The following is a 56154-nucleotide window of genomic DNA, read 5'->3' on the forward strand; positions in this document are numbered from 1 at the left end:
GAAAAGAGCGACCTTTCTGCCGACGAGGTGGAAAAGGTGGTGCACGAGGCCGGCACCGATCTGAGCGACGGCGCCGTCCAGGTCGCGTCGCTGCACTATGTCGACCCACAGCGGTTCGGTGACGGCTTCGCCGAGAGCATGGCCGGCTCCTATGACGTCAAGATCGTCCCGGAAAACGTCTCGGTGTCGCCGCGTGCCGCGGTCGACGATCAGGCGCCGGCCTTCGCCGAGGAAATCATCCCCTTCACCAAGGATCTCGACATTGCCGAGGCCTTCGCCGATTCGGGGTATACCGGTGACGACGCAACCGGGATGGCCGAGGCGATCGCCAAATTGCTGAATGCCACGGCCCTCAAGGCAGGAACCGTGCTGCGCGTTGGGCTCGAGGTCCATGGCGACGCCGCCAAGATCGTTCGCACCAGCGTGTACGACAGGACCCAGCACATCGTCACCATCGCGCTCGACGACCACGACCAGTACGTGCCGGCGCAGGAGCCGGAGCCAAATCCCGAATTGCTGACGGCGTTCGACGATTCGCCTGCGCCCATAGTGCGCGGCAATCTGCCGAACATCTATGACGGCATCTACCGCACCGCCTATTCCTACGGCATGTCGAAGGCGATGACGCAACGGCTGATCAAGTTGCTGGCATCCAGTGTCGACTTTCAGTCGCGCCTCAATCCTACGGACCGCATCGAGGTGCTGTTCTCGCAGCCCGATGGCGACGACCAGGCGTCCGACGAATCCGAGCTGCTTTACGTCTCCGCGACTTTCGGCGGCACGACGCGAAATTTCTACCGTTTCCAGATGCAGGACGGCAGCACCGACTATTTCGACGAAAACGGCAGCAGCGCCGAGCAGTTTCTGCTGCGCAATCCCTTGCCCAATGGCCGGTTTACGTCCGGGTTCGGTGCCAGGCGTCATCCCATTTTGGGGTATGTGAAAATGCACACCGGCACCGACTGGGCAGCTCCCGTGGGATCGCCGATCATTGCCGCGGGCAACGGCGTCGTCGAAAAAGCCGGCTGGGCCGGTGGCTATGGCAAGCAGATCATCTTGCGTCACGCCAATGGCTACGAGACGTCCTACAATCACCAGAGCGCCTTTGCCAAAGGCATCGAGCCGGGTGTTCGCGTTCGCCAGGGTCAGGTTATCGGCTATCTCGGCTCAACCGGCCTCTCCACCGGTCCGCATCTTCATTACGAACTGATCGTCAACGGCACAAAGGTCGATTCGATGCGCGTCCGCCTACCGGTCGGCAAGACGCTGAAGGGCGACGACCTCGTCGCCTTCAAGCGCGAGCGCGAACGCATCGACGACCTGCTCAAGCAGGAAGACAGCAATCAGTTGAAGGTCGCGAGCGCCAAGATCGAAGGCTGAGCCGACGTTTTTCGGCGTCAGCCGTGCTGATTCGCCGTGTCGCGCGCCCATGGCAGCCGCTCGCCGGAAACCGTCGTCCACGCGGTGATTGCCGAAAACAGGCAAAGCAGCGCGGTCACCGCGGCAACGGCGGCGAATGCCGCGTCGCTGGCGGCAAGTCGTGCCGCATCGAGGCCGGGCGCCAGGCCGGCTGGCGGCGGTTCGCCGAAACCCGGAATGCCGGAGCCGGCAGCGGTGCCGAGCACGCCAGCATAGACCCAGGCCGCCAGCGATCCCATCGCCGCCACGGCAATCAGGCCGCCGATGCGCGAGACGGCGTTGTTGATGCCCGAGGCCGCACCCGTATCCTTGTCCTCGACCGCCGTCATGACTGCGGTCGACAGCGGCGATACCACCAGCGCCATGCCGAACCCCATCAGAGCCATCAGCGGGAATACCCCGATCCAGAAATTGTGGATGCCCCAATAGGCCAGCAAGGCAAGTCCGGCAAAGGCAAGAGCCACAACCAGACTGCCGCTGGCGATCGGAAAGCGAGGCCCGATGCGGTCGGACCACTGGCCGACCGGTCCGGACAACACTGCGATCAATGCCGACAGCGGCAAGAAGATGAAACCGACCTCGGCCGCGCTCAGCCCCCATCCGGCGATCATGAGCATCGGCAGATAGAACAGATTGGCCGACAGCGCGAAATAAAGGAAGAAGGTCGCCACATTGGCGCCCGCGAACGCGCCGATCCGAAACAACGACAGATCGATCATCGGCTCGCGCCGCCGGCGCTCGAAGACGATGAACACGACGAGCAAAACCGCACCGGCGGCAATACTCGGGCCGGACATCAGCCCCTCCCCGTCGCCGCTCATCGAGGTCAGACCGTAAGCGAGAGCTCCGAACGCCAATATGGCGAGTGCAGCGCCGCCGAAATCGAGGCTGCGCTTTTCCGCCGGCGCGTCGGCAGGGACCTTGGCCAGCAGAAGATAGACCGAGATAAGGCCGAGCGGCAGATTGATGGCGAAGATCGCCCGCCAGATGCCGTCGCCGAACGCCGACAGCACGAAGCCGCCCAGCACCGGGCCGAGCGCCGTCGTCAGTGCTGATGCTGCGGCCCAGATGCCGATCGCCCGGCCGCGTTCCTTTTTCGGATAGGCTTTGGCGATAATGGCCAGGCTGCCCGGCACCATGATGGCCGCTCCGACACCCTGGATAGCCCGAAACGCAATAAGCACCGCCGGGTTAGGCGCCAGCGCGCAGGCAAGCGAGGCGGCAATGAACAGGACGATGCCGGCGACGAAGGAGTGGCGCAGGCCGAAGCGATCGCCGGCGGCGCCGCCGACGAGAATGAGGGCTGAGAGTGTCAATGCGTAGGCATTGGAAATCCATTGTGCCTCGGCGAGGCTCGCGCCGAGGTCGACGCGGATCGCCGGCGTCGCAATGGCCAGGACCGACCCGTCGATAAAGCCGAGCGCAGAAGCCAGGATCGCGGCGATCAGCACGAACCGCCGCTGCGCCTGCGGACAGAACGTATCGGCGGGAAGTGAGCCGGTCAGGGGAACGGCGCCGGTACCGACTTTGGTTGGCGTGTGCATGCCGCCTTACCTAGATCGCCGGCGCGCCGGCGACAACCGGCCAGCACGCTGTTCTCGTTGAAACCAGGCCCAACCTGGCCCCACAGGCAGGATCACGCCGCTCAGCGTGCAAACGGCAAGTGCCGTGCTAAGCTTCTCGCAGCGCTACAGACAAGGGGGAAATACCGCATGAAACGACCGCTCGAACCCTCGGCGGAAGGACGCGGGCGCGTCGTCGGCATCACCGACGGCGTGTTCGCCATCGCGCTCACCCTGATCGTTCTCGAGATCAGGGTGCCGGCGCATGAAACGGTGCATTCCGAACGCGAGTTGATCACAGCGATCACAGCACTGGCGCCGCGCTTCCTGACCTATGCGCTCAGCTTCCTGACGCTGACCATCTTCTGGTTCGGCCAGCAGGCGCAACACGGGCTGATTGCAAAATCCGACCGGCGGCTTGCCACGCTGAACCTCTGTTTCCTCGGCTTCATCGCCTTGCTGCCGTTCTCGACCGACCTTCTCGCCGACTTCCTCGAATTCAGGACTGCGGTGCTCGTCTACTGGTTCAATCTTTTGATGCTCGGACTGACGCTGCTCGCCAGTTGGCGCTACGCGGACAAAAACGGATTTCTGGCCGAAGGTGTCGACGCGGAGACCACCCGAACGGTCTATCTGCGCATCGTCAAGGCACAGATCCTGTGGGCCGTCGGCGCTGCACTCTGCCTGATCAGCCCGTTGCTCAGCGTCGGCTTCATCCTGGTGGTGCAGCTGATCTATGCCGCAGCGCTGCGCGCGCCACTGCTGCGCAAGGTCATCGGGTGATTCGGGCGAAGGCGTTGCGCTTTAGTCGACGAACTCCACGATAACGCCGGGCGTCACGATCTTGGCAAGCTCGCGCGCGTCCCAATTGGTCAGCCGCACGCAGCCATGGCTTTCGGTCTTGCCGATCTTGGACGGATCCGGCGTGCCGTGAATGCCGTAGGTCGGCTTGTCCAGCGCAATCCAGACCGAGCCGACCGGGCCGTTCGGCCCCGGCGGGATGGTCAGGATCCTGTCGTTTTCGCCCTGCTTGAAATTGATGTTCGGGTTGTAGGTGTAGTTCGGGTCCAATGCGACACGCGACACCGCATGCGTGCCGGACGGCGACGGCGTGTCGGACGAGCCGATAGTCGCCGGATAGGCTGCGACCAGCTTGCCCGCCGCATCATAGGCGCGGACCTGCTTATTGGACTTGTCGGCGATGATGCGCGCCACCGGCGTCGCCACCAGCCTGCCGAAATTGGCGACCTTGATGATGGTGCCCGGACGATTGAAATTGGCGTCCGGATTGAGCTTGTTCAGATAGGTTTCATCCATATGGAAGCGCTCGGCCAGCGCTTCGGGTACCGACGTGTAGCCCATCCGATCGAGCTGGGCCTTTTGGCTGTAGTCCTCCGGTATCGAGGCGACATAGGGACCGGCCGCATCCTCGGGCGTGATCGTATAGGAGGCGAAGGCATCGCCGCCGGATTGCGCCAGGGCCGCCTGGATGCCGATTGCGTCGGTCGATTTCAGATTGCTGCCGGTGATCTCATTATAGGCGGCGAGCGCCTTGTCGACATTCGAGCCGAAGCGTCCGTCGATGACGCCGGGCGATGCACCGGCACGGTCGAGCAGCACCTGCAGTGCCGCCACGTCCTCGCGGGCGCCGAGCGCAAGCGACGGGTCGACCGCCGTTTTGCCGCCAGTGCTTGACGGCGGGGCTGTGTCTGGCGGTAAGGCCGCCTGCTCGTTCGGCACCGCCGGCTCGACCGGCTCGATCGAGGCCTCGTTGAGCGGCTGGCGCTCGATGGTGCGCGGCTTTACCGGCTGCGCTGCCTCCGGATAACCGTTGCCGTAGCCGTCATCCCGTGGCGCTTCGGGGAAGGCTTCCACCGAATTGTCCCCATAGGGGTCGTACTCGTCAGCCGGCGGTATGATGACCCTGCCCTCGTCTTCCATCTGCCTGCGGCGGAACCGCGCCGTGTCCTCAGGGTCGTCGAGATAATAGGGGTCGTCCTCGACCGGTCCGAGGTTGCGCAAGCGCTCGCGGCGCAAGGCGCGGCGGTCGAGCCTGGTCTGCGGCGGCTGGATGGCGATGACCTTGCCGGTCTCCGCATCGACGATGACGCGGTTTCCCCTGGCATCGTAGTAGATATCGAGATTGCCGTTCTGGGCGACAAGAATGCCGCCGCCATTGGCGGCACGAACCACCCGTGGCGCGGTATCCACTATTGGCGAGGCCATCGCATTCGACGCCAGCAGCCCGGCAGCAAGCGCTGAAAGGGTGAAGATGGTGCGCAACATGATGGCCAAATTCTCCGGTCCGTAATTGCCGCCGCCGGCATTGTCTCTTCAAAGCGCCGCGCGTCTTTTTCGACGCGCAAAGGACGCTCTAACGCTTTAAATCTCCGCATCGTGCTTTGCGAAAATCAAAACTCGATTTCGGGCCGATGTGGTAGGCGAACCCCTTCGCCAGCAAATCAGTTGCCAACGATAAGGTTCCAATATGAACCGGGCATGAAGATGGCGGATTTCTGACCGATTAACCGGCAGCGAGTCCCAATTCCTTGCGCGCCTGCTTCGTCAGCTTCAGCACGACAAGACGGTGGCTTTCGCGCAGGTAATCCTTCAGCGCGCCATCATCCATGCTTTCGCCGGTCTGGCGCTGGATCCATTTCATGCCGCGTGAGGCAAGATAGGGCGCGGGCCGAAGGCCCGGCTGCTCCCTCAGCACGTCATAGGCGATGTCGGAGCATTTGAAGGTAACGAACGGCTCCTTGCCCTCACTCCAGCCGCCGATCGCGAAGACCTTGCCGCCGACCTTCCAGACATGGGCGCCGCCCCACTGCACGACATGGGTCGCCGAAGGCAGCGAGGCGCAGAAGCTGTTGTAGTCGTCCAGCGTCATCTGCGCCCCGCCAGTGATGTTGGACCATGAACCGAAGGCCGGCGTAACAAAAGGGTATGCCGGTTTTTCGGAAAGGATCATGGTCGAGATTGAAGATAGGAATTCCATCCCGATTCGATCGGGATGGAACAGGCTCTTGGCTTGAGCTCAGGCGGCCGCTTCGGTTGCCACGACTGCCGGCTTCGAGCGGAAGTTCAAGCGGTCGGACCCAGCGGTGACCTTGACGGTTGAGCCGTCGAGGATCTCGCCGAGCAGGATCTTTTCCGCCAGGGGGTCCTGCAATTCCTTCTGCATCACCCGCTTCAGCGGCCGCGCGCCATAGGCCGGGTCGTAACCCTTGGCCGCTAGCCAGTCGATCGCCTCCTGATCGAGCGAAAGCGATATCTTGCGGTCAACAAGCAGGTTTTCCAGCCGCTTGAGCTGGATTTGGACGATCTGGCCCATATCCTGGCGGCGCAGCCGGTGGAACAGGATCACCTCGTCGATGCGGTTGAGGAATTCCGGCCGGAACGAAGCCCTGACGACATTCATCACCTCGTCGCGCACGACGTCGACATCCTGGTCCTCGCCGAGATTGACCAGATATTCGCCGCCGAGATTGGACGTCATGATGATCAGCGTGTTGCGGAAATCGACCGTGCGGCCCTGCCCGTCGGTCAGCCGGCCGTCGTCCAGCACCTGCAGCAGCACGTTGAAGACGTCCGGATGTGCCTTCTCGATCTCGTCGAACAGCACGACCTGATAGGGCCGGCGCCGTATCGCTTCGGTCAGCGCGCCGCCTTCCTCGTAGCCGACATAGCCGGGAGGCGCGCCGATCAGCCGGGCGACCGAATGCTTCTCCATGAACTCCGACATGTCGATGCGCACCATCGCGCTCTCGTCGTCGAACAGGAAGCTGGCCAGCGCCTTCGTCAGTTCGGTCTTGCCGACACCCGTCGGCCCGAGGAACATGAACGAGCCGAGCGGCCGGTTCGGGTCCTGAAGGCCGGCGCGCGCACGGCGCACGGCTTTCGACACTGCCTGCACCGCCTCGCCCTGGCCGACGACGCGCTTGCCGATCTCGTCTTCCATGCGCAACAGCTTGTCGCGCTCGCCTTCCAGCATCTTGTCGACCGGGATCCCCGTCCAGCGCGACACAATATGGGCGACGTGATCGGGACCGACCACTTCCTCGACCATGCCGGCCTTGCCATCCCTGGCTTCAGCCTGCTTCAGCTGCTTTTCGAGTTCCGGGATCTTGCCATAGGCAAGTTCGCCGGCGCGCTGGAATTCGCCCTTGCGCTGGGCAATGGCAAGTTCGTTGCGCGCCTCGTCGAGCTGCTTCTTGAGGTCGGCGGCAAGCCCGAGCTTCTGCTTCTCGGCCTGCCATTTCGAGGTCAGCTCGGTCGATTCCTCCTCCAGGTTCGAGAGTTCCTTCTCAAGCCGGGCGAGCCGGTCCTTCGAGGCATCGTCCTTCTCGACCTTGAGCGCCTCGCGCTCGATCTTGAGCTGCATGATGCGGCGGTCGATCTCGTCCAGCGCCTCGGGCTTCGAATCGACCTGCATGCGGAGCCGCGACGCGGCCTCGTCGACCAGGTCGATCGCCTTGTCCGGCAGGAAGCGGTCAGCGATGTAGCGGTTGGACAGGGTTGCGGCCGCGACCAGTGCCGAATCCGAGATGCGCACCTTGTGGTGCTGCTCGTATTTCTCTTTCAGGCCGCGCAGGATCGAGACAGTGTCTTCGACCGTCGGCTCATTGACGAAGACCGGCTGGAAGCGGCGGGCAAGGGCCGCATCCTTCTCGACATGCTTGCGGTATTCGTCGAGCGTGGTTGCGCCGACACAATGCAGTTCGCCGCGGGCCAGCGCCGGCTTCAGCAGGTTCGACGCATCCATGGCGCCATCCGCCTTGCCGGCGCCGACCAGCGTGTGCATCTCGTCGATGAACAGGATGATGCCGCCGGCGGCAGACGTGACTTCGGAAAGTACCGCCTTCAGCCGCTCCTCGAACTCGCCGCGGTACTTGGCGCCGGCGATCAGCGACCCCATGTCGAGCGCCATCAGCTGCTTGTCCTTGAGCGATTCCGGCACATCGCCATTGACGATGCGCAGCGCCAGCCCTTCGGCGATCGCCGTCTTGCCGACGCCGGGTTCGCCGATCAGCACTGGGTTGTTCTTGGTGCGGCGCGACAGCACCTGGATGGTGCGGCGGATTTCGTCGTCGCGGCCGATGACCGGATCGAGCTTGCCCGCGCGGGCGTCCGCCGTCAGGTCGCGCGCGTATTTCTTCAGCGCGTCGTAGCCCTGCTCGGCGCTCGCCGAATCGGCAGTGCGACCTTTGCGTACGTCGTTGATGACCTGGTTCAGCGACTGCGGCGTGACACCCGCCTTGGACAGGATGTCGGCGGTCTTGGCCGATTTTTCCATGGCCAGCGCCTGCAATAGCCGTTCGACGGTAACGAAGCTGTCACTGGCCTTCTTGGCCAGTTCCTCGGCGGTCGAAAACACCTTTGCCAGCGGCTGCGCCAGATAGAGCTGGCCATTGCCGCCCTCGACCTTGGGCATTGCCTCCAGTGCCGTTTCGACGCCGAGCTTGACGTCACGGACATTGCCGCCGGCGCGCTCGATCAGCGACGCAGCCAGGCCCTCGTCGTCATCGACAAGGACCTTAAGAATATGCTCGGGGGTGAATTGCTGGTGATTGCGGGAAAGCGCCATGGTTTGCGCGGACTGGATAAAGCCGCGCACGCGCTCGGAATATTTTTCAAGATTCATGCCTGTCTCCTTCCGTCACCGGCCCGCTTCGCGGCACCGGATCAGATTGCGGTGACGGACCCGCCCATTCGAGCCGGGTCCTGTTCACGCAAGATATGGGACGCAAACCACGGACCCTCAAGACGCCTCGACACTGGCGAACGCATAATATTCCGAGCGCGCAAAGCAAAAAACGGCGGAGATTTCTCTCCGCCGCCTAGGGTAAACGATGCGCTAAGATCGCCTGAACGTTTCTTCGATCAATTCTCGACATCGGCAATAATAGGTTGACCGCCAGCGTCTTCAGCCGGCGCTGCATCGACCTTGCCAGCTTCGGCACTGTCAGGGCCGGCATTGTCGTTGCCGCCATTTGCCTGTTCGACATCGAGGCGCGGACGGCGCGGACGCCTGGGGCGGCGTGCCGGGCTGTTTTCGGCCGCGGCTTCGTTGAGCTCGGCCTGGGCGGCGAGACCCGCTGGCGAAAGATTTTCGAATTGCGGTGCGGGCTCGCTCACAAAGACCGGCTCAGCGGCCGGTACGGGCTCCGCCTGCGCCGGCGTCTCGTCGCGCCGTGGCTGTTCGACGCGCTGTCCACCCTGCTGCTCGCCGCGCGCGCCATACTCGCCGCGCTGGCCGTAACCGCCATTGGGGCGACGGTCGCGGTGGCGTCCGCCATTGTTGTCGCGTCCGTCACGGTTATCGCGGCCGCCCCGATTGTCGCGGCTGTTTTCCTGGTTCAGAGCCAGCTCGGCCGGCGTGCCATCGATGACCGGCTGCGGGCCGGCACCGTGATTGGCCGAAGCCGATGCCTCGTTGGCATTGTTGTTGCCGGCATTGTCGAACTCGTCGCGATCCTCGTCGCCGTCATCGTCGAAATCGTCTCGATTCTGCTGCGCGTTCTGGATCGGCATCTGCGCCTGAGCGGCTGCGATGATGCGGTTATAGTGCTCTGCATGCTGGAGATAGTTTTCCGCCATCACCCGGTCGCCGGAGCTTTGCGCGTCACGGGCAAGGGTTGCGTACTTCTCGGCAATCTGCTGAGCCGATCCGCGGATCTTCACGTCCGGGCCGTTGCTCTCATAGTTACGCGTCAGGGGATTCGGCCCCTTACGGTTGTTGTTGTTATTGTTGTTGCCGCCGCCGCCATTGTTGTTGCGACCGCGCATGCGCCTGTTTTGCTGTTGTGGCCTCATTAGACTCTCTTCACTTTGAAATTTTCGAAAAACTCTTCACGAACGGAGGCGCTCATGCGGCCAGCCGTTTCGTTCCTTCACCGGCGTTCGCCCGCATCAATTGCGTTGGCGCCACGTGCCATCCTGTTCCGGTTACTTCACTTGCCGGACGATTCCCGCACGAAGCTTGGGCGTCGTTTGCGCAAGAAGGCAGCTATTTCCAAGGAAAACCGAATCGCTAAGAGCACTGCCTGCTTCGTCTCATCCGGTTATGGCGACCCTAGCCGCATTCCCCGGTATTGCCAAGCGCTTTTTTCGCACTGCATCACGGCTTCCACCGTTCGAACACAAGAACTCTGTCGTTTCCGCCGAGATCACGAAACACCCCGACCGAACGGTACCCGGCCGCGGAGAATATCACCGTAACCTGTTGGTGCTGCGTATGGCCGATCTCGACCGCAATCCTGCCTTGGAGTTCCAAATACGCTGCCGCTCCTGCGGCGATCTTCCTGTAGGGGCTCAGACCGTCCACGCCGCCATCGAGGGCCTGGCGTGGATCGAAACCGCGGACCTCGTCCTGCAGATTTCCAATGTCGTCTGAGGGTATATAGGGAGGGTTTGCGACAATTACATGGTACCGGCCAGAAACTTTTTCAAACCAGTCGGATTTGAGCGGCGTGAACCGGCCGGCGAGCCCCAATTCCTCGGCATTACGCATGGCTGTGGCCAGCGCCTCCTGCGAAATGTCAACGCCGGTGGCGGTCGCGGCCGGAACGGCGCTGAGCAGCGCCAGCGCGATGGCACCGGTACCGGTCCCTAGATCGAGGATGCGGCAGTCGCCCTCGCGTGCCGCCATTGCCTTGACGAAGGGCAGTATAGCCTCGACCAGCGTTTCGGTATCCGGCCGCGGCTCCAGCGTTTGCGGCGAAAGCGAAAGGCGCAAGCCGTAGAATTCGCGGTAGCCAAGGATCCGGTGTACCGGCTCGCCGGCGATGCGCCGCCGCAAGGCGGCTTCGATTACCGCCGTCACGTCCGCATCGACAGCGCGCCCGGGATCGGCGATGGCCTGCGTGCGACTGGTGCCGGAAAAATGCTCGACGATCAGCCTGGCATCGAGCGTCGGATCCGCGATCCCGGCTGCGGCGAGCCGGTTTCGCGCCTCCCGCAGCAGCGGCGCCAGCGTGGCGGGCAGGCTGTCAGCCATCGATGCCGATATCGGCGAGCAGCTTCGACTGGTGATCGGCGATCAGCGCGTCGATGATCTCGTCGAGTTCGCCCATCATCACCCGGTCGAGCTTGTAGAGCGTCAGGCTGATGCGATGGTCGGTGACGCGCCCTTGCGGAAAATTATAGGTGCGGATGCGTTCCGAGCGGTCGCCCGAGCCGACCTGCGACTTGCGCGATTCGGAGCGTTCCTCGTCCGCCTTGCTGCGCTCGAGGTCGTAGAGCCTGGCGCGCAGGATCTGCATGGCCTTCGCCCGGTTCTGGTGCTGCGATTTTTCCGCCTGCACCACCATGATGCCGGTCGGCAGGTGGGTGATGCGCACGGCCGAATCGGTGGTGTTGACGTGCTGGCCGCCGGAACCCGAGGCGCGCATCGTGTCGATGCGGATGTCATCGGCCCTGATCTCGATGTCGACCTCTTCGGCTTCCGGCAGCACCGCGACCGTCGCCGCCGAGGTATGAATGCGTCCGCCCGCCTCGGTCGTCGGCACGCGCTGCACCCGGTGCACGCCGGATTCGAACTTCAGATGGGCAAAGACGCCCTTGCCCGAAACGGTGGCGATGATTTCCTTGTAGCCGCCGACCTCACCCTCGCTGGCCGACACCGTCTCGAAACGCCAGCCATGCGCCGCGGCATAGCGCTCGTACATGCGAAACAGGTCGCCGGCGAAAAGCGCCGCCTCGTCGCCGCCGGTGCCGGCGCGGATCTCGAGGATGGCGTTCTTGTCGTCGGCGGCATCCTTGGGCAACAGCAGGATTTGGATGTCCTTCTGCAGCGCCTCGATTTGATGCTTGACCCCTGGCAGGTCGGCCTCGGCCAAGGCCCGCATCTCGGCGTCGGTGCCCTTGTCGGCGAGCATCGCCTCCAGATCGGCCTGTTCGCGCTCGGCGGCGCGCAGTGCCCTGATCTTTGCCACCATCTCCTGGATATCGGCATATTCGGAGGCCATCCTGACATAGGCGTCCGGCGCTGGCCCGGCCGACATCTGCGCTTCGAGCATGTCGAAGCGCTTGACGACTTGATCCATACGGTCGCGGGGCAGGTTGATCATGGCGAAGTCTATAGCGGTATAGAGCGGTCGTCGGCAAAGGCTTGCAGCAGCGCCCGCATCGGCAGGCCATGCGCCGGCGCCATCAGATTGTCGTCGAAGAACGCTTCCAGTTCGCTGAGCGGCAGTTCCGTCAGCATCGCCTTGACCGGGCCGATCGATGCCGGCGACATCGAGATCGAGCGGTAGCCAAGGCCGATCAGCGCCATCGCCGAGATCGGCTTGCCGGCAAGTTCGCCGCACAAGGTCACCGGCGTCTGGTTGCGAGCCCCGGCATCGGCAATTTGCTTCAAAACACGCAGGAACGGCGTCGACAGCGGGTCGAAGCGGTCGGACAATTGGGTGTTGCCGCGGTCCACCGCCATGACGAACTGGAACAGGTCGTTCGAGCCGACCGAGACGAAATCGACCGCCTTCATCAACTCGTCGAGCTGGAACAGCAGCGACGGCACCTCCAGCATCGCCCCCACCTTAAGGCTGGTCGGCAAATGATGGGCAAAGCGCGACAGATGCCGGACCTCGCGGTCGATGATCTCGCGCGCCTGCGCGATCTCGCCGAGTTCCGTCACCATTGGCAGCATCAGTTTCAGTTCGCGCCCGCCGCACGCCTTGAGCAGCGCGCGGATCTGGGTGCGCAGCAATCCAGGCCGGTCGAGCGTCAGGCGGATGGCCCGCCAGCCGAGCGCCGGATTTTCCTCCTGGATCGAGCCCTTGAAATAGGGCAGCACCTTGTCGCCGCCGATATCGATGGTGCGGAACGTCACCGGCTTGTCGCGCGCCGCCTCGAGCACGTCACGATAGAGCCGCTCCTGGGCTTCGGCGCGCGGAAAGGTCGAAGCGACCATGAATTGCAGCTCGGTGCGGAACAGGCCGATGCCGGCCGCGCCCGCTTCGGCCAGTTGCGGCAGGTCGACCGCCAGCCCGGCATTCATCAGAAGGTCGACCTGGACACCGTCCTTAGTCACCGACGGCTTCTTGCGCAGCTCGCGGTAGACCTCCTGCCGCCGCGCCCGGAAACGCACTTTCTCGGCATAGGCCGCCTCGAGGTCGGGCTGCGGGCGCAGATGGATCGCGCCTTCCTCGCCGTCGACGATGATGGCATCGCCGTTTTCCGCCATGGAAACGGCGCCCTTCATCTGGCCGGCGACCGGTATGCCCATGGCCCGCGCCACGATGACGACATGGCTGGTCGCGGCGCCGTCCTCCAGCACCAGCCCGCGCAGCTTGTCCCTGGGATAGTCGAGCAGCTCCGCAGCACCCATCGAGCGGGCGACGATGATGGCGTCCTTGGGCAGCGAGGCCGCGACGTCCTCCGGCCCGCGCCCCATCAGCTGCCGCAACAACCGATTGGCGAGATCGTCGAAATCGCTCATCCGTTCGCGCAGATACGGATCGGTCATGTGCAGCATGCGGGCACGCATGTCGCTCTGCACCTTTTCGACCGCCGCTTCGGCCGTCAGGCCGTTGCGGATCGCCTCCTCGAGCCGGCGCACCCAGCCGCGGTCGTTGGCGAACATGCGATAGGCTTCGAGCACCTGGCGATGCTCGCCCTCGAAGGCGACGTCGCGGCGCTCCAGCATGTCGTCGATGGAGAGCCTGAGCGAGCCGAGCGACGCGTCGAGCCGCCTGACCTCTTCCTCGCTGTCCTCGTTGAAAAGATTGGTGACGACGATACGCGGCTCATGCAGCACCACATGGCCGAGGCCGACGCCTTCGTTGAAGGACAGGCCGGTAAAGCTTACCGGGCGGCGCAGATCGAGCTCGAGGCCGGGCCTTGTCAGCCGCTCCAGATCGCCGGTGGCGATCATCTCGGCGATCACCATCGCCGTTGTTTCCAGCGCCTCGACCTCGTCGTCGCGATAATGGCGCATGGTCTTGTTCTGCACGACCAGGACGCCGAGTGTCCGCCCTGCCCGCAGCACCGGCACGCCGAGGAAGGAATTATAGATTTCTTCCCCTGTCTCCGGCAGGTAGGCGAAGGCAGGATGCTCCTGTGCATTGGAGAGGTTGAGCGGCCGCGCCGAGGCCGCGATCGTGCCGACCAGGCCTTGGCCCAGCCTGAGCTGCGCCAGGTGGACGGCGTTCGGGTTCAGGCCTTCGGTGGCGTAGAGTTCGAGCACCGAATCGGCGCGCAGCACATAGAGCGAGCAGACCTCGGCAACCATGTTGGAGGCGATGTCGCGCACGATTCGGTCAAGCCGCTCCTGCGGCTCCAGCGGCTCTTGCATGAGCTCGCGGAGCCGTTTCAGCAAAACGCGCGGGCCACTGGCCGAATCACGCATCGCGGCTTCTTCTCCAATAGCGTTTCAACCGGTGCAGGTTGCCCTGCACAGCGGCACAAACGCAACAACTCAATTAGAGCGCCATCGTCCAATTGGACGCATAAAGACCGCTCCAAGATTTTCGATCCGCCGCATCCTGCCTTCCGAAAATCGATTCCGATTTTCGGGCCGATGCAGTCTGCTACTGCTTATCCAGACCGTACACGGAATGCAAAGTGCGAACTGCTAGTTCCGTATAGGGACCGTCGATCAGGATCGAAATCTTGATTTCGGACGTCGTGATGGCGCGGATGTTGATCGCGCGGTCGGCCAGCGCCTTGAAGGCGGTAGCGGCGACGCCGGCATGGCTGCGCATGCCGATGCCGATGACCGAGACCTTCGACATGCCGGCTTCCGACTGCACCACGTCGTAGCCGATCGTCGCCTTCAGCCGCTCGAGCACGGCGAGCGCCTTGTCGACGTCGCCGGATGGCACGGTGAAGGTCATGTCGGTGAACTTGCCGTCCTCGGAAATGTTCTGGACGATCATGTCGACGTTGATGTTGGCCTCGGCCAGCGGCCCGAAAATGCCGGCGGCGACGCCCGGCCGGTCGCCGACGCGGCGCAGCGAAATCTGCGCTTCGTCCTTGGCATAGGCAATTCCGGTGACGACCTGCTGTTCCACGATCTCTTCCTCGTCGCAAATAAGCGTTCCCGGCGGATTGAGCAAATCCCCCATTCCGGGTGCATCGGGATCGTCGAAGGACGACCGCACAAACGTACGCACCCTGTGCACCATGGCAAGCTCGACCGAGCGCACCTGCAGGACCTTGGCGCCTAGCGAGGCCATTTCGAGCATTTCCTCGAAGGAAATCTTGGCCAGCCGCCGCGCCTTCGGCTCGATGCGCGGATCGGTCGTGTAGACCCCGTCGACATCGGTGTAGATATCGCAGCGGTCGGCCTTGACCGCTGCCGCGATGGCGACAGCGCTGGTATCGGAACCGCCGCGGCCGAGCGTTGCGATCCGGTTGTCCGGCCCGATGCCTTGGAAACCGGCGACCACCGCCACCTGGCCTTCGCCGAAGCGCTTGATCAGGAATCCGCCGTCGATATCGAGAATGCGCGCCGCGCCATGCGCGTTGTCGGTCTTGATCGGGATCTGCCAGCCTTGCCAGGAGCGGGCATGCACGCCGATATTCTGCAGCGCGATCGCCAGCAAGCCGGCAGTGACCTGCTCGCCGGACGCGACCACGGCGTCATATTCACGCGCATCGTGCATCGGCGAGGCCTCGCGCGTCCATTGCACGAGCTCGTTGGTCTTGCCGGCCATCGCCGAGACCACGACGGCGACCTCATGGCCGGCGTCGACCTCGCGTTTGACATGACGCGCCACATTGCGGATGCGGGCGATGTCGGCGACGGAGGTTCCGCCGAATTTCATCACGATGCGCGCCATAGAAGCGAAATGCCTTTGACTGGATGCCGGACCGAAGGGCGAAAAGCGGAAAAATGCGCCAAGCTGTGGCCGGGCGCTCAATGCGCGGCCTCCTTAGCCAAATGATAGCGGTTTCGCAAGGCGGTGAGGATTCCGTCGCCTTGCCCCGTCCATCAACCAGATTTCAAGCCACGCTTTTGGTGAGTTTTGGCTTTTGCTGCTCGACACGGGCGAGACCCGCTCCGGCGATGACGCGGTCACGGCCCTCAGCCTTTGCCTGATACAAAGCGCGATCCGCGGCATTGACGATCTCCGCCCATGAGGCGCCGAGCTCCGGGAAGGCGGCGACCCCGAACGACGCGGTGATGGTGCCGAGCGTGCGGCCGCGGTGCGTGACATGCAGCTGCTTGATCGCCTTTCGCAGAGCTTCGGCGCGATCGGCGCCATCGGCCAGTGACGTTCCAGGCATCATCAAGGCAAATTCCTCGCCGCCGTAGCGCGAAACCACGTCGCTTTCCCTGACATGGTCGACCAGCGTGGCGGCCACCTGCTTGAGGACGATATCTCCCGCTTCGTGGCCGAACGTATCGTTGAACTGCTTGAAATGATCGACATCGAGCATGATCAATGTCAGCGGCTGTTCGGCACGTTCCAGGCGCCGCAGCTCGCGGCTGCTGGTTTCCTCGAGGTAGCGGCGGTTGAAGAGCCCTGTATTCGGGTCGCGGATCGACTGCTGCCGCAACGTCTCGCGCAGACGCAGATTGGCAAGCGCCAACGCCAGCGTATCGACGACGCCACGCAGTATCTGCTGCCGTTCGGCAAGCCACTCCGGCTTGTCAACGGCATTCGGCTCGCACAGATGCAGGATGCCAAGTGTCTCTCCCTGCGCTGCTAGAGGCATACAGACATAACCGCGGCCGCCATTTTCGGTGATGTGGTTGCAGCGCGGCGTCAGCATGCCTGGACCGGCGACGTGCTCCTGGCCGCGCCGCAGCGCCCAACAATCTTCCGGTCCGAACTGGCCGACGCTCGACCGGATGGTGCCCCAATGCGCCATCTCCTCCACCAGGTTGCGCGACGCACTGGTCAGGTGAACGGTTCCGCTCAATCCGCCGAAGAAATCAGGCATGGCGGAGCCGACGACGGAAAATGCCTCGTGAAAAGTGACGCAGGCCTGAAGCAGTTCGCCGAGCTTGACCAGGCGGGTCGTGGCCTCCGATGTCTCTTTCAGTTCACGATTGAGCCTCGCCAGTTCTTCGGCACGATCGTGCACCGCCCGCTCGGCACTGCGCAGGTCGCTGATGTCGCTGAGCGTCAGCACGATGCCGCCATCGGCGCGGTTGAGCGGATTGCAGCTGACGACCACGGGCAAGGAGGTCCCATCCGGTTTTGCCAGCCTCACCTCATTCTGGTGGCGGCGGCCGGTGGTCATGGCCAGTTCGACCGGAGATGTTCCCGACGCGGGCTTGTCTCCCGACGGCCCCCTGATATCCAGGGCCGACTGCCAGTCCTGCCCCACGACCTTGTCGCTGCGCCGCCCGATGATCTCGGCTGCCGCCGGATTGACGGACACGACCTGACCCTTGCCGTCGATGACGGCGATGCCTTCGGCAACGGTCTGGACGATGTCTTCGATGTAGGCTTTCTGATCGACAAGTTGAGCGCGCGAGGCTTCGATTTCGGAGGCCATAGTGTCGAACCCTTGCGCCAACTGTCCGAACTCGTCATCGGAGGTGCGGCCGATACGGGCCCCGGCGTCGCCGCGCGCCAGCGATTCGATGCCGCGGTTGAGACCAGCAAGGCCTTTACTGAAGCCTCGCAACAACAGGAAGGCGGAGGCCGCCGCGATCAGCACGGCTGCCGCGGTACACAGGCCCACAAGCCACAGCATATCGTTCGTGCGCTGCTGTGCGGCACGCAGCAGCGGCGTATACTCGAACAGGACGGCGCCGACGATCTTGCCGGGTGCATCCTCGATCGGCACCGCAACCAGGTCAATCGGATCGGCCACGTCGGCACTGGCCTCGACGAAGTTGCGCGGCACGCCGTCGTCAATCGTCCGGGCGATTTCATTGCCGGGATCGTAGTCGAACGTCGTGCCGATATTTTGCTCTTCTCCCGGAACGTCGGCGAAAATAACCTTGTTTTTGTCTACGATGACGAGATCGCGTTTCGAGCGGCCGTGCTGCAAAGTCACGAATTCGCGGAGCGCATCGGGTCTCTCGAATAATGAACGCGGCGCGTCCGATGCCCTGAAGGCAATAGTTTCGGCCAACTGCCGTGCGACGCTTGTCGCCTCGGCCTGGGCCACGGATTTGGTCAGCGATATCTGCGAGACGATCGCAACGCCGCCGACAAGGCCGATCAAGGCCACGGCGCTGAACAATGTCGCGACTATCTGGGTTCTTATGCGCACCCGGCTGCCCCTACTCGGACAGCAATCTAAATGCCAAACACTGACCCAACGTTAAGAAACCGCCAATATCGTAAATTTGCCGTTAAGCCACACCGGCCAGCTGCACTCCCAACGCGGGCGGTTCAGCCCGTCCGCACGATGGCCTGCCACAGGCGCGGATAGTCGAGGACGAAACCGAGCGGCGAGACCTCCAGTGTCTCGTGGTAGCCGAACATCGGGGCGGCATAGGCGTAATGTGCAGCATCGACGCGCTGATAGGTTTGCTCGAGGCGAACGAGCCTGAGTTCGGGAAATGTCAGATAGGCTGCCGGCGCGGGCGTCGCCATACCGACATCGAGGGCAAAACGGCGAAGCGCCAAAAGGTTTGTGGCGGGCGTGAAGCCGAGATCGACATCGATGAGACCGTCGACTTCCGCTTGATGCTCGCCGTTCAGCGTCCATTGGCGCTCGGTCAGCCGGTCGATCCTGTAATGCAGCTCTTGCGTGCCGAGAAAGCCGTCGGCGCGCGCCGATCGTGTATGCCAATCGGCGTCGCAGTCCGCCTCGTAGGCGATGCTGCACGGCTCGCCGTCCTGGACGAAAAGCGCCTGTCCCCTGAGGTTCCACCCGGAACTCGCTTCCGACAGAAGGCAAGCGTCGTGGCCTTCCTGGTCAAGCCGGCGCCAAAGAATGGAAGCAACCGTTCGCATCATTGCGCACTCCTCCGAACCCGATGTCTCTGCTTCGTCCGCCAAAGCCTAGGCGTTTCCTTCCGGCACACCATCAACTGACACGTGCTGACACAAATGCAGCCGGCAAAAGGCCGCGCCGGAAGGCATCGCGCCCATCGCACCGCCGGCGGTGAATTTCGCGCCTTGACATTCGCAGCCTCGCGCCCGACTTCCTAGCGTCCGAGGAGACCACGCCATGCCAGAGCCCCGACGATCGACGATCGATGCCGGAGAGGTGGAACGCTTTTCCGCCCTTGCCGCCGAATGGTGGAACCCGAACGGCAAGTTCCGCCCGTTGCACAAGTTCAACCCGATCCGGCTTGCCTATATCCGCGACCAGGTGGCGGCCCGCTTCGGCCGCGATCCGCGTACGGCACGGCCGTTCGAAGGCCTGCGCTTCCTTGACATCGGCTGCGGCGGCGGGCTTTTGTGCGAGCCGATGGCGCGGCTTGGCGCCGAAGTGGTCGGCGCCGATGCCTCCGCCACCAACATTGAAGTGGCCAAGCTGCATGCGGCGGAAGTCGGCGTGAGCGTGGATTATCGCGCCACGACCGCGGAAGACCTTGCCGATGCCGGCGAAAAATTCGACGTCATCCTCAACATGGAAGTGGTCGAGCATGTCGCCAATGTCGATCTGTTCCTGGCCAAATGCGGCGAGATGGTCAAGCCTGGCGGCATCATGTTCGTCGCCACCATCAACCGCACGCTGAAGGCCCTGGGCCTGGCCATCATCGGCGCCGAATATGTGCTGCGTTGGCTGCCACGCGGCACCCACCAGTTCGGCAAGCTGGTGCGCCCCGAGGAACTGGAAAAGGCGCTTGCCGGCGCCGGTCTGACCGTCATCGACCGCACCGGCGTCACCTACAACCCGCTCGCCGACCGCTGGCAGCGCTCGAAGGACATGGACGTCAACTACATGGTGCTGGCGGAGAAGGCATCCGTCTGAAGCTTGCGCCTTCTGGCCCCTATGGCCTCTGGCTTTGCGCCTTGGTGGTGATGAACACGCCGGCGGTGATGATGACGGCACCGGCCCAGGTCAGCAGTTGATAGCGCTCGCCGAGGAAGAGGGTCCCGGCAAACAGCCCGACCGCCGCCGCGACGTAGCCGATCTGGCTGAGATAGACCGGGCCGCCGACCGCTTGCAGGCGGAAGAAGAAGGCGAACATCGCCGAGGCTGATGCCACCTGTGCCGCAGCGACCAGCGGCACGCCGCCGAGCGAGCCGAATGCATTGCCGCCAAGCACGACCAGAATGCCGGCAAACAGCATCAAGGCTGCTGCCAGATGGCTGCCGACGGCGAGCTCGATCGGGCCGGTGCCTTCGGGCCAGTCGACGGTACGGTAAATGTTGCCGGCGGCGAGGCTGACCGGGATGAGCAGGCCCATCGCAACCCAGAAAAATTCGGCCGGCTGGCCCGCTTCGCCGCGCGTCACCGCCACCATGACTGCGCCGACGAAACCGACGACTATGCCGACGATGCCCAGCATGGTCGGGGGCCTGACGCCGAGCAGCATCGAGAACACCAGCGTGACGACCGGCGACAGCGTGAACATGATGCCGCTGTAGCCGGCGCCCAGATGCGGAATGGCTGAAAACATCAGCAGATTGGGGATTGCATATGAGACGGCCGCGGTGACGAAGAAATAGCGCAGCCTGTGCGGCGTAAGCCGCATGCGCTTCCCGTTGAGCAGCAATGCGCACAAAAGCACGCCGCCGGCACCAAGCGAGATGACGAAGGCCCAGACCATGGCGGCCACGCCGGCCGCCGTCGCGATCTTGCCGAACGGCAGCGTCAGGCCGAGCAGTCCACCGGTGACAACCAGAAGGCCAAGCGCCGAGTCCCAGAGAAATTTCATCGCACCGTCCCGTCGCTCGTTCGCGGCACTTGGCCAATATCGCAAGCTGAGGTAAGATAAGGTAAAGATTCTTCACGTCAAAATACATAGCGGTGAGAGACATGGATCGCGCAGCAAAAGCGATCGGGCAATGGAAAAAGGAACGGCCGGATCTCGATGTCTCGCCGATGGCCGTGCTCGGACGGTTGAACGAGGCCGCCTCGCTGATCGCACGAGAGCGGCTGGCGCCGCTGTTTGCAAGTTACGGGCTGCAATCCGGGGAATTCGATGTGCTGGCGACGCTGCGTCGTTCCGGGCCGCCATACGCGCTGACGCCGACGGCTCTTTACGAGGCGACGATGGTAACGTCGGGCGCGATGACCAACCGCCTCGATCGGCTCGAGAAATCCGGTCTGATCAAGCGCGGGCCGCACCCCGACGATCGCCGCGGCATTGTCGTGCAGCTGACTAAAAAGGGTCTGGCGTTGATTGACGAGGCGGTTACCGCTCACGTCGCCAACGAGCACCAGATACTTTCTGGGTTAGCACGCCCGGAGCAGATCATGCTCGCACGCCTGCTCGAAAAACTGATAGCGAGCCTGAACTAACCCAAACGGCAATCACTGGGACTCTGCGATCATTGCATTGGGAGTCGTAACTGCCAGGGGGAGTTTGCCGATGACAGAACATGCAGTCGTGATTGCCGGAGGAGGTCCGACGGGCCTAACCCTGGCAGGCGAGTTGGCGTTGGCAGGCATCGACGTAGCCATTGTCGAACGCCGGCCGAACCAAGAGCTTGCCGGTTCGCGTGCTGGAGGTCTGAGTTCACGCACTCTCGAAGTTTTCGATCAGCGCGGCATCGCGGGCCGGTTCCTCGCGGAAGGACAAATAGCCCAAGTCACGGGATTCGCGGCGATGCGTTTAGACATCAGCGATTTTCCGACCCGCCACAACTACGGGCTGGCGCTGAGACAGAAACACATTGAGCGCATTCTCGCTGGATGGGTCAGCGAGCTGGCAGTGCCGATCTATCGCGCCCGTGAATTAACGTGTTTCGTGCAGGACGACGCCGGCGTCACCATCGAACTGTCCGATGGTGCGTCGCTGCGGGCAAGCTATCTCGTCGGGTGTGATGGAGGCCGCAGTCTGGTCCGCAAAGCTGCTGGCATCGAGTTTCGAGGATGGGATGCGACGACCAGCAGCATCCTCGCCGAGGCCGAGATGGCGGAGGAGCCGCCACTGGGCATTCATCGCACCGAACTTGGCATCCATGCCTTCGGCAGGGAAGAGTACGAAATTCGTGACGGCAAGGTCGTCTTTGCCGATAAAGGTCCCATAGGCGTCATGGTCACTGAAAAGAATGTCGGCGCCACGACCGAGCCCACGCTGCGCGATCTCCGCGAAGCGCTCGTCGCCGCATGCGGAACAGATTACGGAATCCATAGCCCAACCTGGATTTCCAGGTTCACGGACATGTCGCGGCAGGCGGCGGCTTACCGCAAGGGCCGGGTTCTCCTAGCGGGCGATGCCGCCCATGTGCATTCCCCGGTGGGCGGACAAGGCCTCAATATCGGTGTGCAGGATGCGGTGAACCTCGGTTGGAAGTTGGCCCAAGTGGTGAAAGGAACATCGCCTGAACGCTTACTCGACACTTATCACATCGAGCGGCATCCGGTTGCGGCCCGCGTGTTGCGTACGACAATGGCACAGGTCGCATTGCAACGTACTGATGATCGCACTGAAGCCTTGCGTGAAATGGTATCAGAGCTCCTTGGGATGGAGGAGCCTCGCAAACGGATCGCTGCCGAGATGTCCGGACTTGGTATCCATTACGACCTCGGCCAGGGGCATCCGCTGGTCGGCCGCCGCATGCCTGACCTCGACTTGGCCACGCCTGATGGTCCCATGCGCGTATTTGCGCTCCTCCAAAATGCGCGGCCAGTGCTCTTGAATCTCGACGCGCCGGGCAGCCTCGACATCAAGCCGTGGTCAGACCGCATTAAGTTGGTTTACGCCAAATGGGACGATCCATGGGAGTTGCCTGCGCTAGGTTTGGTCTCCGCTCCAACCGCAGTTTTAATTCGACCCGATGGATATGTTGCTTGGGTAGGCGACAGGACGCAGGATGGTCTTCAAGACGCGATGAACACCTGGTTCGGACCACCGGGCTAAAAACCGCAAAAACCAGTTAGCTCGAATAGTCAAACGGCTACGGACGGCAAAAACTCAGATCCTGGTCGCCGAGCCTCGTTTGGGGCGGCGAACAGCTCTGATCTTGCCGCTGTTTCCGCCGCCACAGAAAAACTGGTCACCGCCATCGGATTCGAGCCCCGACACGCCTGTTCCCGGCGGCATATCGAGCTTCTCAAGGACCTTGCCCGTTTCAGGATCGATCCGCCTGACATCGCTCTCCTCGCCCTCCCAGGTGCCATGCCACAGCTCGCCGTCGACCCAGCTGACGCCGGTGACGACGCGGTTGGAAACGATGGTGCGAAGGATTGCCCCTGTCTCGGGATCGACCTGATGAATCTTTCGGCCCCGATGCTGCCCGACCCAGAGTGTTCCTTCGGCCCAGGCGAGCCCGGAATCACCGCCGTTGCCGGGCGCCGGGATCGTCGCCAGGACCTGGCCATTCTTCGGATCGATCTTCTGGATACGATCCTCGGCGATCTGATAGAGGTGCTGGCCGTCGAAGGCCGTTCCGGCGTGTGCCGCGACGTCGATCGAGCGCACCACTTTGCCGCTCGCCGGATCGAAGGCATTCAATCTGTCGCCTGAGGCAAACCAGACATGCTCACCGTCGAAGGTAACGCCGTCCACGTGGTCGACACCCGGAAAGGGTCCATATTCTCGAAGGATTTCGGCTGCGGATCGTTCCATGATTCCATCCTAGTAGCCCGGCAGTGGGCCGGGGAGTAACAAGATTGTCGGGAAACCTGTCAGCGGCGGGGTCATCCAGCGACGCGCCCGTCCGCGGCCGAACGACTGCACCTTGCCGGCCTGGGCGAGCTGCTCGAGCGCTCGCTGCACGGTACGCGAACTGGCTCCAAGCGCAATCGACAGGGCCGAACTCGACCAAGACTCGCCGTCGGCGAGGAAGGCGAGCACGGCGGCATGCTCTTCTTCGACGGGTGGCGCCAGCACGACGACCTCACCTGCGCGGCGCGGGGCCAGCGCAAAGCCCCGCTTCGTCGCGCTCACATCCGCCAAGCTCCGAAGCTCCGCGCGAAGCCGCCCGACTTCGACCCGTAACCGTGCGCGATGTGATTCGTCCGCGTCCTTTCCGCGGAAAGCGCGCGCAATGAGCGTCGCTCTTGCCACGTCCCCCGGCCAGGCTTCGGCCAGCGCGCGGGCCAGCGCGAACAGCACCGGGCGGGTCGCCAGCGAGACGACCGTATCTGCGACCCTCACGACATTGCGGCATGCATCCACCACGAGCGCCCCCGACGCCAGGAGCGCTTCGACTTCATCGAGCAGGAGGGGCCGTTCCCCGCCACGCGCGACAAGGCGTGCGGCCGGCGTGTCCAGCACCAGCGATGCGCTCTCCACCTCCGCGATCAGCGCGGGGATGCCGGACGCGCGCGCCGCCCGCGCCGCCAGGCCAAGCGCGGCGCGCGCAGGGCCGGTCCGCAAGCGGCGGATGGCGATGCCGGCGACAGCCAGCTCGTGGGCGGCCCGCGATGCCAGCGGCAGCGGCGAGGGATCGAAGCCGTCCAGCCTGCGCTCGGCTTCGTCGAGATGGCCGATCAGCAGCAGGCGCCGAACGTCGAGGTTGCGCGCATGCGCGGCGTTGACGCGGTCGCCATGCTTTTCAAGCGTCGCCCGTGCGGCGTCGAGTGCCTTGGCCGGCCAGGCAAGGTCGCGCGAGACGAGCGCGATCTCGGCCTCGGCGACGATACACCGCGCGCGGGCCACGGCCTCCCTCGGGCTGAATGCGTGCGCCGCCCTCTTGAGAAGAACCTTCGCCCGAACCAGGTCGCCAAGCTGCGCCATCGCGATACCGCGCAACGCCAGTGCCGGCGCATCGTCGCGCAGCGCAACCCGCTTCAAGGCGCCGAGCGGATCGCCCGCCGCAAGCGCATGCGCCGCGGCCGTGATCAGCGAGTCCATCGGAATCCCGTCACACTTGTCACTCCCATGGCTTCGACATCCGGCGCTAAGTCCATCTCACCAACCAGTCGTATCGACAACGGCGACTGTAGCCAACCTGAGTTGCGGCGCGCCAACCTTGAGTCGCGGCTAGACTGTGCACTGGGCTCGAACACAACGATAAGCATTAGGAGAGACGCAATGAAGATCGAAGGTACAACCATCCTGGTGACTGGAGCCAATCGGGGCATCGGTCGGGCACTGGTCGAGGAAGCCCTGAGCAGAGGCGTAAAGCGCGTCTTCGCCGCAAGCCGCCAACCGATGGCTCATCCGGATCGGCGTGTGACGTCCCTGACCATGGATGTGACCAACGCTGCGCAGATCCGGGAGGCGGTCGAGAAGATCGATGCTCTCGATATTCTCATCAACAACGCCGGCGTATCGCCCTTCGATGACCTCAGCGACCGTCGTGTGCTCGAACAACAGCTCGCCGTAAACCTCTTCGGCTCGTACGACGTTACCCAGGCTCTGCTGCCGTTGCTGGCCCGGTCGCGGGGAGCCATCGTCAACATTCTGTCGCTGGCCTCGATTGCCGCCGTGCCGTTCAGTCCGGCCTATTCGATCTCGAAGGCGGCCTCGTTCTCGCTGTCGCAGTCGTTGCGCACCCTTTTGGCCGGACGGGGTGTCAGCGTCCACAGGGTCCTTCCCGGCCCGGTGGACACGGACATGACACGGGGCCTGGACATTGCGAAGGCCTCTGCGGAGTCTGTCGCGCGGGCAATCCTGAACGGCGTGGAGAACGGCGAAGAGGAAATCTTCCCCGATCCCATGTCGGAATCCCTGGCGGAGGGCTGGCGCAGCAGTGCAGTCAAGGCGCTTGAACGCCAGTTTGCAGCCTATGCGGAAGCAAGTCCGTCAAGTGAAGCAAGCCCGTCAAGCAGTGGGCATGAAAGAAGCAGCGAAACGATTGCCCGCGAGCCCCATCCTTGCTGCTCGGCCTGAAACTGTAGACGCCTGTGCGGGGGTGGCGGCATTGCCGCCATTCGGCGCCGCCCCGACCTTCACGGCGCTGCCTGGCGGAGAGATGCCTCGCTATGTCTGGAGCAAGTTGACCGATCAGTTGCGGTCGTCGGGGAAACTTGGAATAGGCATGAACTCGACGCCGTCTTCGGCCAGGCTCTTGGCCTCGTCCAGCGTCGCCTCGCCATAGATGCCGCGCGGATCGCTTTCGCCGAAATGGATCTTGCGCGCTTCCTCGGCAAATTTGTCGCCGACATAATCGGCGTTCTCGCGCACCTTGTCGGCCATGGCCTTGAGCTGCGCCAGCGCCTGCTTTTGCGCCTCGCCCATGGCCAGCGCGATGCTTTCGCGCTTGCGCCCGGTGGAGACGGCAGGCGCCATCAGCGCCTTCTCGACCTTGTGCGAGCCGCAGGCCGGGCAATCGACGAAACCGCGCCTCTTCTGTGTGTCGAAATCGTCGTTGCTGCGGAACCAGGCCTCGAATTCGTGCTCGTGTTCGCAGATCAGGGAAAAGCGGATCAAGAGGCGGCACCCCTGAGCGGCATTGCCTCGGCCGAACCGGCGTTTACGGCAAAATCGCGTGCGTTCTTGAGATTCGGTATCTTTTTGCGCGCAGCGACTGACTGCGCCGGGTCGATCTCGGCGACGATCACCGCCGGCTCGTCATGGGCAGCTTCGGCGACGATGCGGCCCCAGGGATCGACGATCAGCGAATGGCCATAGGTTTCGCGGCCGTCTTCATGCACGCCGCCTTGCGCGGCGGCGACGACATAGGCGCCGTTCTCGATGGCGCGCGCCCTGAGCAGCACGTGCCAGTGCGCTTCTCCGGTCTGGCGGGTGAAGGCTGCGGGCACCGAAAGCAGATCGGCGCCGGCCAGCGCCTCGGCACGGAACAGCTGCGGAAAGCGTAGATCGTAGCAGACGGCAAAGCCTAGCTTCGCGCCCTCGATTTCGGTGACGACAGCCTCGGTGCCCGGCTCATAAGCGGCGGATTCGCGCCAGCTCTCGCCATTGTCGAGATCGACGTCGAACATGTGGATCTTGTCATAGACGGCAAGGATTGCGCCGTCCGGCCCGAACAAAAGCGCGCGGTTGGCGAGCTTGCCGTCGGCGCGCAGAATGGCGGTCGAGCCAATATGCAGGAAGATGCCGAGCTCCTTGGCCAGCTTCCGCGAAATCGAGACGATGACGTCCTTGTCTTCGGAGGTGAAGGAAGCGGCCCGCGCCTGGCTGTCGCGGATCAGCGCGCCGGTCATTTCCGGGGTCTGGATGTAGCTCGCGCCAAGGCCTGCCGCCTCGCGCACCAGCCGTTCCAGATCGACCGCATTGCGCTCCGGGCTGGTTCCCGAACGCATCTGGATCGCCGCCGCCTTGAAACCACCCATCGTCATGTCCCTATCTGGCCGAGCCGTTGGCGAGCAATCCGTCCAGCCGTCCTTCCGCCTCCAATTCGTGGAGATCGTCGGAGCCGCCGACATGCGTGTCGCCGATGAATATCTGCGGAAAGGTGGAACGGCCGTGAGCCCGGGAGATCATCTCCTGGCGCAGCTCCGGCGAGAAGGAGGCGTCGTGCTCGGTGTAGGTCACACCCTTCCTGTCGAGCAGCCGCTTGGCCGCGGTGCAATAGCCGCACATCATCCGCGTGTAGATCGTCACATCGACCATCGGTCAGCAACCCTGCCTCGTTCCGCTGTCATCTAGGCTATATAGGCGCCGATTCGTCGGCCCGAAAGTCCCCCGGCAGCACACGCGCGAAGGTCAGTACGTCGACCGCGCCGGCACCGCCCTTCTTCAATGCCCTGGCGACCGCGCGGACGGTGGCGCCGGTGGTGTAGACATCGTCGATCAACAGCACCCGGCGGCCGGCGATTTCGATCTCCGCCTCATCAGGCACTTTGAATGCGGCGCGAACATTTTCCTCGCGTTCCCGCCGCTCCAGCCCGACTTGCTGGCGCGTGAGTTTGATGCGCCTGATGGCTGATGGCGCGAAAGGCCGCTCCCCGAGCTGCGCCACCGCCCGTGCCAGTTCCGCCGACTGGTTGAACTGCCGTCGGAAGAAGCGCCGCCAGTGCAGCGGCACCGGCACGACCACGTCGGCCTCGGCGATGAGTTCGGCACCGGCGCGAAGCATCCAGCGCGCCATCCACGGCGCCAGATCGGTGCGGTCCTGGTATTTCAGCCCTTGCACCATCTGGCGGGCAACGCCGGAATAGGCGACCGCCGCCCGCGCGCGCTCGAACGGCGGCGGGTCGGCTATCGCCTCCGCCGAAAGGAAACCCTCACCCATACTGTGGGTGAACGGCGTGCCCATCACCGGGCACCATGGCTGTTCCAGCAACCTGAGTTTCGGCCAGCAGGCGCCGCACAACACGCCGGGCTGCGAGACATGGCGGCGGCAGCCGGCACAGACCGGCGGGAACAAGAGGCGCGCTGGCCAGCCCAATGCCAAGCGGGCAATGCTCTTGATCGCAATACGCTTGATCTCTGGCTTGGGATCGGCCACGTGCTTGGTCCTCCGCATCACTATATCAGAGAGCGAAGCACAAGGACCTGCCCATTGCAGCCTGTAATCGACACCTCGCTCTGGCTGGCGCGCAAGCGCCGGGCACTGGCCCGCCCCATCGCCGGCGCGGATTTCCTCATGCGGCGGGCGGCCGAGGATCTTGCCGACCGGCTCGGCGCCGTCGAACGCAGGTTCGGCAAGGCGGCCTCATTGTTTTGCCAGACGCCGGCAGCAGCAGAGGTGCTCGCCGAAAGCGGCAAGGTGACGGAAAACGTGCGCGTCGAGGCCGACGCCGCTTTCCTGGGTGGCCAGCCAGGACTGTTGGCGCCGTTGGAAACCGTGCCATTCGAGCCGGAAAGCCTCGACCTCGCAGTCTCGCTGCTGTCGCTGCAGGCGATGAACGACATTCCCGGCATGCTGGTGCAGGTCCGCCGGGCGCTGAAGCCGGACGGGCTTTTCCTCGGCGCCTTCGCCGGCACAGGCACGCTCTCCGAACTGCGCGAAAGCCTGCTTGCCGCCGAGACCGAGCTCTATGGCGGCGCCAGCCCGCGTGTGATCCCGTTCACCGACGTCCGCGACGCCGGCGCGCTGCTGCAGCGCGCCGGCCTGGCACTGCCGGTTGCCGACGTCGAGACGATCACGGTGCGCTACGATTCGCTGTTTGGCCTGGTCGCCGACCTGCGCGCCATGGGCGAGACCAGCGCGCTTGTCGACCGCAACAGGCGGCCGGGCACGCGAGCGCTGTTCGCGCGCGCCGCCGAAATCTATGCGGAGCGGTTTTCGGATGCCGATGGCCGCATCAGGGCGAGTTTCTCGGTGGTCTGGATGTCAGGCTGGGCGCCCGATGCCTCTCAGCAAAAGCCGCTGAAGCCGGGCTCCGCAAAAATATCGCTGAAGACAATCCTGGAAAACCCCGGCGGCCCCTGAGCGCATCCTTGCGCAAAAGCCAAGCGTATCCCACGCAAAAGCTGAGCCGGTCACTGTGCAAAAGCGTTGGCAAGCTTGCTGCTGTTATCGCTGAACAACCACTGGATGGCGCCGGCAGCCTGGCCAATACCAGCGACAATGGCAAGCGACAGCACGGCGACGATCAAACCATATTCGATAGCCGTCGCACCCCTCTCGTCGTCTAAAAATCGTTGCAGCAAGATTTTCATGGGCGCCATCCCTCTTGCCCGAACCTAGCGCCGACCCGTTAAGAAAGGTTAATGCGACAGGCTTAACGCGCGGTGAACCAGCTGCATTCTAGGAAACAGCCGAATCCTGGAGATCTGTTGAGGAGTCAGCAGTCGCCGCTGCTTCTGCCATCGGCCCGTATAACGCAGACCGAACTGGGCAGCGGCTGCAGCACGCTCTTGCGTAGCGTATAGCTGTCGCGCTGGCCGATCGAGCCGGTGCTCATCGTATCAAGCCCGTCGCGGGCAAACTGCGAGCGGGTCCGGCTGTCGAGGTAGGGCGTCGCGATCAAGGCCAGAGCCACCGCGGCCGAGCCGAACAAGAGGGCGATGCGCAATATTCCCATGCCGGCATTGGCGGCGCCAGGAAGGCGGTCGGGCCAAGGCGAGTCCCAGTCCTTGTCGAGGCTCATGCAAATCGCTCCCCAGCGGTGGAATCGGCGTAACCGCCTAGCGTCAATTTTTCACGGTCAGATAAATCTTTCATTAACGCTGCTGCCAGCGCGTTGCGGCGCTGCCCGATTTACGGCAGGTCGGCCGTTACAGCAGATCGATGAGGAACTGGATCAGCGGGGCATCGGCCGGCGGCATTGGAAAATCGCGCATCTGGCGCGGCCGCACCCATTTCAGCACCTGGCCTTCCTTCGGCTGGGCAATGCCGCGGAATCGACGGCAGACGAACAGCGGCATCAGCAGGTGAAAATCATCGTAGGAATGGCTGGCGAAGGTGAGTGGCGCCAGGCAAGGGATGTCGGTTTCGATGCCGATCTCCTCGTACAATTCGCGGATCAGGCATTGTTCCGGCGTCTCACCGGGCTCGACCTTGCCGCCCGGAAACTCCCACAGGCCGGCGAGTTGCTTGCCTTCGGGCCGCTGCGCCAAAAGCACGCGCCCGTCGGCATCGACCAGCGCGCAGGCCGCGACCAGGAGCAGGCGTTTGCCGATCGTATCCAAGCCGCTCATGCGCCGGGTGGCCGGCGATAGCGATAGCGATAGACTTCGTCGAATCCGAGCGAACGGTAGAGCGCCAGCGCCGGCGCGTTGTCCGCCTCGACCTGCAGCCAGGCTTCCCGCGCCCCGCGCAGCCGCGCCCATTTCAGCGCCGACCGGATGAGATGGCGGCCATGGCCCTGGTTGCGCACCGACCTGTCGGTGGCGATCTCGAACAGGCCGGCAAGGTCGCCGTCATGCACGCAGATCAACGTTGCCAGCGGTTCGCTGCCGGCCTCCAGCGCAAACAGCCCGGCCTCCGGCTGGATGGCGCCGATGATCTCCGACAGGCCCGGCCGCAGCGACACATCCGAGCCGCTCACCTTGAGCGCCGCGCCGATGAAACGGCTGATGTCCTTCAACGGAATCTGGTCCATGGCGTCGTCGAGCGCGGCGTCCGCCAGCGGCAGCCGCATGACCAGCGACTCCGCGAACGTGCTCCAGCCTTCGCTGTCGAGGTACTTCGAAAGATCAGGCCCCGACAGCGGCGAGATGCGAAAGGTCAGCGGCCTGCCATAGGCCTCGAAGCGGCGGCTGGCGCGGCCGATGCGCTCGGCAATGTGCTGGATGTCGCCCGGATCGAGCGGATTGACCGAGTTCAGCCGCTTGGCCGGGTGGCCGGCCGTCAGCCGAACCACCCAGGTGCCGTCATAATGGACGGCGGCCGCCGGCCAGGCGCGAAAGCCGGCCGCCTCATAGCGGCGCACGATCGCCAACACGCTTGCCGGATGTCTGGAAGCCAACGCCATCAGCTCCGATAATCGCCGTTTATGGCGACATATTCCTTGGTGAGATCGCAGGTCCACACCGTCGCCTTGCCGCGGCCGATGCCGATATCGGCGCGGATGCGGATCTCGTCGCGCTTCATATACGCCGAAGTCGCCTCCTCGGAATAGGCGGCGTCGCGCTCGCCCTGATAGGCCAGGCGGTTGTCGCCGAACCAGATCGACAGAAGGTCGCGGTCGGCCGGTTCGCCGGCCTTGCCGACGGCCATGACGACGCGGCCCCAATTGGCGTCCTCGCCGGCGACTGCCGTCTTGACCAGCGGCGAATTGGCGATCGACAGCGCGATGCGCTTGGCCGAGCGGGCCGATTTGGCTCCGGTGACGGTGACCTCGACCTGCTTGCGGGCGCCCTCGCCGTCGCGCACCACCTGCAGTGCCAGCGATTTCAGCACCTTGCCAAGGGCACGGCGGAAGGCGCCGAGGCGCGCATCCTTGGGGTCGGAAATTGCCGGCGCGCTGCGCCTGGCGGCAGCACCCGTGGCGAACATCAGCAGCGTGTCGCTGGTCGAGGTGTCACTATCGACGGTAACCGCGTTGAAGGTCTTGGCCGTGCCGCGCGACAGGAGGTCCTGTAGCACGGGTGCTGCGATCGGCGCATCGGTGGCGATGAAGGAAAGCATCGTCGCCATGTCGGGCGCGATCATGCCGGCGCCCTTGGCGATACCGTTGATGGTGACGTCGGCATCGCCGAGCTTGACCGTCGCGGTCGCCAGTTTGGGATAGGTGTCGGTGGTCATGATCGCCTTGGCGGCTTCGGTCCACAATTCCGGCTTGCCGTCCTTGACCAGACCGGCCAGCAGATGGCTGAACTTGCCGGCGTCGAGCGGTTCGCCGATCACGCCGGTCGAGGCCAGGAACACCTCGCCCGCTGTGCAGGCGGCCGCCTTCGCCGCCACCTCGCCCGTGAGTGCCGTCGAGGCGCGGCCCTTCTGGCCGGTAAAGGCATTGGCATTGCCGGAATTGACGACCAGCACGCGTGCTTTGCCAGCCACGAGGTTCTGCCGGCAGAAATCAACTGGCGCCGACGGGCATTTCGACCTGGTGAACACGCCGGCGACGGTGGTGCCGGCGTCGAACACCATGGCCAGCAGGTCGGTACGGTTCTTGTATTTTATGCCGGCCTCGGCGGTGGCGATGCGCACACCCTCGATGGCCGGCATCTTGGCATATTTCTTCGGCGCGAGCGGCGAAACCTGTGTGGACATGGAAGACCCCGGGCGGGAAAAATCGCGAAAGGAACGCCGGTTTGCCCGATAGCACGCGCCGGCGCAAGGCGTTTCACAGCCGTTACGGGTGCCGGAAGCCTGACACCTGCCGCGGCCGCAAGCAGGCTGTTGCAAATTTGTTGGCGTCGCTGCGACCGATAGCGCTATGATCATGCCCCATGGGCAGGCTTGTGGTCTTGGCACTGGCGTTTCTGGGCTTTCTGCTGCTGCGCGCCGATGCGCAGACGGCGCGGCGCGTGGCGCTTGTGGTCGGCAACGGCAGCTACGCCGAAGCCGGCACGCTGGCCAATCCCGTCAACGATGCGCTCGACATCGCCGACAAGCTGCGCGCCATCGGTTTCGAGGTGATCGAAGGCAACGATCTCGGCAAGCGCGAGCTCGAACGCAAGATCGGCGAATTCTCCGATGCGCTGCAAGGCGCCGGTGCCGGGCTGTTCTACTATGCCGGCCACGGCCTGCAGGTCGACGGGCGCAACTTCATCGTGCCGGTCGACGCCCGGCTGGATATGCCGGTCAAGCTGCAGCTCGAGGCGGTGCCGATCGACGAGGTTCTCGACATCATGGAGCAGCAGACCAAGGTCAGCCTGGTCTTCCTCGATGCCTGCCGCAACAACCCGTTTGCGCGAAGTCTCAGCCGCAGGGCCACGACGCGCTCGGCGACGGCTCTCGCCGGCCTCGCCCAGTTCGAGTCGACACGCGGCTCGTTCATCGCCTTCTCGACTGCGCCCGGCGCCGTCGCAATGGACGGGACGGGGCGCAACTCGCCCTTTGCGGCGGCTCTTTTGCGGCATATGGCCGAGCCCGGACAAAGCATCAACGACATGATGATCGCAGTGCGCCGCGACGTCGTTTCCGCAACGCGCGAGGCGCAGCGTCCCTGGGAGCAGGGGTCGCTGCTCGAGCGTTTCGAATTCGTTCCGGGCGGAGACACTGCCCAGCAACCGAAACCGGCCGTCAGCCCGGCTCCCGCGTCGCAGGTGGCTGCGCTCGAACGCTCCGTCGGCGACGAGGGTGCCATCGAAAAATTCTTGCGCGAAAACTATCTGGCGCCTGATGCCAGGAAAATGCGCGAAACCGTCAAGCGGCTCTACGGTGCGTCGGCCACCATCTACGGCACGCGCTACGACAGCGAGGCGATCGTCAAGGTCAAGACCGACTGGTTCGCGCAATGGGCATCGTGGTCGTTCGGTCTCGAGCCCGGCAGCCTTGAGGTGACGCCGCACGGCAAGGACCGTGCCGACGTGGTTTTCGCCATGCGCTACGACTATGTGCCGAAGGACAAATCGGCGCAGCGCCTGACCGGCAAGGCACGGGTCATGCTGGAACTCGTGCTGGCCGACGGCGAGTGGCGCGTTGCCTCGGAAACATCGCAAGCGCTGGAATGAACATCAGCGGACCGCTGGGTTGATGAACCCGCGAAACGCCCGCTGCACGCCCGGAATCAGCCCCCAGATCATGATCGAGACCATCAGCGGCGCGATGACCAGCGTGCGCTGCCAGATTTGCCATTCCTGCGTCAGCGGAAAAACCACGTACAGAATGGCAGTGATCAGCGGATAGACGCCGAGCAGCACCAGCAGGGCGAAGCGCAGGCGCGAAAAGCGGGTCACGGCGGTCGAGTTCATCAAACTCTCCTTATCGTTACGGAACGTTTCGTTACATATAAAACGGATCGTTCCGTTTCGTCAAGAGTTGTATATGATGGCTGCTGAAATCGCGGGTAAGGAAGAAGAAATGGGCGAAATCACCGATCCCGGGCGCAAGTCGGCTGGCGCACGGCGCAGCCCGGAAAGCGCCGATGCCATTCTCGATGCCGCCGAGGCGGTACTGGTCGAAGCCGGCTATTCCGGCTTCTCGATCGAGGCGGTGGCGCGCCGCGCACGCGCCGGAAAACCGACGATCTATCGCTGGTGGCCAAGCAAGGCCGCCTTGCTGCTCGACGTTTACCAGCGGCAAAAGCGCGTCGACAATCCCGATACCGGGAACCTTGCGGAGGATCTCGTCGGCTTCCTGAAGAGCTTGTTCGCGCATTGGCGCGACACATCGTCGGGCAGCGTGTTCCGATCGCTGATTGCCGAGGCGCAGTCGGACGAAAAAGCCGCCGCCGCCCTCGCCGAATACGCAAGAGGGCGTCGCATCCATACCGGCCAGATGGTCGAACGCGCCAAGGCAAGGGGAGAGATAGCTGCCGACGTCGATGCCACTGTCGTCGCCGACCTGATTGCCTCGTTCGCCTGGACGCATCTTCTGACGAACCGCCTGGACGAGGACGAAGCGACGCTGCGCAGGGCGGTCGGCTATGTCTTGAAAGGCATCGTCGCTGACGATGCCGGCGACGCCACGGCGGTCCGGCGGCGGCGTCGACGCATCATCGCTCGCCCTACCAAATAGAAGCGACAGGGCGGCAGCGCGCCCTGTCGTAGCCCAATCTGGCCTATTTGGCGCTTTCCAGTGCGTCGACCGTCTTCTTCAGGTTCGCATCCGGGATGTCGACCTTGGCGTTGGCGCGCAGCGACTTGACCAGCGCGAAATACTTGTCGCGGATGACCGCCTGGCGCGCCTGGTCCTTGACCTGGTCGAACGCCGGCGGCTGCTTGGTGCGCTTGTCCTCGACCTTGATGACATGCCAGCCGAACTGTGACTGCACCGGCTGGTCGGTATATTTGCCGACCGCCAGCGCAAACACCGCCTTGTCGAATTCCGGCACCATCTGGCCAGGTCCGAACCAGCCGAGATCGCCGCCGCTGGTCTTGCCGCTCGGATCGCTGGTGTGCTCGTTGGCAAGCTTCTGGAAGTCGGCGCCGCCGTCGAGCTGCTTGATGATGGCGTCTGCCTCTTCCTTCGTCTTCACGAGGATGTGACGGGCGTGCACCTCATTGGTGGGCGGCGTGTTGGCGATTTCCTGGTCGTAGCGGGCGCGGACCTCGGCATCGGTAACCTTGTCGACGACGCCCTTCTCGACCATTTCGCCATGCAGCGCGCGCTGCTGCAGGAAGGCCATGCGGCGCTGGAAGTCGGGATCCTTGTCGAGGCCGGTGGTCACCGCCTGAGCCGCCATCACGCGGATTTCGATCGCCGCCGACAGCGCCGCGGCGCGGCGCTGCTCGGGCGGAAGCTGCGCGAACTGCTGCGACAGCTCGCCCTCGGCAAGCCCAAGGTCTGCCTCGGTCAGCGTCTGGCCGTTGATGGTGGCGACCACGGCGTTCGGATCGACCGGCTTGGCCGCCGGAGCGGGTGCTGCCGGCTGGGCAGGGGCGGCTTCCTGTGCCATCAGCGGCGACAGCGAGAGGGCCGATAGCCCGAATGCCAGACCAAGGCTGGCGAGCGACGCGCGGCGGAACAATACTGACATTACGATTATCTCCAAAGCGGGGTAGCTAGAGCGGAATGGCTTCCAGACCAGCAAGATTGTGGCGGAATTTGGCGCGGTCGACAGGGCGAGCGCGGCGTTGACATCGAATGAGCCCCCTCTTATCTGTCCAACGACTTTGCGTCCAGAACCGTTTTCCGGGCGCTTTTTGCGTTTGTCCGCGTTCACGTTGAGTTGATGGGGCCAGCCGGCGCCCGTCGCAATGACTTGGAATGCTATCGAAAGGGCCATTGGATGGTCAGTCTCGGCGGTCTCGCCCGTAAGGTTTTCGGCTCCTCCAACGATCGTCGGGTCAAATCGACCCGGCCGCGCGTCGAGGCGATCAATGCCATGGAAAACGAGATGCGGGCGCTTTCCGACGCCGAGCTTCAGGCCCGCACGGACAAATTCCGCCAGGACATCGCCAACGGCGCCAGTCTCGACGACCTCCTGGTGCCGGCCTTCGCCACCGTGCGTGAGGCCGCCCGCCGCGTGCTCGGCATGCGGCCGTTCGACGTGCAGCTGATCGGCGGCATGGTGCTGCACAATGGCGGCATCGCCGAGATGCGCACCGGCGAAGGCAAGACGCTGGTGGCGACGTTGCCGGTCTACCTCAACGCGCTCGCCGGCAACGGCGTGCATGTCGTCACCGTCAACGACTATCTGGCCACGCGCGACTCCGAATGGATGGGCCGCGTCTACAAATTCCTCGGCCTCAAGGTCGGCGTCATCGTCCACGGCCTGTCCGACGAGGAGCGCCGCGTCGCCTACGCCGCCGACGTCACCTACGCCACCAACAACGAGCTCGGCTTCGACTATCTGCGCGACAACATGAAATACGAGCGCGCCCAGATGGTGCAGCGCGGTCACAGCTACGCCATCGTCGACGAGGTCGATTCCATCCTGGTCGACGAAGCGCGCACGCCGCTGATCATTTCCGGTCCGCTCGAGGACCGTTCGGAAATGTACAACACCATCGACACCTTCATCATCCAGCTGCAGCCGCAGGACTACGAGATCGACGAGAAGCAGAAGACGTCGATCTTCACCGAGGAAGGCACCGAGAAGCTGGAGAACATGCTGCGCGATGCCGGCCTGCTCAAGGGCGAGTCGCTCTACGACGTCGAGAACGTCGCCATCGTCCACCACGTCAACAACGCGCTGAAGGCGCACCGGCTGTTCCAGCGGGACAAGGACTACATCGTACGCAACGGCGAGATCGTCATCATCGACGAGTTCACCGGCCGCATGATGCCCGGCCGCCGCTATTCGGAGGGCCTGCACCAGGCGCTCGAAGCCAAGGAGCATGTGGCGATCCAGCCGGAGAACCAGACGCTCGCCTCGGTCACCTTCCAGAACTATTTCCGCCTCTACAAGAAGCTCGCCGGCATGACCGGCACGGCGCTGACCGAGGCCGAGGAGTTCGCCAACATCTACAATCTCGACGTCACCGAGATCCCGACCAACCTGCCGGTCATCCGCATTGACGAAGACGACGAGGTCTACCGGACGGTCGAGGAGAAATACAAGGCGATCGTCAAGGAGATCAAGGAAGCCCGCGCCAAGGGCCAGCCGACGCTGGTCGGCACGACTTCCATCGAGAAGTCCGAGCAGCTGGCCGAACGCCTGCGCAAGGAAGGTTTCAAGGATTTCGAGGTGCTGAACGCCCGTCACCACGAGCGCGAGGCGGCGATCGTCGCCCAGGCCGGCAAGCCCGGCGCCATCACCATCGCCACCAACATGGCCGGCCGCGGCACCGATATCCAGCTCGGCGGCAATGCCGACATGCGCATCGCCGAGGAGCTTGGCGACATGCCGGCCGGCCCCGAGCGCGAGGCCAGGGAAAAGGAAATCCGCGACGACATCGCCCGGCTGAAGGAAAAGGCGCTCGCCGCCGGCGGCCTCTACGTGCTGGCCACCGAACGCCATGAATCGCGCCGCATCGACAACCAGTTGCGCGGCCGCTCGGGCCGCCAGGGCGATCCCGGCCGGTCGAAATTCTTCCTGTCGCTGCAGGACGACCTGATGCGCATCTTCGGTTCCGAGCGCATGGACGGCATGCTGCAGAAGCTCGGCCTCAAGGAAGACGAGGCGATCATCCATCCGTGGATCAACAAGGCGCTGGAAAAGGCGCAGAAGAAGGTCGAGGCGCGCAACTTCGACATCCGCAAGAACCTGTTGAAATATGACGACGTCTCGAACGACCAGCGCAAGGTGGTGTTCGAACAGCGCATCGAGCTGATGGACGGCGAAGGGCTGTCCGAGACCGTCGCCGAAATGCGCGAGGGCGTCATCGAGGAGATCGTCGCCAAGAACATTCCCGAAAATGCCTATGCCGAGCAGTGGAACGTCGCCGGCCTCAAGGCCGAGGTCGCCGAATTCCTCAACCTCGATTTGCCGGTCGAGGACTGGGTCAAGGAAGAGGGCATCGCCGAGGACGACATCCGCGAGCGCGTCAGCCAGGCCGCCGAGGCCGCCGCCAAGGAACGCGCCGAGCGCTTCGGCCCCGACGTGATGACCTATGTCGAGCGCTCGGTGGTGCTGCAGACGCTCGATCATCTGTGGCGCGAGCACATCGTCAATCTCGACCATCTGCGCTCGGTCGTCGGCTTCCGCGGCTATGCGCAGCGCGATCCGCTGCAGGAGTACAAGGGCGAAGCGTTCGAGCTTTTCCAGGCGATGCTGGGCAATCTGCGCCAGGCCGTCACCGCGCAATTGATGCGCGTCGAACTGGTCCGCCAGGCGGCCGATGCGCCGCCGCCCGAGGCGCCCGACATGTTCGGCAGCCATATCGACGGCTTCACCGGCGAGGACGATTTCGAAGGCGGCGAGACCGCCGTGCTGGTCCGCCAGGAGACCAACGCCATCGTCGCCCCCGAAGACCGCGACCCGAAGAACCCGGCGACCTGGGGCAAGGTCGGCCGCAACGAGGCCTGCCCGTGCGGGTCGGGCAAGAAATACAAGCATTGTCATGGGGCGTTTGCGTAAGGCGCGCCTTTCCTTCTCCCCGTTCACGGGGAGAAGGTGCCCGAAGGGGGATGAGGGGCGGCATCGGCGTTTGCGATTAGCCGATCTCCCCACCTGAGGGGGAGATGGCCGGCAGGCCAGAGGGGGGCGCGAAGGGTCGCCGGCCTTTGACTTATTCGCTTCTCAAATCAGCCCTGAATCGCGTGCCGCGGCCGTCGCCTCACCCCGCGAAACCGCGTCCAGCTTGCCCAGAACCGCCGAGACGTGGTGATCGACCGTCTTCGGCGAAATTGTCAGCCGCTCGGCGATCCGCTTGTTGGAGAAGCCGCGCTCGATCAGTTGCAGCACCTCCATCTGGCGCTGGGTCAGGCCTGCGCGATTGGCACGCGTCGTTTGGCGCGGCCCCCTTGCAATACGGTTGACCCCGTTGCGCCGCATGATATCGCGCAGGTGAACGGCGACCGGCTTGGCGCCGAGGCTTTCGAAAATCTCCAGCGCCAGGCGCTGCGCGGTCTCGTCGCCCTCTGCCAACGCCAGCCCGCGTTCGTAGGGCGCGTTCATCTCGGCCCATAGTTCTGCCGCCGCCTGCCAGTCGCCGGCGAGCAGCAGCCGGTAGGGCGCGGCCATGCCGATGGTGTCGCCTGGATCCATGTCCGGCGCCAGCTTCTGCCGCCACGTCGCCAGCTCGCCGAAAACCGCCCGCGTCGTCGACAAGCTCTCAGCCAGTGCGATCAGGCCGAGCGCCTCATCCTTGTCAGCCTGGCCGAGCCACGCCCGTTCGGCCATCAGCGCCGCATAGGGCGCCAGCCGCTGCAATTCCAATCCCTTGTCCAGGAACTGGGTCATTTCGGCAAACAGCGGCTCGGCGGACGGGTCGCCGCGCCGTATCCGCAGCTTTGCCAGGGCCACCACGGCGGGATAGCGGACCAGCATCGTCGCCTGATCGTTGGCGATCACCTCGAGCGCCTCGCCGGCAGCCTCTTCCCATTGCCCCTGGCGCAGCAGCAACTGGGCCAGCACGCCGCGCATATAGTCGCGCCAGGTGACGAGATCGTTTTCGACGCAATAGCTGATGCCGCGATCGAGGAACGACCGCGCGTCAGCGAAGCCGAGCTGGTTCATCTCGCTGCAGGCGCTGTTGGTGAAGGCGCGCGCCGCATGTTCCTGAAAATTCTGCTCCAGCGCGATCTCCAGGCTGCGGGCAAGGTGCAGCCGTCCGTTTGCCAGATCCAGCCACTGCTCGGCGCTACCGACATTGTTGAGCGCGTGGCAGACGATGTCGGGCCGGTTCAGTTGTTCGGCGAGCGCAATCGCCTTGTTGCCGAGCCGCAGCGTGTCGTCGAGCCTTTCGGCCAGCATCGCCAGTTGCGAGAGGTTGGAATAGGCCATGGCGAGTTCCGGCCCGGCCGGCGCGGTCTCCAGCAGCTGAACCGCCTGCTCGCCAAGGGCATCGGCAGCCATGCGGTCGCCAAGCAGGTAGGCAAAGCGCGACAGCCATCTGAGGCAATCCCCTTCCTTCGCCGTATTCCCCTGGGCCTGATGCAGCCGGCGCGCCTGGTCCTGCGCGGCGATGGCCTCGTCGATCTTGCCGATGAGGTGGCACTCGAAGGCATATTTCTCATAGAGCGCCGTGCGCTCCTCCACCGGCAGGCTGTCGGCCTGCCGCAACACGGCTTCATAGAAGCCGGCCGCATCGCGATGGGCGCCGACGCGGGAGGCCTCGCGCGCCGCAACCGGGGCCAGTTCGCGCACTGCCTGCAGATTGTGCGCCTCCACCGCGTGATGCACGAGGCGGCCGGTGGAGACCTCACTGTTTTCGAGCAGGGCAGCCAGCGCGCGCTGGTTGAACTGCCGCCTGTGGCTCGTCGTCAACATCGCCTCGATGGCGCGGCGGGCGATCTCGTGGCGGAACGCATAGCCATCGCCCAGATCCTCCAGCAAGCCGTTGGCGACGCATTCGGCAAGCTGGCCGGCACTGGCGACGCCGCACAGGCCTTGCAACGCCCAGGCGTCGGCCCGCCGTGGGAACACCGACACCGCGTCGAGCATCGAGCGGGCGCCGGCCGACAGGCGCTCGGCCCGCGCCAGAACCGCGTCGCGCACGCTTGCCGGCAGCGCCGTTTTTTCCTCGCATCCGCTGCACAACAGCTCGGTGACGAAAAAGGCGTTGCCCGCCGTCGCCCGGTAGATGGCATCGCCATCGCGCCCCGCCGCCTCGGCCAGCGACAGCACCGCTGCCTCGCTGAGCAGCGGCACGTCGATGCGCGCGACGCTGCCTGCCGGTATCTCGCCGAGCGCGCGGCGCACCCGCATCTGTCCCTCGCTGCGATCGGTGCGCGCCGTCAGCAGCAGCAAGAGATGCCTGTTGGCGATGCGCCGGCCGAGAAAGCGGACGAAATCGAGCGTCGCATCGTCGGCCCAGTGCAGGTCCTCGATTACCAGCAGGGTCGGCTGCGCCTTTGTCTCGAAGATGTCGAGCGCATCCGAAAACAGCGGCAGCCTCTGTCCTTGCCGACGGTCGATCGCCTGCGGCAGCGCCCATTGCGCGTCCCGCGCCAGATCGTAAAGCGGCCCGAGCGGATCGGGTATCGACAGATCCTCGCAGGCGCTGCGGAATATGCGCGTGGCTTGCGCAGTCCGGTCGATGAAGGCCTCGACAAGCGCGGTCTTGCCGGCCCCGGCCTCGCCAGCAAGCACCGCGACGCAGCCACGGCCGCGCCCGGCATCGGCCAGCAGCCCGTCGAGTCGCTCCAGCTGTGTCTGCCGTTCCAGAAGCATCATTCGCTCACGCAGATCGAGTTCGCCGAAAAGGCGGACCCGCGATGGACCCGCCAACATATCCCCCGTCCATAACGCTGCCAACATAGGGAATCGTCCCGCCAAAAATGGGGAAAGGCTCCGATGTGCGCTCTTGCCGGGCGTGATCAATGTCGAGCCGCGCTCAAACCGGGCGTGACCCACTGGAGAAAGGAAGGCTTCGATGCCTCGCTATCTGATTGAACGCACATTCCCGGACGGCCTCAACGTGCCGATGAACGAAGCCGGCGCCGACGCGCTGGGCGGTGTCGTCATGCGCAATGCCGAAAAGGGCGTTACCTGGCTGCAGTCCTACGTGTCGCCGGACAAGAAGCGCAGCTTCTGCATCTACGACGCGCCCTCGCCCGAGGCGATCCGCAGCACCGCCCAGAAGAATTCGCTGCCTGTCGACAAGATCACGGAGGTGCGGGTTCTTGACCCCTACTTTTACCGTTGATGGCAGGCAAACCCCAAGTGGCGGACAAAAGGATGAGTATCAAACTGCCATTCGCGGCAATTGCGACATACCTGATGGCATGCCGGTCGGCGAACCGGCGCCTGTCGTGGGAAACCCCGGCAGTTCCCTGCTTGGCCGTCTATGGCGGATCGCGGCGGCGTTGCCTTCGCGTCTGCTGGGCAGGCGGCGCCGGCTGCCCCCGCAAGACGATTATCTGAGGCAGGACATCGGACTGCCCGAACGCGAGCAGCGGCGCGAATACTGGGAATATTATTGGTGGGACCATTAGGCCGCCGCGCCGTTTGGACGGGCTGAAACAAGCTGTGCAACCGGCCGCATCATTGTGGCCGACACGAAAACAGGACGAGCGACCTGTTTCGCAAAATTCCAACGGACGCCGCAGCGTTGAGCAGACCCGATCGGTGCGCGTCCTCAAACAACCGGAGAGAACATGAACATCAATCTTTGCACCGGGCGCCTTGCCGCCCTGGCCATCCTGTCGATCGCCGCCACCGCGGCCCAGGCGAAGGACGGCAACCCGCTGACCGACATGGTGCGCGCGGCCAACAGCCGCTTCGAGAACGTGGCGGCCGCGACCGCCGAGGGCTATGCGCCGATCCCCTGCGCCAGCGGCATCACCGGCGGCGCCATGGGCATCCACTATGTCAATCCCGGCTACCTCAAGGACGACGCGGTCGATGTCGCCAAGCCGGAAGCGGTGATGTACGAGCCGATGGCCGACGGCACGCTAAAACTGATCGCTGTCGAATACATCACCTCGAAAGGCCCGGCATCCCTCGATGGGCATCTGTTCAACTTCAACAGCGCGCCCAACCGCTATGGCCTCGGCCCGTTCTACGAGCTGCATGTCTGGGCCTGGAAGGGCAACCCGACCGGCGCGTTCGCCGACATGAACCCGAATGTTTCATGTGATGCGATGAAGGGGATGTAAGCGGCACTCTTCCTTCTCCTCGTCACTATACGGGGAGAAGGTGCCCGAAGGGCGGATGAGGGGCAGCGCGGATGTTGGCGACTGCCAATCTTCCTACCCACCCGAGCGGAGTGAGAAGCGGTCCGCGCAGCGGACAAAAAGCCAATTGCTTGGCTTGTAGGGCTTCGAAGGCCAGGCCAGAGAGGGGGCGCTGTCCCGCAGGCTTGACCCGCCAAAATCCCGGGAAGGCGGCTTCGTCCACAGTCATTTCCTCAACCATCTTCACCTGCACGCCGATCTTCTGGTCCTTGAGCAGGTCGCATAGTCCGTCGCCATCGATCAGGTCGATGGCCGGGAGCTCCGTCGCGCACAGCCTCGCGCCGGGCGCTCACATCATATGATGCGCAGCGGCGCGAGAATATCGTCGCGGTCTGGTCGAACGACCGGTCCTGCCAAACCCCAAATCAATCCCTCTAGTTCGTCTGGCGGGAGATGCAGCAATGCTGCGATCTCATGTTTCGTCATGCGCTCGCTCCAAAGATGAGCGAGAATCTTTCGCCAAACCGCCGACGTTTCGCGCTCGATGCCGTTCGGCTCACCGGTTCGATAGCCACGGCGGCCTAGTTCAATGCAGGCTGATTTGTATTGCCACTCCGTGAGCAGGCTCAATGAATGAAGCCTATACGCCATCGCCATCGCAGATACGCGCCAGCGGGCTTTCGCACGGAGGATAATATCTACGGTAATGAATCGGGGCACACGTGAACGCACGTCGTGTTCCGGCATCAAGAATGCCGAAGCGAATTGGTTTGCCTCGCGTTCGGCAAGACGTGACCGTTGCGCACCAGCGTGCCTGTGCATCACCAGATGACATAGCTCATGGGCAGAATCGAAAATGCTATGCTCTGGCGTCTTGTAATTGTTCAAAAAGATATAAGGCCTCTCGTCGCGCCAGAACGAAAAGGCATCGACAGAGCTAGTTGCTTCCGACAGAGAGAAAACCCTCACGCCGTGCACCTCTAGCAGGCCAAGCATATTGCCGATTGGTTTCTCGCCGAGATTCCAATACCCGCGCAGAGCGCGGGCGGCCATTTCCGGGTCTGTTTCATAGCTTAAGTCGAGAAGGTTGGTGTCGGGCAGGCTGAATTGCTCTTCAAGCCAATCACTAAGTTCCAAACCCAGGCGTCCTGCGTTGATCGCCGCATCCCGTTCCTTCGCGCTCATTTTTGAAAGACTGCGAAAGCTAACGGCTGTCGTATCAAGCTCGTCAGGGTCATCTAGGTGGAAAAAGGTTGCCGGGTAGTCCAGCGCGGTGGCAAGCTTGCCGATGCTCATCTCGTCGGGTTCGTTTTCTCCGTTTTCGATGCGCGAAACGGTAATCGGGGACAACCCCGCAGCTTCAGCGAGTCCTTTACCTGTCATCCGCCGTCGTTTCCGAGCGAGGACGAGCCTTTTCGGATTGAATGCCATGACGATTACTTCTTGCGAGCAACCTTCGGGTCGAAATCATCGGCGACATCATCGCTATCAAACGACAGCTTCGGCTCTGCATCCAGATCACTGCCATCCGAGAGGAAAAGCCGCTCCACAAAATGCGTAAATCGACCGCCCTTCACAACGGGACAACTCAATTCGGCCGCCCCGTCCGGAGCAACCATCAAGTAGTATACAGTCCAGCCTTTCTCGTCGGCTTGATGGACCGGAGCATAGCTAGGCAGGCCACCAAACAGGTCATTGCCCGCGCAAAGGCGCTCCGCGCCAGCTCCCTTGCTGGAACGCGGCTTCGGGTCATGGTGATCGCTGCAGGCGATGTCGACGTTCGCAAAGACGATCTTGATGCGCCTTGCCTCATTCCGGATTGTTTCGACACCATTTGTCCGGTCAAGAACCCAATCGGCTCCGACAAACTCATTCCGAAGCGAGAAGGTGCCATAGTGATAAGAGAACGTCCCGGCTGCATTGGCTGGGAAAAATAGGGTCGCATCAGCCGCCGCGCCGACGGCTATGTTCCGAGCAATGAGAAGCTTGGCCCTTTCAAGCTGCAGGTACTCAAGGCGCGGTAGAACCTCCCATTCTTCCCGGAGAACGCGCGTCGGGGTCATTTGGGGCATGTGGATAGCTCCGTGTTAACGAATCTTACCATGCCGTATGGTTTAAATTATTAACACGCAAGCGCTATTTCTGATTGCCCAACGCTTTTCCGCAGCCTTTTTGGCGATCTCAGCGCGACGCTCTGGCGTCATATTCTCGGCCCGCTTCTTTCCGCTCTGCGCCAAGGGCCTTGGCAGTGGGGTCCTTGCCGTCGTCAATCACATCGTCAGCTTCCTCGCCTGTCGCAATGCGCAGGACGCGGACGGCGTTGCCGATCACGTCGGCGGGGCGCTTCTGGCCTTAGGTCCGGTGGGCACTCCTAGTTCTCCGCATGGCTAAAAACGACAGCGCCGTTGTCCTTACGAACTTCAACGGACACGATTCCATCGTCACCCTTTCGGGTTTGGAACATGGAGGTTGCATGATCTTTCGCGGTCTTCTCGTCGTCGAAGATCACCTTGTCGACGATGCCCTGTCTTCCATACCAGATGACAGTGTAGACCATTGTTGCTGCCATGCTTTCCGCTAAGCATATAGGCGTTTTCGCATATGGGGCAAACGGGATAGGCGCTTCCGCGTATTTCAAACTGAGACACTACCGAGCGGGGTAAAGGGTTGCGCGAATGATGAATATGAGCAGCGCGCCGCCCCTCATCCGCCTGCCGGCACCTTCTCCCCGTATAGAGACGGGGCGAAGGAAAGCTCACCCAACCGTTTCTTAATGTGTCTCCGCTACACCCCACCCCTGTAAATTGGCGGAAAACGGAGTGTGATCGGGGTGCGCTTTTCCGCGGCGACGACAGCCGGGCGGTTCCTGCCGCAGCGCCTTGCGCTGCGCATAAGGCCGCTGCTTGGCCTGATCGATGCCGTGCTGTTCAGCGCCGGCGCGCGCGGCGAGGCCGGCCGCATGTCGCTGATCGCCTTTTCGGTCCGCATCGTCAGCGCCGTCATCGCCTTCGTCAGCCAGGTTTTGATGGCGCGCTGGATGGGCTCGTTCGAATACGGCATTTTCGTGCTCGTGTGGGTGACGATGGTCATCGTCGGCAATCTCGCCTGCCTCGGCTTCCACACCTCGATCATCCGCTTCATTCCCGAATATCGCGAGCGCGGCATGATGGCCGAATTGCGCGGCATCGTGCGGGCCAGCCGGCTGTTCGTGCTGGTTGCCTCGACGGTGATCGCCGGCCTCGGCGCGCTCGGCGTCTGGCTACTGTCGCCCTTTATCGAGAACTATTATGTCGTGCCGTTCATCCTCGGCATCATCTGCCTGCCGATGATCGCCATGTCCGACCTGCTGCAAGGGCTGGCGCGGGCCAATTCCTGGGCGCTGTTTGCGCTGTCGCCGACATTCCTGGTGCGGCCGCTGTTGATCCTGGCGTTCATGGCGCTGATGCTGCTGGCGGGCTACGCGCCGGACGCCAGAACGGCGATCTTCGCCGCGATCGCCGCCACCTACGCCACCACGCTCGGTCAGCTCGTCGGCGTCACCTCGCGCATCGACAAAAGGATCCCGGCCGGGCCGATGAAGCTGCATTTCGGCCAATGGTTCATCGTCTCGCTGCCGATCTTCCTGGTCGAGAGCTTCTTCTTCCTGCTCACCAGTGCCGACGTGCTGATGGTCGGCGCCTATCTCGATCCCAACGACGTCGCCGTCTATTTCGCCACCGTCAAGACGCTGGCGCTGGTGCATTTCGTCTATTTCGCGGTCAAGGCCGGCGTCGCCCAGCGCTATGCGCAGTTCACCCATGGCGAGCCGCAAAAGCTCGCCGCCTTCGCCCGCGAAACCGTGTCGTGGACCTTCTGGCCGTCGCTGGCGATGGCGCTGCTCGTGCTGGCCCTGGGCGAGCCGATGCTGACCCTGTTCGGCCCGGAATTTTCCGCCGGCTATCCGCTGCTGTTCCTGCTGGTGTTCGGCGTCGTCGCGCGGGCCGCCGTCGGCCCTTGCGAAAGCCTGCTCACCATGAGCGGCAACCAGAATATCTGTGCCGCTGTCTATGCCATGACGCTGGCCTTCAATATCGCGCTTAGCGTCGTGCTGATCCCGCTCTTCGGCTTGTGGGGCGCGGCGATGGCCACCGTCTTCGCCATGATCTTCGAGGCCGGCGCGCTGTCCTTTACGGTCTGGCGCAAGCTCGGCATCGCCATGGTCATTTTCGTGCCCGCCAAAGGAGCTGCCTGATGGCTGCCGTCCCCTTGCTCGAGGAAACCAGCGGCGGCCCGGCCGGCGCCATGGTGTCCGGCCTTGCCGGGCTTGCCCGCGAAGCCGATCCCGCCCATGTCGAGATCCTCGCCAACAACCGGCCCGAGCGCAAGCTTGCCATCTATCCGGCCTCCGCCGGCTTCGACCTGGTCGAGGAGCTCGACTATCTCTGTACCCGCACGATCGAGCCCAACGTCTTCTTCAATCCGCGCTTCCTGGCGCCGGCCATGCCCAGGCTCGAGGACCGCGAGGTGCGGCTGGCCGTCATCCGGGACGGTGACCAGTATCGCAACCGGCTGCGCCTGCTGGTGCCGTTCTCGGTCGAGCGGCCGATGGTGCCGCTCGGCGTTCCCGTCATGCGCACCTGGTCGAGCCCGTTCGGCCCGATCGGCACGCCATTGGTCGACCGCGACGATCCGATCGGCGTCATCGAGGATTTCTTCTCGATGCTGTCGAGGCCGCATCTCAAGCTGCCGAAGGTCTTCGTGCTGCCCGACATAAGGCTGGACGGCCCGGTGGCCAGCCTGCTCGCCAGCGTCGCCGAAACGCGCGGCCTGACGCTGGTCACCACCGGCAAGGCCGAGCGCCCGGTGCTCGAAAGCGAGCTCGATGGCGAGGAATATCTGAAAGCTTCGCTGCGCGCGCACCATTATCGCGAGTTCCGCCGCCTGAAGCGCCGCCTCGCCGACCTCGGCCGGCTGGAGCATGTCGTGGCGCGCGGGCCTGACGAGATCCGCCACGCCATCGAAAATTTCCTGACGCTGGAGGCTGCCGGCTGGAAGGGCCGCGAGCGCACCGCCATGGCCATCGACCGCTACCGCGCCGCCTTCGCCCGCGAAGCGGTGCACCGGCTGGCCGAGCAGGATCTCTGCCGCATCCATTCGCTGACGCTCGACGGCCGCACCATCGCCTGCCTGGTCGTCTTCGTCGAGGCCGGCGTCGCCTACACCTGGAAGACCGCCTATGACGAGACGCTCGCTGCCTATTCGCCGGGCACGCTGCTGATGATCGAGGTGACCAGGCAGCATCTCGACGACCCCAACATCATGATGACCGATTCCTGCGCGGTGCCCGACCATCCGGTGATGAGCCGGCTGTGGAGCGAACGCAAGCCGATGGGCACGCTGGTGATCGGGTTGACGCCGGACGCCGACCGCCCCGCCCGCCAGGCGGCCTCGCAGCTTCACCTCTATCGCGAGACCCGCAACATGGCGCGCCTGCTGCGCAACCGGATGAAGAGCCTGTTGCGCCGCCGGTAGGAGTATTCGCCTAAATCGCGTCTGCCGGCGCGAAGAAGCAGTTTTCGTGTTCTTCGGTCGGATGAAGGCAGATGTGAAAATTGTCGTCGCCGGACGGAATTACGCTATCGTAGGGGACAAAATATCGGTCCTGATGAGTGACCTTCTGGTGGTCGCCTGGCCGCAAAACGATCACGTAGCCATCTGGCCGCGGTGTGACGGTTATGCTGGGAATCTTGCCGCACTCTCCTGTCAGCGGATCGCCGTGACAGCAGGCCGGTGGATAGGTCCAACCGCCATCGGAACTATGCGCAAATGCCGAAACACTCCCAAGTGCTGCAGCCGTGGCGATCACGCCTGCCAAGCTGGCCTCCATCCATCGATTTCCGACCGCGTGCACCCGAACGGCTCCAAACGCCAATGACACTTGCGGCAATCATATATCATTAGCGCACACTAATATAGTGAAGCGGGCGTTTCCCGATACCCTTTCGAGGCGTAGGCAATGCTGCTTCCCGGCTGCGGCCAAATCAATGTCCAGCAAAATAACGCCGAGGCCCAACCTGTTCTGGTTTCTGTCCGTCTGGGGTCTTCCCGCGCCATGGGCTGGGCTCTCTCGGGCCTAGGTCGTCAGGGTTAATTCTCCCGATCAGCGGAAAGGATTAGCATCGACGCAGTCCCAACCGGGATGAGGCGATCAATTACGGCCGCGCGTCCAGCATCACTGCCGCCTCGGTCCTGCACGGCCAGAAGAAAAAAATCTGGGAGGAATGCATGATGAAAACAACTCACCTCAGGCGTGTCGGTATCCTCACCTTGGCAGGACTCATTGGCGCGTGTCTGAACGCCGCCACTCCTCGGGCGGCCGAACCCGACAAAGCCGAGATCGATGCCCTGCGTAAATCGCTGTCCAGGTATGAAGACTACAAGGTTGCCATTCGCGAGCTTTATCTATCGACGGTAGGATGCGTCTTCTACAGCGGCGAAAAGGTAGAGGGGGCGATGGACTACCCTAAGGGCGCGATGGGCATCCATTTCGTCAACGTCACGACTGTCGGCCCGACCGCGGATCCGACGCGCCCCAATGTGCTGATCTATGAGCCGGTCGGCGGCGAATTGCGCCTGGTCGGCGCGGAATGGCTCGTGCCCTTGACGCCGGACACAAAGGAGCCGCCGAAGCTCTTCGGCCAGACATTCCAGGGGCCGATGGAGGGGCATTATCCGCTCATCCCGAAGGAGTTCCACCACTACGACCTTCACGCCTGGCTGTTCAAGGACAACCCGCTCGGAATGTTCAGCCCGACGAACCCGGACGTGAAATGCGACAACTATCCGTTTCCGATGCCTGAGCAGCCGACCAAGATGGTGCCGGGGCCGATGTAATAGCGGCTCAGGGTACGATCCGTAGCTTGCGAGGAAAGGCAGCCGGACTTCAATGGCGTTATCCCAGAGGACGCTTCTGGGATAACGTCCAACCAAAAGTCCGTTCCCGGAACTTCGGACTCGTTTTGCCGTTTGGCAACGACGGCACGAGACTGCCGCGGATTGACAAAGGCGTTCCAAGGAGCCGACCGCGAAACGACGGAGGACCAAGTGAAAAGTCTGATCCAGACAGGATTGTCCGCAGCCGTTTCGGGTACGATCGTCAGCTTCGCCACAACAGCTGCGCTGGCCCTGCTTGCCAGGCGGGAAGGTAAAGGCACCCTGCAGCCCACGAATGCGACCAGCCACTGGCTCTACGGCGAACAGGCCGCGTCGGTGCGGCGCGGTGACGTGGCGCACACGCTCGTCGGCTATGGCACGCATCACGCTTCCTCCATGTTCTGGGCATTCCTCTTCGAACTATGGCTCGCCTCGAGGCCGCCGCGTCCGTCGCTTCTGATATTTCGCGATGCGTTGGCGGCAGCGGCCATTGCCGCGGCAACAGATTATGGCTTCGTGCCGAAGCGGTTGACGCCAGGTTGGGAGACGGTGCTGCCGAAGCGATCTATCGCGGCGACTTTTGCGGTGATGGCGGTCGGTCTAGCGATGGGCGGCATGATCAACAAGGAATTGCGCCGGCAGCATTAGGAACAGGATTTGAGACAGATGCTTGGCACTGCGCGTGCACGTCGCGACGGGGCGGATCGCCGCGCGCGTCCCATTCCGCGGGGTCTCCACCCCATCGGGAACCTTTCTCAAGCGACATGGTTCCGAATGTGCGGCGAAAGCGTGCTGCTCATTCCTGCTATCGCCAAGGAGATTCGACCATGAAGCTTCGCGAGTTGTTGGATCAAATAAAGGACCTGCCGCCGGACACCTTGGTCTGTGCCGCCGAAATCGATGAAGCCTTTGCAGTCAACGTTGTTGGCGTTGAAGCTGTCGAGAGCGCCAGAATCCAAAGCCGCAAACCGGATGGCACCGAAGCTGTCGAACTCGCCAACGGGACCGACAAAGTCATCGTGATCCGCTGGTGAAAACCGGGGAAGTTGCGTTCAACAGCATGATGTTCCGCTCCACTGTGGGGTGCTGAATTGCGAATGCTGGCAGCGTATCGATGGCGGCGGTCGCCTATGGCTTGGTGGGCATGGCTTGGACAAAAGCCGCCATTTGGCGTTCGAGCGCTTTGAACGCGCTGCCGCGCCAGCTCTCGGCCATGGATGCCGATTTTGGATCAGGGAAGATTTCCTCTTCCCCTCGCGCCATGCCGTCCAGGATGCCTTTCGCAACGCTCTCCGCGGAGCTCTTCGGTATATCGGCGTCTCTGCTCATGTCGGTGTCTATGGGACCGGACAGGACTGCATGAACGCTCACGCCACGAGCGCCGGCGAGAGCACGTAGCGATTGCGTCATGGAAAACGCGGCGGCCTTCGACAGTGAGTAAGACGGAATAATCGGGAACGGAACGAGAGCCGCTTCCGACAGGATGTTGACCACGGCGCCGCGCGAATGCGTGAGCAGCGGCAGGAATGCGTGGGTTACGCCATGCACGCCGAGCAGGTTGACGGCGAGGTGTCGCTCGAGCGCAGCACGATCGCCAAGATCGTCGTAGAGCCCGATGCCGGCGTTGTTGATGAGAATGTCGAGAGACCCGATCCGCTCGACAGCCGCCCCAATCTGCACCGCATCGGTCACGTCCAGGATCAGCGGCGTGACGCGCCGATCCGCGTGTGCGAGCGGTTTGCGCGCGCCGGCATAGACCCGGTTCGCACCCCGCCTCAATATTTCCTCGACCAGCGCCTTGCCGAGGCCGCGATTGGTCCCGGTCACGAGAACGGCTTTGTTTGTGACTTCCATCGATTTCGGCATAGCGATCTCTCCTCCTCTTGCATGAATGCAAGCCATTCGTTCTTGCATCATGCAAGTAGGCTATGATTTTCTGTTCCCACGCTTGGACGCCGTCTCCCCCGTTGCATTGCTCCAGGGCAGCCGGCGCTATCGCCGGGCGAACCCTTGCAACTAGGACCCGACTTCCAATGTCGTGTAGGAGATCGGCGAAGGCCGCTCCAGGAAGGCACCGGTGATTGCCGAAACGAAATTCTTCGCGTCCGCCGAGCGTAGAAAAGCGTCGCGCTCCTGCTTCGATGCCCAGCGCTCGACGCAGATGGTAACGTTGGGCTCTGCCTCCGAGCGAAAGACGCTATAGTCGATGCACCCGCTTTGCTTGCGGGCCGCCCCCGCCACGTCCCGCAGGGCATTCCGCACCTTGCTTTCGATGCCGGGCTTCGCCGCTGCCGTCGTCATGACGATCATCCCGGCGCCATCGCCTGCCGCCTTGCGCTCGGCGGTGCGGGTATCCTCGTTTTGCGGCACAACCGTTGGGTTGGCGTTGTCTTCGCCCTTGTTGGGTTGCCCCTTGCCCGTCGAAATCAGGTCGCGGAGACTCGCGACATAGAAGCGCCACGAGTCATGGCAGACATCGTAGCATTCTTCACTCGGCTTCAGCCCGACATGGGTGAAACGCAGTTCGGTCCCCTTATCGGTCGGCGCGATCTCGAAGACCACGTCCGTGCCAGTCCACTCGGTCGCATCCTTGACGAAGTTGAAGTAGTTCTGAGCGACGTGCCAGACGACCTTCTTGCCGGGCACAAGCTCCGTGACCTTGAACGTGCCGCGGTGGATATCCTTGAAATGATAGTAGAATATCGCACCGAGCTTATTGGTATCGCCATCGATGTCTTCGGACCACCAGGCGCGCGGATTGACAACCGCGGCAAAAACCTCTTCGGGGCTTTGCTTAACGACGAATGACGTCGTGTAATCTTCTTCCTTTTTCATAACATATCTCCTGTCTGGATCTGATTGGTTGATGGACACCCGAAATCTCGGGCGATGAAGTGGAGCGACACTCTCTCGACCTCTGTCGCTTGCATCATGCAAGCACAATGCATACTTGCATGATGCAAGTCAATAGGGTATGTTCACACCATGCTTGGTCGTCTCTATGAAAAACAAAACTGCTCGGCCTCACGCGCCCTGGAACTGGTCGGCGAGCGCTGGAGCCTGTTGATCCTGCGCGACGCGATATTCGGCGGCTGCACGCGCTTTTCGCAATTCCAGAAGAGCCTGGGGATCGCCACCAACATCCTGGCCAAGCGCCTCGAGGATTTCGTCGAGGCCGGCCTGATGGACCGTCGCCCGGGTGCCGCCGGCGAGCAGGCCGACTACGTCCTGACCCGGAAGGGGCTGGAATTCAAAACGGTCATTATCGCGCTGACCGAGTGGGGCGACAAATGGGTGCGGCCCGGACCCATCGTCTACTGCGACCAATCCGACGGCAAGCCGGTCGAGGTGCAATTGCGTCGCGCCGGCAATGGCAAGCGGGCCGACTTCGCCGACGTCGTGGCGGCCCTGCGCTAGGCACGGCGGCGGCTCCGGCCCGCAGCACGATCCAAGACGAAGCTGTTTCGCATCGTGCCATAATGTTACCGCATAGCTCAACTCTCCAGATTGCTTGCGGCAATAGGCGAGGTGCAACCATTCAGTGGGTTGGACGATCCCACCCACGCCATTGGATTTAACAGGAAATGGCGTGGGAATTTTAGGAAATGGTGCCCCTAGCCGGGATCGAACCAGCACTCCTTGCGGAACTCGATTTTGAGTCGAGCGCGTCTACCAATTCCGCCATAGGGGCTCAGGCCGGGCGGCCTGGATGGGCGCGGACTATACGGCTGGAGGCCTGTTCGTCAACTGGCCAATTCCCGAGAACCTATCTAGCCCAAGCCTAGGCTTTCGATTTCGTCGATCGGAGGCTTCGGTCTAAAGTGGGCATCTCAGCCCGTTTGAACCCTTCTACCGCAACAGCGGCCACAGAATGCCGATGAATACCGACGCCCCATCCATGAGCCAATGCGCCGTCGCCAGCGGCAGGATGCGGCGCACGCGCAGGTACACGAGGGTGATGAATGTCGAATGCGCGATGGGTGCCAAGAGCCGGTAGAGCATGAAATGCGGGTCGAACGTCAGCGGCATCACCGCATGCTGAAACGACCAGGAAAACGCTACGACGGCAACGGCAAATCCCGTGCTTCCCGACAAGACTTGGAAACGCGGCAGAAGATAGCCGTTATAGGTGGTCTGCTCCGTAATGCCCCAGACCAACGGAAAGATCAGCACCCCGTAGAGCGCAGGCAAGAGCGGCAAAGGTCCGTATATTTGCGGTGCGTCAGGGTTGCCATAGACCAACAGGCTGCTGGCGGTGATCCCAACGTAGATGAAAACGAGGCTCGGGAGGATGAGCGCAACGCCCAACAACAGATCGCGCCCCAAGCGGTTGCGATCGAAACCGACCAAATCGAGCAACGTGATGCCCTCGCGCCGCGCAAGGCACCAAAGGAGTCCAAGGCAGCCCGCGTCGATCAAGCTGCCGTATACCGGCAGCCAAGCCCCTGCGTCGCGCCAGGGCGTCGCCGAACCGTGCGCAGCGTACACGGCCGCAACCAGGCCCTGCGCGGCAACAGCGAAAGCCGACCGCGCGAACAACATCAGGGCGGGGCCGGACCATGTCAGCGCGCCGGCAGATCGCCGCTCGAGAATGGCGGCACGGGAGTTCGGGATTATGGCTTCGCTCATGATCGATGAAGTTGGGATCGGCTTCCGAACGTTATGGTGGAAACGAGTTCAGCCAAGTCCGGTTTCCGGAGTGAAAGCAGAATGTATCGAGCCGGCCATGAGCAAAAACATCATCACCGAGGGCGGCTCACATCTCCTCGAGGGCGTCGGCAATATAGCCGCCGGTCTGAAGCTTCCACAGTCGGGCATAGAGCCCGTCGCGCTCCAGCAGCGCCGATGGTTTTCCCTCCTCGACGATGCGGCCTTTGTCGAGGACGACGATCCGGTCCATCCTGGCAATCGTCGACAGGCGATGGGCGATGGCGATCACAGTTTTGCCTTCCATCAGAAGAGCGAGCTTGTCCTGGACCGCCGCCTCGGCCTCGCTGTCCAATGCGGACGTCGCCTCATCGAGAACCAGGATTGGCGCGTCCTTGAGCAACACCCGGGCGATCGCGACGCGCTGACGCTGGCCGCCGGAAAGTTTCACCCCGCGGTCGCCGACGAAAGCGTCGTAGCCGGTGCGGCCTTCGCCATCTCTGAGATCGGCGATGAAGCCGTCGGCCTCGGCCAGCATCGCGGCGCGCTCCAACGCCTCCGGCGGGGCATCGGGCCGGCCATAACGGATGTTGTCGCCGACGGAGCGATGCAGCAGTGAGACGTCCTGGGTGACGACGCCGATGCTCTCCCGAAGGCTGGCCTGGGTCACGCTGCGGAGATCCTGCCCATCGATCAGGATCGCGCCGCCCTTCAGCTCGAAGAACCTCAGGAGCAGGCTGACAAGGGTCGACTTGCCGGCCCCGGAGAGGCCGACGAGCCCGACCTTCTCGCCGGCGCGCACGGTGAGAGACAGGTCTTCGATCACCCGTTGCCCCTCGCGGTATTCGAACTGGATGTTCTTGAACTCGACTTCGCCGGCCGTGACGTCGAGCGGCTTGGCGTTCGGCGCGTCTTTTATGGTCGGCGGCGTCGTCACGACCGGCATTGCGTCGCGGATCGTGCCCACCGCCTGGAAAATCTGCTGGCCCATCTGCAGGAAGGCACGGGAGTTGGCATTGAGCCGCTGCACGATGGCGATCGAAGCGGCGAACTGACCAACCGTGACGAAGCCGGCGACAAATCCCCAGAGCCCTATGGCAACGTTGGTGAGAAAGAGGGCAACGTTGAGCAGGACGACGCCCATATCGGTCGTCAGATAGATGCGCCTTTCGCGCTGCTGGGTCTCGATGGCGTTTTCCATCACGGTCCGCATCGCGCCCGCCTCGCTGTCTTCCGCCGCAAACAGCTTGACCATCTGAATGTTGCTGTAGAGGTCGGTCATGGCGCCGACCACGAGGCTTCGCCCCCGCGCCGAGCGGCGCGACCGCTCGGAATATTGGGGTACCGCCACCACCGCAATGGCGATGTTGGCGGAGATCCAGAGGAAAACCGGAAGCGCCAGCGGCCAGGACAACGCGCCAAGCAGAACGAGCGACCCGACGAGTTGCACCAGAAACAGCGGTATTCTGTAGAAGGCCACGACGATCTGCTGCTGCACGGCGGATGCGACTTGCGAAATGCGCGACGCCACCTGACCTGCGAAGAGGTCGTGGAAGAAGGCA

The 56154-nt window shown here is 63.4% G+C and carries 53 protein-coding genes and 1 tRNA gene (2 of these 54 running past the window's edge); 19 read left to right on the top strand and 35 right to left on the bottom strand.

Annotation, left to right across the window (positions count from 1 at the left end; all coding sequences use genetic code 11):
* A protein-coding gene (locus NKJ23_RS00865; protein ID WP_352633844.1) for a M23 family metallopeptidase crosses the window boundary here: on the top strand, positions 1 to 1380 show its 3' portion. Its footprint begins 579 nt before the window's first position; only the last 1380 of its 1959 coding nucleotides appear in the window; its start codon lies off the left edge, out of view; its stop codon occupies positions 1378 to 1380.
* A 17-nt stretch (positions 1381 to 1397) separates the two neighbouring features.
* Here the strand turns inward: NKJ23_RS00865 and NKJ23_RS00870 are convergent, their stop codons facing one another.
* A complete protein-coding gene (locus NKJ23_RS00870; protein WP_352677680.1) occupies positions 1398 to 2963 on the bottom strand; it encodes an MFS transporter in 1566 nt (521 codons plus the stop codon).
* Between the two features lie 168 nt (positions 2964 to 3131).
* Here NKJ23_RS00870 and NKJ23_RS00875 point away from each other — a divergent pair, with 168 nt between their 5' ends.
* Positions 3132 to 3764, top strand: a complete 633-nt coding sequence (locus NKJ23_RS00875) for a TMEM175 family protein (RefSeq protein ID WP_023675159.1) — start codon at positions 3132 to 3134, stop codon at positions 3762 to 3764.
* A gap of 21 nt (positions 3765 to 3785) precedes the next feature.
* On the opposite strand, the gene NKJ23_RS00880 is transcribed toward NKJ23_RS00875, so the two are convergent.
* From NKJ23_RS00880 to NKJ23_RS00925, 10 genes are all read right to left on the bottom strand, one after another.
* Positions 3786 to 5267, bottom strand: a complete 1482-nt coding sequence (locus NKJ23_RS00880; protein WP_352677681.1) for a L,D-transpeptidase family protein — start codon at positions 5265 to 5267, stop codon at positions 3786 to 3788.
* A gap of 238 nt (positions 5268 to 5505) precedes the next feature.
* Entirely contained in the window at positions 5506 to 5871 is a 366-nt protein-coding gene (locus tag NKJ23_RS00885) for an MmcQ/YjbR family DNA-binding protein (protein ID WP_352456638.1), read from the bottom strand.
* 147 nt (positions 5872 to 6018) lie between these two features.
* Positions 6019 to 8625, bottom strand: a complete 2607-nt coding sequence (gene clpB, locus NKJ23_RS00890; protein WP_352677683.1) for an ATP-dependent chaperone ClpB — start codon at positions 8623 to 8625, stop codon at positions 6019 to 6021.
* Positions 8626 to 8864: 239 nt separating this feature from the next.
* Positions 8865 to 9770 carry a DUF4167 domain-containing protein gene (locus tag NKJ23_RS00895; RefSeq protein WP_352677685.1) on the bottom strand — a complete coding sequence of 302 codons (906 nt, stop codon included), beginning with the start codon at positions 9768 to 9770 and terminating at the stop codon, positions 8865 to 8867.
* A 331-nt stretch (positions 9771 to 10101) separates the two neighbouring features.
* Positions 10102 to 10980 (bottom strand): peptide chain release factor N(5)-glutamine methyltransferase, encoded by an 879-nt coding sequence (gene prmC / locus NKJ23_RS00900; protein ID WP_352677686.1) that lies wholly within the window; start codon positions 10978 to 10980, stop codon positions 10102 to 10104.
* Positions 10973 to 12052, bottom strand: coding sequence for a peptide chain release factor 1 (gene prfA, locus NKJ23_RS00905; RefSeq protein ID WP_352677688.1), 1080 nt, complete (start codon positions 12050 to 12052; stop codon positions 10973 to 10975). The genes prmC and prfA overlap by 8 nt, the downstream gene beginning before the upstream one ends.
* 8 nt (positions 12053 to 12060) lie before the next feature.
* Positions 12061 to 14331, bottom strand: coding sequence for a phosphoenolpyruvate--protein phosphotransferase (gene ptsP / locus NKJ23_RS00910; protein ID WP_352453081.1), 2271 nt, complete (start codon positions 14329 to 14331; stop codon positions 12061 to 12063).
* Between the two features lie 181 nt (positions 14332 to 14512).
* A complete protein-coding gene (locus NKJ23_RS00915) occupies positions 14513 to 15766 on the bottom strand; it encodes an aspartate kinase (RefSeq protein WP_352456701.1) in 1254 nt (417 codons plus the stop codon).
* Positions 15767 to 15929: 163 nt separating this feature from the next.
* Positions 15930 to 18161, bottom strand: a complete 2232-nt coding sequence (locus tag NKJ23_RS00920) for a sensor domain-containing diguanylate cyclase (protein WP_352677690.1) — start codon at positions 18159 to 18161, stop codon at positions 15930 to 15932.
* 122 nt (positions 18162 to 18283) lie between these two features.
* A complete protein-coding gene (locus NKJ23_RS00925) occupies positions 18284 to 18853 on the bottom strand; it encodes a putative glycolipid-binding domain-containing protein (RefSeq protein WP_352677691.1) in 570 nt (189 codons plus the stop codon).
* Between the two features lie 214 nt (positions 18854 to 19067).
* Here NKJ23_RS00925 and ubiG point away from each other — a divergent pair, with 214 nt between their 5' ends.
* Entirely contained in the window at positions 19068 to 19817 is a 750-nt protein-coding gene (ubiG, locus tag NKJ23_RS00930; protein ID WP_352677693.1) for a bifunctional 2-polyprenyl-6-hydroxyphenol methylase/3-demethylubiquinol 3-O-methyltransferase UbiG, read from the top strand.
* Between the two features lie 19 nt (positions 19818 to 19836).
* Here the strand turns inward: ubiG and NKJ23_RS00935 are convergent, their stop codons facing one another.
* Entirely contained in the window at positions 19837 to 20727 is an 891-nt protein-coding gene (locus NKJ23_RS00935; protein WP_352677695.1) for a DMT family transporter, read from the bottom strand.
* A gap of 101 nt (positions 20728 to 20828) precedes the next feature.
* On the opposite strand from NKJ23_RS00935, the gene NKJ23_RS00940 reads away from it, so the two are divergent.
* Both NKJ23_RS00940 and NKJ23_RS00945 read left to right on the top strand, forming a co-directional pair.
* A complete protein-coding gene (locus NKJ23_RS00940) occupies positions 20829 to 21314 on the top strand; it encodes a MarR family winged helix-turn-helix transcriptional regulator (protein ID WP_352471319.1) in 486 nt (161 codons plus the stop codon).
* A gap of 70 nt (positions 21315 to 21384) precedes the next feature.
* Entirely contained in the window at positions 21385 to 22878 is a 1494-nt protein-coding gene (locus NKJ23_RS00945) for an FAD-dependent monooxygenase (RefSeq protein WP_352677697.1), read from the top strand.
* 54 nt (positions 22879 to 22932) lie between these two features.
* On the opposite strand, the gene NKJ23_RS00950 is transcribed toward NKJ23_RS00945, so the two are convergent.
* The gene (locus NKJ23_RS00950) at positions 22933 to 23586 is read right to left on the bottom strand and encodes a Vgb family protein (RefSeq protein ID WP_352471321.1); all 654 of its coding nucleotides are present in this window, start codon (positions 23584 to 23586) and stop codon (positions 22933 to 22935) included.
* Between the two features lie 9 nt (positions 23587 to 23595).
* A complete protein-coding gene (locus NKJ23_RS00955) occupies positions 23596 to 24816 on the bottom strand; it encodes a winged helix-turn-helix domain-containing protein (protein ID WP_352677698.1) in 1221 nt (406 codons plus the stop codon).
* A gap of 180 nt (positions 24817 to 24996) precedes the next feature.
* On the opposite strand from NKJ23_RS00955, the gene NKJ23_RS00960 reads away from it, so the two are divergent.
* Complete coding sequence (locus NKJ23_RS00960) at positions 24997 to 25797, top strand: SDR family NAD(P)-dependent oxidoreductase (protein WP_352677700.1); 801 nt, start codon at positions 24997 to 24999, stop codon at positions 25795 to 25797.
* A 114-nt stretch (positions 25798 to 25911) separates the two neighbouring features.
* Here NKJ23_RS00960 and NKJ23_RS00965 read toward each other — a convergent pair whose 3' ends face one another.
* Genes NKJ23_RS00965 through NKJ23_RS00980 form a run of 4 tightly spaced genes read right to left on the bottom strand, consistent with a single transcriptional unit; the run spans position 25912 to position 28318 of the window.
* Entirely contained in the window at positions 25912 to 26337 is a 426-nt protein-coding gene (locus tag NKJ23_RS00965) for a DUF1178 family protein (RefSeq protein ID WP_352577149.1), read from the bottom strand.
* The gene (locus tag NKJ23_RS00970) at positions 26334 to 27200 is read right to left on the bottom strand and encodes a carbon-nitrogen hydrolase family protein (protein WP_352677702.1); all 867 of its coding nucleotides are present in this window, start codon (positions 27198 to 27200) and stop codon (positions 26334 to 26336) included. Before NKJ23_RS00970 ends, NKJ23_RS00965 begins: the two co-directional genes overlap by 4 nt.
* 10 nt (positions 27201 to 27210) lie before the next feature.
* Positions 27211 to 27480, bottom strand: coding sequence for a glutaredoxin 3 (grxC, locus tag NKJ23_RS00975; protein ID WP_023677983.1), 270 nt, complete (start codon positions 27478 to 27480; stop codon positions 27211 to 27213).
* 37 nt (positions 27481 to 27517) lie between these two features.
* Positions 27518 to 28318, bottom strand: coding sequence for a ComF family protein (locus tag NKJ23_RS00980; protein WP_352677704.1), 801 nt, complete (start codon positions 28316 to 28318; stop codon positions 27518 to 27520).
* Between the two features lie 54 nt (positions 28319 to 28372).
* On the opposite strand from NKJ23_RS00980, the gene NKJ23_RS00985 reads away from it, so the two are divergent.
* The gene (locus tag NKJ23_RS00985; protein ID WP_352677706.1) at positions 28373 to 29245 is read left to right on the top strand and encodes a methyltransferase domain-containing protein; all 873 of its coding nucleotides are present in this window, start codon (positions 28373 to 28375) and stop codon (positions 29243 to 29245) included.
* Between the two features lie 50 nt (positions 29246 to 29295).
* Here the strand turns inward: NKJ23_RS00985 and NKJ23_RS00990 are convergent, their stop codons facing one another.
* The 5 genes from NKJ23_RS00990 to argJ all read right to left on the bottom strand — a co-directional run bounded on the left by NKJ23_RS00990 (position 29296) and on the right by argJ (position 32473).
* Positions 29296 to 29475: a Flp family type IVb pilin gene (locus NKJ23_RS00990; protein WP_352456654.1), complete on the bottom strand. Its 180-nt coding sequence runs from the start codon at positions 29473 to 29475 to the stop codon at positions 29296 to 29298.
* Between the two features lie 125 nt (positions 29476 to 29600).
* Positions 29601 to 29906 (bottom strand): hypothetical protein, encoded by a 306-nt coding sequence (locus NKJ23_RS00995; protein ID WP_352505141.1) that lies wholly within the window; start codon positions 29904 to 29906, stop codon positions 29601 to 29603.
* A 127-nt stretch (positions 29907 to 30033) separates the two neighbouring features.
* Entirely contained in the window at positions 30034 to 30456 is a 423-nt protein-coding gene (locus tag NKJ23_RS01000) for a (deoxy)nucleoside triphosphate pyrophosphohydrolase (RefSeq protein ID WP_023677979.1), read from the bottom strand.
* Positions 30453 to 31232 carry a GNAT family N-acetyltransferase gene (locus NKJ23_RS01005; protein ID WP_352677708.1) on the bottom strand — a complete coding sequence of 260 codons (780 nt, stop codon included), beginning with the start codon at positions 31230 to 31232 and terminating at the stop codon, positions 30453 to 30455. Before NKJ23_RS01005 ends, NKJ23_RS01000 begins: the two co-directional genes overlap by 4 nt.
* Positions 31232 to 32473 (bottom strand): bifunctional glutamate N-acetyltransferase/amino-acid acetyltransferase ArgJ, encoded by a 1242-nt coding sequence (gene argJ / locus NKJ23_RS01010; protein WP_352593930.1) that lies wholly within the window; start codon positions 32471 to 32473, stop codon positions 31232 to 31234. The genes NKJ23_RS01005 and argJ overlap by 1 nt, the downstream gene beginning before the upstream one ends.
* 179 nt (positions 32474 to 32652) lie before the next feature.
* On the opposite strand from argJ, the gene NKJ23_RS01015 reads away from it, so the two are divergent.
* Entirely contained in the window at positions 32653 to 33879 is a 1227-nt protein-coding gene (locus NKJ23_RS01015; protein WP_352677709.1) for a caspase family protein, read from the top strand.
* A 3-nt stretch (positions 33880 to 33882) separates the two neighbouring features.
* On the opposite strand, the gene NKJ23_RS01020 is transcribed toward NKJ23_RS01015, so the two are convergent.
* Positions 33883 to 34119 carry a putative antibiotic biosynthesis monooxygenase gene (locus NKJ23_RS01020; protein WP_352471336.1) on the bottom strand — a complete coding sequence of 79 codons (237 nt, stop codon included), beginning with the start codon at positions 34117 to 34119 and terminating at the stop codon, positions 33883 to 33885.
* Positions 34120 to 34228: 109 nt separating this feature from the next.
* Here NKJ23_RS01020 and NKJ23_RS01025 point away from each other — a divergent pair, with 109 nt between their 5' ends.
* The gene (locus tag NKJ23_RS01025; RefSeq protein WP_352677711.1) at positions 34229 to 34885 is read left to right on the top strand and encodes a TetR/AcrR family transcriptional regulator; all 657 of its coding nucleotides are present in this window, start codon (positions 34229 to 34231) and stop codon (positions 34883 to 34885) included.
* A 43-nt stretch (positions 34886 to 34928) separates the two neighbouring features.
* On the opposite strand, the gene NKJ23_RS01030 is transcribed toward NKJ23_RS01025, so the two are convergent.
* On the bottom strand, positions 34929 to 35846 hold the full coding sequence (locus NKJ23_RS01030) for a peptidylprolyl isomerase (RefSeq protein WP_352456658.1): 918 nt from the start codon (positions 35844 to 35846) through the stop codon (positions 34929 to 34931).
* A gap of 252 nt (positions 35847 to 36098) precedes the next feature.
* Here NKJ23_RS01030 and secA point away from each other — a divergent pair, with 252 nt between their 5' ends.
* Positions 36099 to 38831 (top strand): preprotein translocase subunit SecA, encoded by a 2733-nt coding sequence (gene secA, locus NKJ23_RS01035; protein WP_352677713.1) that lies wholly within the window; start codon positions 36099 to 36101, stop codon positions 38829 to 38831.
* Positions 38832 to 38993: 162 nt separating this feature from the next.
* On the opposite strand, the gene NKJ23_RS01040 is transcribed toward secA, so the two are convergent.
* Complete coding sequence (locus NKJ23_RS01040; RefSeq protein WP_352677715.1) at positions 38994 to 41648, bottom strand: helix-turn-helix transcriptional regulator; 2655 nt, start codon at positions 41646 to 41648, stop codon at positions 38994 to 38996.
* Between the two features lie 142 nt (positions 41649 to 41790).
* On the opposite strand from NKJ23_RS01040, the gene NKJ23_RS01045 reads away from it, so the two are divergent.
* From NKJ23_RS01045 to NKJ23_RS01055, 3 genes are all read left to right on the top strand, one after another.
* A complete protein-coding gene (locus tag NKJ23_RS01045) occupies positions 41791 to 42063 on the top strand; it encodes a DUF4242 domain-containing protein (protein ID WP_023677971.1) in 273 nt (90 codons plus the stop codon).
* 79 nt (positions 42064 to 42142) lie between these two features.
* Positions 42143 to 42352, top strand: coding sequence for a hypothetical protein (locus NKJ23_RS01050; RefSeq protein ID WP_352677717.1), 210 nt, complete (start codon positions 42143 to 42145; stop codon positions 42350 to 42352).
* A 162-nt stretch (positions 42353 to 42514) separates the two neighbouring features.
* Complete coding sequence (locus NKJ23_RS01055) at positions 42515 to 43015, top strand: hypothetical protein (RefSeq protein WP_352677718.1); 501 nt, start codon at positions 42515 to 42517, stop codon at positions 43013 to 43015.
* 372 nt (positions 43016 to 43387) lie between these two features.
* Here the strand turns inward: NKJ23_RS01055 and NKJ23_RS01060 are convergent, their stop codons facing one another.
* From NKJ23_RS01060 to NKJ23_RS01070, 3 genes are all read right to left on the bottom strand, one after another.
* Positions 43388 to 44464, bottom strand: a complete 1077-nt coding sequence (locus NKJ23_RS01060; protein ID WP_352577173.1) for an ImmA/IrrE family metallo-endopeptidase — start codon at positions 44462 to 44464, stop codon at positions 43388 to 43390.
* Positions 44465 to 44469: 5 nt separating this feature from the next.
* Complete coding sequence (locus NKJ23_RS01065; RefSeq protein WP_352677720.1) at positions 44470 to 45105, bottom strand: hypothetical protein; 636 nt, start codon at positions 45103 to 45105, stop codon at positions 44470 to 44472.
* A gap of 299 nt (positions 45106 to 45404) precedes the next feature.
* Positions 45405 to 45602, bottom strand: a complete 198-nt coding sequence (locus NKJ23_RS01070) for a hypothetical protein (RefSeq protein WP_023721050.1) — start codon at positions 45600 to 45602, stop codon at positions 45405 to 45407.
* A gap of 261 nt (positions 45603 to 45863) precedes the next feature.
* Between NKJ23_RS01070 and NKJ23_RS01075 the strand changes: the two genes are divergently transcribed.
* Positions 45864 to 47264: a lipopolysaccharide biosynthesis protein gene (locus tag NKJ23_RS01075; protein ID WP_352678078.1), complete on the top strand. Its 1401-nt coding sequence runs from the start codon at positions 45864 to 45866 to the stop codon at positions 47262 to 47264.
* Complete coding sequence (locus NKJ23_RS01080; RefSeq protein ID WP_352677722.1) at positions 47264 to 48544, top strand: GNAT family N-acetyltransferase; 1281 nt, start codon at positions 47264 to 47266, stop codon at positions 48542 to 48544. The genes NKJ23_RS01075 and NKJ23_RS01080 overlap by 1 nt, the downstream gene beginning before the upstream one ends.
* A gap of 10 nt (positions 48545 to 48554) precedes the next feature.
* On the opposite strand, the gene NKJ23_RS01085 is transcribed toward NKJ23_RS01080, so the two are convergent.
* Positions 48555 to 48878, bottom strand: a complete 324-nt coding sequence (locus tag NKJ23_RS01085; RefSeq protein ID WP_352525213.1) for a hypothetical protein — start codon at positions 48876 to 48878, stop codon at positions 48555 to 48557.
* A gap of 419 nt (positions 48879 to 49297) precedes the next feature.
* Between NKJ23_RS01085 and NKJ23_RS01090 the strand changes: the two genes are divergently transcribed.
* The 3 genes from NKJ23_RS01090 (at position 49298) to NKJ23_RS01100 (ending at position 50979) form a co-directional block, all read left to right on the top strand.
* The gene (locus NKJ23_RS01090) at positions 49298 to 49906 is read left to right on the top strand and encodes a hypothetical protein (protein WP_352456665.1); all 609 of its coding nucleotides are present in this window, start codon (positions 49298 to 49300) and stop codon (positions 49904 to 49906) included.
* Positions 49907 to 50116: 210 nt separating this feature from the next.
* Complete coding sequence (locus NKJ23_RS01095) at positions 50117 to 50593, top strand: hypothetical protein (RefSeq protein WP_352677724.1); 477 nt, start codon at positions 50117 to 50119, stop codon at positions 50591 to 50593.
* A 179-nt stretch (positions 50594 to 50772) separates the two neighbouring features.
* A complete protein-coding gene (locus NKJ23_RS01100; protein ID WP_352577184.1) occupies positions 50773 to 50979 on the top strand; it encodes a sugar phosphorylase in 207 nt (68 codons plus the stop codon).
* A 94-nt stretch (positions 50980 to 51073) separates the two neighbouring features.
* Here NKJ23_RS01100 and NKJ23_RS01105 read toward each other — a convergent pair whose 3' ends face one another.
* Entirely contained in the window at positions 51074 to 51811 is a 738-nt protein-coding gene (locus tag NKJ23_RS01105) for an SDR family NAD(P)-dependent oxidoreductase (RefSeq protein ID WP_352677725.1), read from the bottom strand.
* Positions 51812 to 51961: 150 nt separating this feature from the next.
* On the bottom strand, positions 51962 to 52780 hold the full coding sequence (locus NKJ23_RS01110) for an antibiotic biosynthesis monooxygenase (protein WP_352677727.1): 819 nt from the start codon (positions 52778 to 52780) through the stop codon (positions 51962 to 51964).
* 150 nt (positions 52781 to 52930) lie between these two features.
* On the opposite strand from NKJ23_RS01110, the gene NKJ23_RS01115 reads away from it, so the two are divergent.
* Complete coding sequence (locus NKJ23_RS01115; RefSeq protein WP_352456668.1) at positions 52931 to 53362, top strand: winged helix-turn-helix transcriptional regulator; 432 nt, start codon at positions 52931 to 52933, stop codon at positions 53360 to 53362.
* A 189-nt stretch (positions 53363 to 53551) separates the two neighbouring features.
* Here the strand turns inward: NKJ23_RS01115 and NKJ23_RS01120 are convergent.
* From NKJ23_RS01120 to NKJ23_RS01130, 3 genes are all read right to left on the bottom strand, one after another.
* Positions 53552 to 53636 (bottom strand) — tRNA-Leu (locus tag NKJ23_RS01120).
* A gap of 158 nt (positions 53637 to 53794) precedes the next feature.
* Positions 53795 to 54574: a CPBP family glutamic-type intramembrane protease gene (locus tag NKJ23_RS01125; protein WP_352577190.1), complete on the bottom strand. Its 780-nt coding sequence runs from the start codon at positions 54572 to 54574 to the stop codon at positions 53795 to 53797.
* 127 nt (positions 54575 to 54701) lie between these two features.
* A protein-coding gene (locus tag NKJ23_RS01130) for an ABC transporter ATP-binding protein (RefSeq protein ID WP_352634002.1) crosses the window boundary here: on the bottom strand, positions 54702 to 56154 show its 3' portion. 407 nt of this gene lie beyond the right edge of the window; 1453 of the gene's 1860 nt are visible here — the last part of the coding sequence; the start codon falls outside the window, past its right edge; its stop codon occupies positions 54702 to 54704.

This window comes from Mesorhizobium sp. M0184, from assembly GCF_040322215.1.
Lineage (GTDB): Bacteria > Pseudomonadota > Alphaproteobacteria > Rhizobiales > Rhizobiaceae > Mesorhizobium.

What these genes read in the sequence shown, in the direction of transcription:
- NKJ23_RS00870 (WP_352677680.1), bottom strand. Translation starts at nt 2,963, where the DNA reads ATGCACACGCCAACCAAAGTCGGTACCGGCGCCGTTCCCCTGACCGGC.
- NKJ23_RS00875 (WP_023675159.1), top strand. Translation starts at nt 3,132, where the DNA reads ATGAAACGACCGCTCGAACCCTCGGCGGAAGGACGCGGGCGCGTCGTC.
- NKJ23_RS00880 (WP_352677681.1), bottom strand. Translation starts at nt 5,267, where the DNA reads ATGTTGCGCACCATCTTCACCCTTTCAGCGCTTGCTGCCGGGCTGCTG.
- NKJ23_RS00885 (WP_352456638.1), bottom strand. Translation starts at nt 5,871, where the DNA reads ATGACGCTGGACGACTACAACAGCTTCTGCGCCTCGCTGCCTTCGGCG.
- clpB (WP_352677683.1), bottom strand. Translation starts at nt 8,625, where the DNA reads ATGAATCTTGAAAAATATTCCGAGCGCGTGCGCGGCTTTATCCAGTCC.
- NKJ23_RS00895 (WP_352677685.1), bottom strand. Translation starts at nt 9,770, where the DNA reads ATGCGCGGTCGCAACAACAATGGCGGCGGCGGCAACAACAATAACAAC.
- prmC (WP_352677686.1), bottom strand. Translation starts at nt 10,980, where the DNA reads ATGGCTGACAGCCTGCCCGCCACGCTGGCGCCGCTGCTGCGGGAGGCG.
- prfA (WP_352677688.1), bottom strand. Translation starts at nt 12,052, where the DNA reads ATGATCAACCTGCCCCGCGACCGTATGGATCAAGTCGTCAAGCGCTTC.
- ptsP (WP_352453081.1), bottom strand. Translation starts at nt 14,331, where the DNA reads ATGCGTGATTCGGCCAGTGGCCCGCGCGTTTTGCTGAAACGGCTCCGC.
- NKJ23_RS00915 (WP_352456701.1), bottom strand. Translation starts at nt 15,766, where the DNA reads ATGGCGCGCATCGTGATGAAATTCGGCGGAACCTCCGTCGCCGACATC.
- NKJ23_RS00925 (WP_352677691.1), bottom strand. Translation starts at nt 18,853, where the DNA reads ATGATGCGAACGGTTGCTTCCATTCTTTGGCGCCGGCTTGACCAGGAA.
- ubiG (WP_352677693.1), top strand. Translation starts at nt 19,068, where the DNA reads ATGCCAGAGCCCCGACGATCGACGATCGATGCCGGAGAGGTGGAACGC.
- NKJ23_RS00935 (WP_352677695.1), bottom strand. Translation starts at nt 20,727, where the DNA reads ATGAAATTTCTCTGGGACTCGGCGCTTGGCCTTCTGGTTGTCACCGGT.
- NKJ23_RS00940 (WP_352471319.1), top strand. Translation starts at nt 20,829, where the DNA reads ATGGATCGCGCAGCAAAAGCGATCGGGCAATGGAAAAAGGAACGGCCG.
- NKJ23_RS00945 (WP_352677697.1), top strand. Translation starts at nt 21,385, where the DNA reads ATGACAGAACATGCAGTCGTGATTGCCGGAGGAGGTCCGACGGGCCTA.
- NKJ23_RS00950 (WP_352471321.1), bottom strand. Translation starts at nt 23,586, where the DNA reads ATGGAACGATCCGCAGCCGAAATCCTTCGAGAATATGGACCCTTTCCG.
- NKJ23_RS00955 (WP_352677698.1), bottom strand. Translation starts at nt 24,816, where the DNA reads ATGGACTCGCTGATCACGGCCGCGGCGCATGCGCTTGCGGCGGGCGAT.
- NKJ23_RS00960 (WP_352677700.1), top strand. Translation starts at nt 24,997, where the DNA reads ATGAAGATCGAAGGTACAACCATCCTGGTGACTGGAGCCAATCGGGGC.
- NKJ23_RS00970 (WP_352677702.1), bottom strand. Translation starts at nt 27,200, where the DNA reads ATGGGTGGTTTCAAGGCGGCGGCGATCCAGATGCGTTCGGGAACCAGC.
- grxC (WP_023677983.1), bottom strand. Translation starts at nt 27,480, where the DNA reads ATGGTCGATGTGACGATCTACACGCGGATGATGTGCGGCTATTGCACC.
- NKJ23_RS00990 (WP_352456654.1), bottom strand. Translation starts at nt 29,475, where the DNA reads ATGAAAATCTTGCTGCAACGATTTTTAGACGACGAGAGGGGTGCGACG.
- NKJ23_RS00995 (WP_352505141.1), bottom strand. Translation starts at nt 29,906, where the DNA reads ATGAGCCTCGACAAGGACTGGGACTCGCCTTGGCCCGACCGCCTTCCT.
- NKJ23_RS01000 (WP_023677979.1), bottom strand. Translation starts at nt 30,456, where the DNA reads ATGAGCGGCTTGGATACGATCGGCAAACGCCTGCTCCTGGTCGCGGCC.
- NKJ23_RS01005 (WP_352677708.1), bottom strand. Translation starts at nt 31,232, where the DNA reads ATGGCGTTGGCTTCCAGACATCCGGCAAGCGTGTTGGCGATCGTGCGC.
- argJ (WP_352593930.1), bottom strand. Translation starts at nt 32,473, where the DNA reads ATGTCCACACAGGTTTCGCCGCTCGCGCCGAAGAAATATGCCAAGATG.
- NKJ23_RS01015 (WP_352677709.1), top strand. Translation starts at nt 32,653, where the DNA reads ATGGGCAGGCTTGTGGTCTTGGCACTGGCGTTTCTGGGCTTTCTGCTG.
- NKJ23_RS01020 (WP_352471336.1), bottom strand. Translation starts at nt 34,119, where the DNA reads ATGAACTCGACCGCCGTGACCCGCTTTTCGCGCCTGCGCTTCGCCCTG.
- NKJ23_RS01025 (WP_352677711.1), top strand. Translation starts at nt 34,229, where the DNA reads ATGGGCGAAATCACCGATCCCGGGCGCAAGTCGGCTGGCGCACGGCGC.
- NKJ23_RS01030 (WP_352456658.1), bottom strand. Translation starts at nt 35,846, where the DNA reads ATGTCAGTATTGTTCCGCCGCGCGTCGCTCGCCAGCCTTGGTCTGGCA.
- secA (WP_352677713.1), top strand. Translation starts at nt 36,099, where the DNA reads ATGGTCAGTCTCGGCGGTCTCGCCCGTAAGGTTTTCGGCTCCTCCAAC.
- NKJ23_RS01040 (WP_352677715.1), bottom strand. Translation starts at nt 41,648, where the DNA reads ATGTTGGCGGGTCCATCGCGGGTCCGCCTTTTCGGCGAACTCGATCTG.
- NKJ23_RS01045 (WP_023677971.1), top strand. Translation starts at nt 41,791, where the DNA reads ATGCCTCGCTATCTGATTGAACGCACATTCCCGGACGGCCTCAACGTG.
- NKJ23_RS01050 (WP_352677717.1), top strand. Translation starts at nt 42,143, where the DNA reads ATGCCGGTCGGCGAACCGGCGCCTGTCGTGGGAAACCCCGGCAGTTCC.
- NKJ23_RS01055 (WP_352677718.1), top strand. Translation starts at nt 42,515, where the DNA reads ATGAACATCAATCTTTGCACCGGGCGCCTTGCCGCCCTGGCCATCCTG.
- NKJ23_RS01060 (WP_352577173.1), bottom strand. Translation starts at nt 44,464, where the DNA reads ATGGCATTCAATCCGAAAAGGCTCGTCCTCGCTCGGAAACGACGGCGG.
- NKJ23_RS01065 (WP_352677720.1), bottom strand. Translation starts at nt 45,105, where the DNA reads ATGCCCCAAATGACCCCGACGCGCGTTCTCCGGGAAGAATGGGAGGTT.
- NKJ23_RS01070 (WP_023721050.1), bottom strand. Translation starts at nt 45,602, where the DNA reads ATGGCAGCAACAATGGTCTACACTGTCATCTGGTATGGAAGACAGGGC.
- NKJ23_RS01080 (WP_352677722.1), top strand. Translation starts at nt 47,264, where the DNA reads ATGGCTGCCGTCCCCTTGCTCGAGGAAACCAGCGGCGGCCCGGCCGGC.
- NKJ23_RS01090 (WP_352456665.1), top strand. Translation starts at nt 49,298, where the DNA reads ATGATGAAAACAACTCACCTCAGGCGTGTCGGTATCCTCACCTTGGCA.
- NKJ23_RS01100 (WP_352577184.1), top strand. Translation starts at nt 50,773, where the DNA reads ATGAAGCTTCGCGAGTTGTTGGATCAAATAAAGGACCTGCCGCCGGAC.
- NKJ23_RS01105 (WP_352677725.1), bottom strand. Translation starts at nt 51,811, where the DNA reads ATGCCGAAATCGATGGAAGTCACAAACAAAGCCGTTCTCGTGACCGGG.
- NKJ23_RS01110 (WP_352677727.1), bottom strand. Translation starts at nt 52,780, where the DNA reads ATGAAAAAGGAAGAAGATTACACGACGTCATTCGTCGTTAAGCAAAGC.
- NKJ23_RS01115 (WP_352456668.1), top strand. Translation starts at nt 52,931, where the DNA reads ATGCTTGGTCGTCTCTATGAAAAACAAAACTGCTCGGCCTCACGCGCC.
- NKJ23_RS01125 (WP_352577190.1), bottom strand. Translation starts at nt 54,574, where the DNA reads ATGAGCGAAGCCATAATCCCGAACTCCCGTGCCGCCATTCTCGAGCGG.